The sequence below is a fragment of the Serratia sp. SM04 genome (assembly GCF_040280225.1).
In the GTDB taxonomy this organism is placed as follows: Bacteria; Pseudomonadota; Gammaproteobacteria; order Enterobacterales; family Enterobacteriaceae; genus Serratia; species Serratia sarumanii.
In genome coordinates this window covers 903,368-959,720 of the sequence record NZ_JBEOQT010000022.1, presented here as the reverse complement: position 1 = coordinate 959,720, position 56,353 = coordinate 903,368, and the positions used below count along the sequence as shown (strand labels likewise).

Below are 56,353 nucleotides of genomic sequence, written 5' to 3'. Positions count from 1 at the left end.
ATCGCCGGCGACGATCCTTCACCGCAGACCGCTGTGCGGGCGCATATGCTGGCCACCCACAGTTCGGATCAGACCGCCAGCGCCAAGGCCGCCGGGCTGATGGCGACGCTGATTCAAACGCCGGAGCATCTGGCGAGCACGCGCGAATGGTATCGCAGCCGCATCGCCGGGCTCGATTTGACCACCGAAGAGGGCAAGCGCGCGCGCCTGGCGTTTCTCGCCACCGAAGGCGCCTTTATGCTGCGTTACTTTGGTTTGATGGATATCGACCAGGCGGAATGGGAAACGATGTTCGCCGATATGCAGGCGTTGATTTTAACTGAGGATGCCTATCGCACTGATAGCTAGTAAAGCCCGCAGTGAAGGGCGTATGGTTATCGAACAAGATATTCCCTCGAAGAACTTTTAAGCCAGCCACTCCGTGCTGGCTTTTTTTTGTTTGCAGGCAAGCGCCCAAGCGGTGCCCCCTGGAGGCAGGGGGCGGGGGGATTATTTACGGGCGTCCAACAGCGATTGGGCGTTCTCTGCGGTGACGACGGTCCACGGAATGTAATAATGCTTCTGCGTGCCGCCTTCCCATTTCAGATCCTTGGCGTACTGTTTCCAGATATCCGACTGCGGCTGATAGCTTTCACCTTTCACGGCGCGCAGCGCGACGTCGATGGAACCCTGCATCTGGCCTTTGGCATCTTGCAGGATAGAGACCATTTCACCGGCCTGCACCGCATGAATCGCGTCGGAAACGCCGTCAACGCCGGCAATCGCGAAGTCCTTCACATTCAGGCCGGCGCCTTTAATCGCCTCGATAGCGCCCAGCGCCATCTCGTCGTTTTGGCCAATCACGCCGTTGATTTTGCCCCGATGTTTCTGCAGCCAGTTTTCCATCAGCGGCTGCGCTTCCGCGCGTGACCAGTTGGCCGTTTTGCGTTCAAGCACGGTGACCTGGCCGGCACCGCACTCGGCTATCGCTTTATCATTGCCCTTGCCGCGCTGGATCTCGCCGCTGCCGCCTTTCGGGCCTTCGATAATCACCACGTTCACCTTATGGTTCTTGCAGTCGAGTTTGTCCAGTACGGCTTTGGCTTCCAGATATCCCCCCAACTCGTCATTAGACACCACTTCAGACGTCATCGCGTCTGTGTTCAGGCGCGCATTGGTGACCACCACCGGGATTTTGGCCTCGTTGGCATTGGTGACGATATCGATATTGGCTTCAAAATCCATAGGGTTGACGATAATGGCATCGGCGCGCGTCTGGATAGCGGTGGCGGCCTGATCGTTTTGCACCGATGCATCATAACGCCCATCGTAGAAGGTCAGCACGGCTTCGCCGCTTTTCACCGCCGGGTGTTCCTTCCCGAACCTTTCCATCAATTGCACGAACTCGGCTTTGTTGCCGTACATCAATACCGCGATTTTAACCGGGGCGGCCTGGGCTGCCGACATGCTGCCCAGCATCAGGGCAGAGGCAAACAACGCTATCTTGGTCTTATTCATGGTTTTCTCCTGGTAGAGTTGGGTCTGATGTTATTAATCGCGCTGTTGCTTACGCGAGGGGTCGAGCAATACGGCAAGGACGATCAATGCGCCTTTGATAATTTGTTGGTAATACGACTGCACGCCGAGCAGATCGAGGCCGTTATTCATCACCCCGATAATCAGCACGCCGAAGAAGGTGCCGACCAGCGTACCGACGCCGCCGGCCATGCTGGTGCCGCCGATCACCACCGCCGCGATGGCGTCCAGCTCATACCCTGCGCCGGCATTGGTCTGCGCCGAACCGGTGCGCGCCGTGAGGATCAGGCCGGCGATGCCGGCCAGCGCGCCGCACAGCGTATACACCAGTATTTTGATGCGGGTGACGTTGATCCCCGAGGTGCGCGCGCTCTTCGGGTTGCCGCCGACGGCGTAGATGTAACGCCCGAAGAGGGTTTTATTCAGCACGAGCCAGGCGAGGGCGAACAGCACGATGAAGATGATGACGGGCACCGGAACGCCGCCGATATAGCCATTGCCTAACCAGCGGAAATCGCTGTTCAATTGCGATACCGGATTGCCGTTGGTGGTCAGCATGGTTAAACCGCGCGCCGCGGAGAGCATGCCCATGGTGACGATAAACGGCTGCAGCCGATAACGGGCTAACACGGTGCCGTTCATCAGGCCGCAGACGATGCCGATGCCCAGCGCCACAATCAGCGGCGCCATGACGGCGGTCGCGGTGTCGCCGATAGCCAATCCGCTGTTGTTGGTGGCGAAGCGGGCGGCGACGATCCCGCTTAACGCCAGCACCGAGCCCACGGAGAGATCGACGCCTGCCGTAATGATGACGAAGGTCATGCCGATCGCCAGAATGCCGTTGATCGAGACCTGGCGCAGGACGATCAGGGTGTTTTCATTGCTGAGAAAATAGTTGCTGCTCCAGGCCCCCTGAGCGACCTGATATTCGCCAATCAGCGCCACGATCAGGCACAGGGCGAAAAAGGCGATGATAATGCCGTATTTGTGCATACGGCGCTTATTGCGGGTGAAAAATGAAATTCCTGGTGATAAGGAGTGGGCGCTGCTCATTTTTTTTCTCTCTCTGTTAAATCGCAAGTTTCATCAGTGCTGCCTGGGTCGCATCGGCTGCCGAAAGCTCGCCGGCCAACTGCCCGTCACGAAACACCAATATGCGATCGCTCATGCCGATAATTTCCGAAAGCTCGGAGGAAACCATAATGATCCCTTTGTTTTGCAAGGCGAACTCCGACATAAATCGATAGATCTCTTTCTTGGCCCCGACGTCGATACCGCGCGTCGGCTCGTCGAGCAGCAAAACCTCCGGATCCAGCAGCGCCCAACGGCCCAGCACGACTTTTTGCTGGTTGCCGCCGCTCAGGTTGCCCACCGGCTGTTCGCCGTCGTGGGTTTTAACGTTGAAGCGCTGGATCATGTCGCGGGTTCGCGCCTGCTCCCGTTTCTCGCTGACAAACCCCATCCGGCTGATGGCGGCAAAAGAGGCGATATTGATGTTTTCACTGACGGAACGGCACAGCACCAGGCCGGTTTCCTTGCGATCTTCCGTCACGTAGGCAATACCGCTGTCGATGGCCTCGCGCGGAGAGTGGCGGTTCAGCGTCTTGTCGCCCAGGCGAATCGTGCCGCTGTCGGCATGCTGAATGCCGAAGATAAGATCGAGAAATTCACTGCGGCCCGATCCCACCAGCCCATAGATGCCCAGGATCTCACCGTGCTTCAGCTGCAGGCTGATATCTTTTATCTTGCTGCGCCAACACAGGTTATTGACCGCCAGCAAGACCTGTTCGCCGGGCTGGTTGAATTTGGCGAACTCGCTGTCGTACTCGCCGCCAATAATGTGTTCGATCAGCTGTTCACGGGTAATGTCGGCGATATAGCCTTCATGGATATAGGCGCCGTCGCGGAAAATGGTGTAGCTGTCCGCGATTTGGAATATCTCTGACAAACGGTGAGAGACGTAAATAATGCCTTTACCTTTTGCCGCCAGTTGCTGAAGCGTCTGAAAGATTTTCTGCGCATCCTCTTCGCCAATCGCCGAGGTGGGTTCATCCATGATGATGATGTCGGCATTGGCATGCGACAGCGCCTTGGCGATCTCGACCAGCTGCTGTTCGGCGACGCTCAGGTTGCGCATTTTTTCTCGGGCGTCGATCTTGAAATCGAGTTCTTTGAGCAGGCTGGTCGTGCGCTGGTTGAGCGTTGCGAAATCGACGAACCCCAGGCGTCTCGGCTCGCGGCCCAGCCAAATGTTTTCGGCCACCGTCAGATCCGGGATCGCGCTCAGCTCCTGCTGCACGATGGCGATGCCGGCATTGAGGGCTTCCCGAGGATGATGAAATTCGCAGCGTTGGCCATTGATAAAAATGTCGCCGCCGTCGGGTTGAATAAAGCCCATCAGAATGCTGAGAAAGGTGGATTTACCCGCGCCGTTGCCGCCGCACAGGGCATGGATGGATCCGCGCCGCAGGCAAAACTCCGCATTCTTGAGCGCCACGACCGGGCCGAAGGCTTTCGTGACGCCGCTGACCTCCAGCAGGTAGGCGGGCGCTGGCGTATGGGGATCTCGCGTCACAGTTGCACCTCCGGATAGTTCTGCTGCAAGCGTTGCAGGTAGCGTTGATAAAGCGTCTCGTATTGCGCCTGCCTGCCGGCGTTTGGCGGCGTGCGCGTGGCCTCATCCAGCGCAACGAAGCGTTGGCACAGTTCGGCCAGCAATGCGGTGGCGTTCCGGCGCGGATCGTCGGCCAACATCGTCGCCCACATCGCCTGAATGGCGCCGCCCAGCGCCGCGGTCTCTTTGGCTTTCAGACAGACCACCGGGCATCCCATTACGTCCGCGACGATTTGTCGCCAGGCGGCGCTGCGGGCGCCGCCGCCGGTGAGGCGGATTTCGCGCGCTTCGATGCCCTGACGGCGAAACAGCTCGATGCCATAGCGCAACCCATACGTGGCGCTTTCGACCACCGCCAGGCAGAGATTGGCGCGGGTAAAGTTGTCGCTATCGAGGTTATGCAGGCTGGCGCGCGCGTGGGGCAATGGCGGAACGCGTTCGCCATTGAAGAACGGCAACATCTCGACACCGCCTGCGCCGGGCGAAGCCTGCGCCAGCAAAGCGTTAAAGCCGGTAAGATCTTGGTTCAGCAGCGTTTGTACCGCGGTGGTGGCCGAGGTGACATTCATGGTGCAAATCAATGGCAGCCACCCGTTGGTGCTGGAGCAGAAGCCGGCAATCATGTCCGATTCCGCCGTGACGGGGGCGGCGGACCAGGCGAACAGCGTGCCGGAGGTGCCCAGGCTCAGGGTGAGGGTGCCGGCCTCGATGTTGCCGGAACCGATGGCCGCCATCATGTTGTCGCCGCCGCCGGTCGAGACCCGCACTGCCGGGCCGAGGCCGAGTTTTTCCGCCGCGGCGGGGCGCACCGTGCCGATGCAGCACTCCGCGCTTTTGAGCGGCGGCAGGGCTTGCCACAGGCGGCCGCTGTCGTCGATGAGATCGACGGCGGTTTTGCTCCAGCGACGGGTGCGCACATCGAACAACCCGGTGCCGGAAGCGTCGCCATATTCCGCTACGCGCTCCCCGGTCAGCCAGAAGTTCAAGTAGTCATGGGGCAACAACACGGTATGCAGTTGTGCCCACAACGCCGGATGGTGCGTCTTGAACCAAAGGATTTTTGACGCGGTATAGCCGGTGGCGATCCGCAGGCCAAGCGTTTCCAGCGAGCCGTTGGCTCCGCCGAGCTGTTGCAGGAGCCGTTCGTTTTCTTCTGCGGTTTCGGTATCGCACCACAGCTTGACGCTGTGCAGCACGTTGCCGTCTGCGTCCAGCGGCACAAACCCATGTTGTTGGCCCGAGACCCCCAGAGCGTGAATCTCCCGTGCATCAACGCCGGCGTGAGTCACGGCTTGGCGAAAAGCGATGACTAGCGCCTCAATCCACCAGTCGGCCTCCTGTTCGCGCCGGCCATTGGCTTGGCTGATGAGACGGTGAGGGGCGTTACCCTCACCGAGGATCACGCCCTGTGTGCTGTCGACAATCACGACTTTCGTGCCTTGCGTACCGCAGTCTATGCCAGCATAGAGCGCCATAGGATCACTCCATCTCCAGCATGATTTTGATGTCTGAGGCATGTCCCGCCGCCGCGCGCTCGAAGGCCGCCACGCTGTCGGAGAACTTGTAGGTTTGGCTTATCAACGGCTGGACGCGCAGCTTGCCGCTGCTCAACAGCCGCAGCGTGCGCGGGTACATGTTGGCGTAGCGGAAAATGGTCTTGAAGGTAATTTCCTTGGCCTGCGCGGCGACGATATCCAGCGGCGCGGCATCGATCGGCATGCCGACCAGCACGGCGGTCGCCCCGGGCGCCGCATGTTCGGCCAGCGTAGCGATAGCCGGTTTCGCGCCGCTGCATTCAAACACGACATCGGCGCCATTGCCGCTGGTGAGGGCGGCCACTTTCCCCGCCAGGTCGCCGGTTTTGATATTGACGGCGTGCAGCCCCTCGTAACTGGCCGCCACGGCGAGTTTTTCGTCGAACAGATCGCAAATAATGACGTCCGAGCAGCCGCCCGCCAGCGCCGCGAGGGCGGTGACCACGCCGATCGGCCCGGCGCCGATCACCAGCGCGATATCGCCGGGTTTGATCCCGGCTTTGGTGGCCGCTTGCATGCCGATGGCTAAGGGTTCCACCATGGCGCCCTCAGCGAAACTGACGTTGTCCGGCAATTTGAACGTGAAGGCGGCAGGGTGGATGACGGTTTCGCGCAGGCAGCCGTGCACCGGCGGCGTCGCCCAGAAGCGAACGGCCGGGTCAAGGTTGTAAATACCGGCGCGCGTCTGCGCCGAGTTGAGATCGGGAATGCCGGGCTCCATGCAAACGCGATCGCCGATGCTGAGGTGAGTGACGTTTTTACCTGTCGCGAGCACCACGCCGGAGGCTTCATGGCCGAGCACCATCGGGGCGTTAACCACGAACGGGCCAATGCGGCCATGTTGGTAATAGTGCACATCACTGCCGCAGATGCCCACGGAATGAATTTTTATCTGCACATCATCAGGGCCCAGCGTTTCGGCAAGCTGGACGTCCTCGATAGCGATTTCCCCCGCTTTGGCCAACACTAATGCTTTCATATTGCCTCCTGGTGAATCATTTTTATGGTAACGGTATCATTTCAATGCGGCGATATTGGGCCAAAGCGAGGGGGTAAACTGTGATCGATGTTGGAATTACTCGACGAGAGTTAATTTTTCTGGTGGGTTGTTATTCAATATGGGGATAACGATCACAAAATCGGCGATGCAATGACGGTTTTAATATCAGCGTGTTGATATCGATACCGTTACTTTGCAGGGGAAATGATGAACAAACGACAAACCGCCATGGCCGCTACGCTGGAATATTTGCGCAAGGCGGACATTATTCTGACCGAAGAAGAACAGCAACGTATTGAAATTGCTACATTTGGTCTGGCCGATTATCCCGCCTCAGGGCTGCAACTGCTGACCTATGTCAACTCGCCTCGCTATTGTGCGAAAGAGTTGGTGCTGTTTCCAGAGCAGACTTGCCCGGAACATTTGCATCCTCCTTTCGCCGGCACGCCGGGCAAGCAAGAGACGTTTCGCTGCCGTTGGGGCGAGGTGTTTCTGTTTGTCGATGATGAAAACCTGACGCTTAATGACGCCGGCGGCGAACCGGTATGCCGGGTACCAGAGGGCGCGGAGCCTTGGTATACCTGCAATCGCTATATCCTCTTGCGGCCGGGCGAGCAATACACCATCGCGCCCAATACCCGGCACTGGTTTCAGGCTGGAAAGCGGGGGGCGGTGGTGTCCGAGTTCTCTTCCGAGAGCCGTGACGAGCTGGATATCTTTACCGATCCCCGGATTAACCGCCTGGCGGGCGTAAATCATTAGCGCCACGATGAAAGTTCTGTCATGATGTTGTTAATGGTACAAAATGATACTCAAAGCTAAGGAGCTGCATTTGGCAGTGGGTCGAGGACGGAAAGCGACGCTGGCTAGCGTCGCCGCACAGGCAAACGTCAGTAAAATCACCGCGTCGCGGGCATTTTCACAGCCGGACAAAGTTCATCCGGAAACGCTGCGCCGCATTCGGGAGACCGCAGCCGAACTCGGTTATGTGGTCAATGCCGCAGCGCGTAACCTGCGGGCGAAAAGCAGCAGAACCATCGGTATCGTCAACCCTGATATGGCCAACCCGTTCTTTGGCGGTCTGACGCGGCTGATGACGCTTGAAGCGCAAAAAATGGGGTATGACACCCTGGTGTTCGACTCCTATGAGTCTCAGGAAAGCGAAGACAGAATCATCGACAAGCTGATTGGCTACAACGTCGATGCGATCATTCTCTCGGTCATTTCCAACGATCATCTGTACCAGCCCTCCTATCTAAAACGGTTGGAAACCTTGAATATTCCGGTGGTGCTGATCGACCGGGAGCTGGACAATCGCCACTGCAGCGGGGTGTATATCGATAACCTGGACTGCGGCCTCCAGGCGGGGCGCTGGCTGCTGGAACAGAAGGCGCAGCGGGTGGTGGTGGTCTCCGGGCCGGAAAACTCCAACGTGGCGCGTGACAGGGTCACTGGCTTACAAGCGGCATTACAAGGCAAGGTGGCGTCGCTTGAAGTGCTATATGCCGATTTCTTTATGGATGTCGCCTGGCAAGAGACGAGCCGTTGGTTGGCCAATAACCGCGCACCGGACTTTTTCGTCGGCTGCAATAACCAGATCTCCCTGGGTATTATCAAGGCCTGCATTGAACACCGGCTGCCGTTGATGCAGAACGTGTCGCTGTTCAGCATCGATGAGGTTTCACATGCTGAGATCTACGGTTTTCATTTCCCCTGCGTGTCGCATGATTTGCAAGAGATCGCCTGGCAAGCGTTGAATCTGGCGATCCGGCGCATTGCCGACCCCGATATCAAGCCGGGCAAGGTGGTGGTGCGGGGAAAACTCATCGCGTAGCGGCGGCGCCGTTCGCTTTACCCGTCATTTTTCAGCGCGTTGTGCCGTTTACGGCTCATCCCCGCGGCGGGACGGATTAGCAACCACAAACCGCTTCCTGCGGCCGCCGCGCCCAGCAGCATCGGCCAGGAAAGGGGCTCATCGAACATTAACCATGCCCAGCAGAAAGTGACGAAGGGACTGAGAAACAGCAGGCTCGTCACGCGCAGCGCAGAGGTGAGCCTTAGACAAAACCAGTACAGCCCGTAGCCGCCCAGCGTCGCCAGCAGCGCGGTCCAAAGCACGCCGATCACAAAACCCGTCGTCATGGTTGGCAGCAACGGGCCTTCAGCGCCGGCCATCGCGGCGAAAGCCAGTGCTGAAACCGCGCTTTGTATCCCCAGCGCGGCCGGCAAACTCATTGCCTGCGTCTGCGGCAGCCTTTGCTGCCACAGCGTCGCCAGCGCCAGCGACAGCATCCCCGCCAGCGGCAACAAGTAGCTCCACATTGGGGCGTTTCCCCATGAGATGGCGCTGCCGGTCGCTAGCGTTACCCCGCTAACCCCCAATGTTAACCCGAACCAGACGCGGCCATCGGGCAGGCGACGTTGCACCAGCATGCTCAGCAGCGCCGTGCCGAGAGGGAGCAAATCGGCGATGAGCGCGGCCAGCCCGGCCGGCACGCCATATTCAATGCCTTTGCTGACGCCGGTCAGGTAACCGGTCATGGCGAGCAACCCGATCCCGGCGTGAACAGCTACCGTCAGCGGAGATGCGCGCCTTATGGCGCTCAGGCTAAACGGCAGCAGCGCGAACGCGACCACCACGCAGCGCCAGAACGCCACCAGCAACACCGGCGCGTAATCGGCGGCGAAGCGGATGCCGACGAAACCGGAGCTCCAGGCCACGATCAGCAGAACCTCGGCCGCAGCCAGCCAGAGGGCGGCTTTGCCGCAGTGGGAAGAGGGGCGGAATTGTGGCAGGGACATGGTGGTCACCTCCTTTTCCGCCCGATGGTAGTGAGTGGCTATAATTTAATAAATCGAATAATTTTTGTTTAGTCGTTTAACGGAGTTAAATCATGCGGCCGACATTGGATATCGATCTCTTGCGCACTTTTCACGCCATTGCGCGTTTGGGGCAATTTCGCGCGGCGGCGGCATTTGTCAATCGCAGCCCCGCCGCCGTGAGCGTACATATCCAGCGCCTGGAACAGCTGGCGGGCGGGCGCCTGCTGGAGCGTGACAATCAGTCCGTGGCGCTGACGCCGCTGGGAAACAGGCTGCTGGCCTCGACGCTCGGGCTGCTGAACGCCCATGACGATATTTTGCGGGAGCTGCAGGGCGCGCCGCTGAGCGGCCATATCAAATTGGGATTGCCCGATGAGTACGCTTCTCATGTGATACGCCATATTTTGTCGCGGTTTGCCGACAGTTTTCCCGCAGTGGAGCTGGAGGTCTCTACCGCCGCCAGCCAGGCGCTGGCGGAACAAATTGGCCGTAATCGGCTGCATCTTGCGCTGGTGGTTCAACCCTCGGGGAGACAGTGCCAGACACCGCTTGCGGTGACTGCGCCGGTGTGGGCCGGAGGCCGTTCGCTGGCGCTGCAGGCTAACCGGCCGTTGCAGCTGGCGTTGCATGCCGCCGATTGCCCTTATCGCGAAGCGATGCTCGAGGCGTTGACGGCCGCGGGGCGGCCATGGCGGGTCATTTTAAGCAGTCCCTCGGCCAGCGTGGTGGCCACGTGCGTAGAGGCGGGGTTAGCCGTCACGTTGCTCGATCGGGCGCGGCTCTCTGGCGCGATGCGGATACTCGAAGAGTTGCCACCGGTCGCGCCGTATGAGGTGCAGCTGCTGCGCTCTTTGGCCGCCGACGGCGAGCCTGCGACGACGATGCTGGAGAAAGTCATCGGCGAGTATTTTCAGGCCGGTGAACGCATCGCGCAGTAAGCGCGGCCAAACCTGGGAGGGCCGCCTCACATCCTATAGCCCAAACACCGCCGCCGCATTGCGATCTAAAATGGCGTTCACGTCTGCCTTTGACAAACCCGCACGGCGGATGTAGTCCACCGTGGTTTGAAACAGGTCGCCCGGCTGGAACGGGAAATCGGTGCCGAACAGCAGCCGCTCTGCGCCGAAGGTCGCCGCCGCCGCTTGCAACGCGGGCACCTGATCGTGGCCTACCGTGTCGTACCACATGCGCAGAGCGGCGCGGCTCGGCGGTTCCGGCGTATGCGGCGCTTCCCACGCGACGGTTTGGTCGAGACGCTCCAGCGTCATCGGCAGCAGGCCGCCCAGGTGCGGCACAATGATTTTCATCTCCGGAAAGCGTTGGGGGATGCCGTGGAGAATAAAGTGCATGGCGGCGACCGTATCTTCGATCGGCGCGCCAATCGACCAGGTCAAAGCGTAATCGGCGATCAGCGGCGAATGCGCGCCGCGGCCGGCGGGATGAATGGCCAGCACGCTGTGGCGGCGATTGAGTTCCTGATAGAGCGGCTCGAACAGCGGGTTGGCAATAGACAGCCCGAGCACCGAGGTGGTGATGCAGGCGCCCAGCATATTGAGCTGGGTAAAGGCCCTTTCAAGCTCGAGCAACGCCGCGTCGATATGCGGCAGCGGCAAAGAAGCGATAGCCCGAAAGCGGGTGGGATAACGCGCTACCAGTTCCGCATATTCATCATTGATCCGGCGCGCGGCATCAACAGCCGCCTGTTCGTCTTCCAGATGCGGCGACAGCGGCGTCGCCGACAGGATTTGCATGTCGATGCCGGCGCTGTCCAGCAGGGCGAAGCGGGCGTCGAGTTCGCGCTCGGTGCGGCCGGCGCCCAGTTGCCGATAGGCGGCGACGTCGTGCACGCCATGCGCTTGCAAAAGATCCAGATACTCTGTGCTCCACAGGTGAGCGTGTACGTCGAGTCGCATCGGTCTATCTCCCGGCTTCGCGGCGATGCCGCGGGTTCAGGAGAGTATAGGCGGGCGACGCGACGCCTCCTGAAGGGAGAGCATTTTTTCTACCGACGGGTTAGGGTGAAAGCACGCATTGATCCGGGAACGGCGCGCGAACGGGCGTTCCCGGTATTGCGGGGCTGGAGATCAGAACACCTGCTTGAACGGTTTCACCGTCACGTCGGCATAGACACCGGCGGCGATATAGGGATCCTGTTGCGCCCAGGCCTGGGCTTGCGCCAGCGACTCGAATTCGGCGATCACCGTCGAACCGGTAAAGCCGGCGGCGCCGGGATCGTTGCTGTCGATGGCCGGGTTAGGGCCGGCGACCACCAGGCGACCGGCGTCGCGCAGCGCCTGCAGGCGCGCCAGGTGTGCCGGACGCACCGCCAGACGATTTTCCAGCGAGTTGGGGACGTCTTGCGCGTAGATCAGATAAAGCATGTTTCACCTTTAAAATCATGGCTATAAAACGGTGCTACCAAGGTAGCGCAAAAGGCGCGACAGGGGAACGGCGTAGGGCGAATTTCCCGGCGGATTGGCGCTTATGCCTTGAAGCCGCTACTTTTTATTCGTATAGTGCGGCGCGCTTAAACTGATATGCCATTGAGGTGAGGACATGACGGAACTGGTAAGGGAAAAACTCGATTTGCCGGCGGGCAAAAGCAAACTGCTGCTGCATTCGTGCTGCGCGCCCTGTTCCGGCGAGGTGATGGAAGCGATCCAGGCCTCCGGGATCGAGTACGCCATTTTCTTCTATAACCCCAATATTCATCCGCAAAAAGAGTATCTGCTGCGCAAGGAAGAGAACATCCGCTTCGCCGAAAAGCACGGGGTGCCGATCATCGATGCCGATTACGATACCGACAACTGGTTCGCCCGCGCCAAGGGGATGGAGAATGAGCCGGAGCGCGGTATCCGCTGCACCATGTGTTTCGACATGCGTTTCGAGCGCACGGCGCTGTATGCGCATGAGCACGGTTATGACACCATCTCCAGCTCGCTCGGCATTTCGCGCTGGAAGAACATGCAGCAGATCACCGACTGCGGCATTCGCGCGGCGGAAAAGTATCCTGACCTGGTGTACTGGGATTACAACTGGCGCAAGAAGGGCGGTTCGTCGCGCATGATAGAGATCAGCAAGCGCGAACGCTTCTATCAGCAGGAATACTGCGGCTGCGTCTATTCGCTGCGCGACACCAACCTGCACCGCAAGGCGCAAGGACGGCCGTTGATCAAGCTGGGCGTGCTTTACTATGGCGATGAAGAATAACGCTTAATCACCGCAATCAACCCGCTACGGCGGGTTTTTTACTTTTTGACGCCAGGCGAAACGTTAATGAAGCGTGGTGTTCCGGCGATAAAAAAGCAACGGCCAGGTTAATATCCTTATGAGTTTGCTGGTTTTAGCCGCGCATACTGACGATTAAAGCGATAGTTTGCCTTTCGTTATTGAATATGATTGCTATTTGCATTTAAACTTGGCGAACCAGAGGAAACAGAATCATTATGCCGCTAAAAAAGATGTTCCTTAATCGCCGTATATCCGTGCCTTTCGTCTTGTCCGTAGGCCTGCACAGCGCCCTGGTGGCGGGATTGCTTTACGCTTCGGTAAAAGAAGTGGTGGAGCTGCCGAAGCCAGAGGACGCGCCGATCAGCGTCATGATGGTCAACACCGCCGCGATGGCTGAACCGCCACCGCCGGCGCCGGCCGAGCCGGAACCGCCGCAGGTCGAACCTGAGCCGGAGCCAGAACCGGAGCCTATCGTGGAGCCGCCGCCGAAGGCGATCGTGAAGCCGGAGCCGGTCAAGCCGAAACCGAAGCCTAAGCCGAAGCCGAAGGTCGAAAAACAGGTCAAACCGGAGCCGAAGAAGGTCGAGCCGCGCGAGCCGTCGCCGTTCAACAACGATTCGCCGGCCAAGCCGATCGATAAAGCGCCGGTGAAACAGGCGCCTGCTGCGCCGGTGCAGGGCAACTCGCGCGAGGTCGGGCCAAGGCCGATCAGCCGCGCCAATCCGCTCTATCCGCCGCGGGCCCAGGCTTTGCAGATCGAAGGCAACGTGCGGGTACAGTTCGATATCGACAGCGACGGGCGCGTGAGCAACGTGCGCATCTTGTCGGCCGAGCCGCGCAACATGTTTGAGCGTGAAGTGAAGCAGGCGATGCGCAAGTGGCGCTATGAAGCCAAAGAAGCGAAAGATCGCACCGTCACTATCCGCTTCAAGCTGAACGGCACGACTGAATTGAACTGAGTTCGGTCAACACAAAAAGAAAGGGTCGCCTCGGCGACCCTTTTTGCATTTGCGGCGTAGCGTCAGTTTATTCTTCGAAGCCGACGCGGAAATTCATTTTGCCCTCAGGCAGCGCGCGCGAGTTGCCTTCCGCATCGACCGCCACATAGGTGAACACCGCTTCGGTCGCCCGGTAGCGCTGGCCGATCGGGGCGGAGGAGACTTTCTTGACCCACACTTCGATATTGATGGTGATCGAGCTGCGCCCGGTACGGATGCAGTGCGCATAGCAGCAAACCACATCACCTACCGCCACCGGTTTCAGGAAGGTCATGCCGTCCACGCGCACGGTCACCACGCGCCCTTCGGCGATCTCTTTTGCCTGGATGGCGCCGCCGATATCCATTTGCGACATCAGCCAGCCGCCGAAGATATCACCGTTGGCATTGGTATCGGCCGGCATCGCCAGCGTGCGCAGCACCAGCTCGCCGCTGGGTAAAGGTCGTTGTTGTGTCATAGCAGTCTGCTTTTAAAGGGAGGGAATAACATCATACTGCCCGCGGCAAGCGCCGCAGGCATTAACAATTTTGTAACTATTTTTTCTGTTCTTCCGGCATGTGCCGGTAAATATAGATACCGCTGAGGAGGGTGAAGACCAGCGTCAGCACCGTCAGGCCAAAGACTTTGAAATTGACCCAGACGCTTTGCGGCAGCCAGAAGGCGACATAGATGTTCGCCAGGCCGCAGGCCAGGAAAAAGACCGCCCAAGCCAGGTTAAGGTTGCTCCACACTTTGTCCGGCAGCGTCAGCTCTTTGCCCAGCATGCGCTGAACCAGCGGTTTTTTGAGCACCCATTGGCTGATCAGCAGCGCCAGCGCGAACAGCGCGTAAATCACCGTGACCTTCCATTTGATGAACAAATCGTTGTGGAACACCAGCGTCAGGGTACCGAACACCAGCACCATCAGGAAGGTGATCAGCGTCATCTTCTCGACCTTGCGGTATTTCACCCAGGTGAACACCAGCGCCAGTGCGGTAGCGACGATCAACGCGCCGGAAGCGACGTAAATATCGTACAGCTTGTAAAAAGCGAAAAAGACAATTAACGGGAGGAAATCAAGAAACTGCTTCATAAATCAATCCATCATCTGTTCATCGGCCGACTATACCGGATTCGGCGAGCTCTGTGTACCGCCGGGCGCTGCCGATTATCGGCGTTTGGCCGGCGGATTTCTGCCGCGAAAGCAGGAATTTGCATAAACTTACGCGAGAAAGCGCGGGCGCATTGCCAGCGCGTGCCGCAGGCCGCATAGTAAGTAGCATAATAACCAGATAATTTACCGCGGAAAACAGCATGCAGTGGAAATCTCTCCAGGCCCTGACGCCGGGTTTGACGCATTTATTGGGCTATCAACGCAGTTGGCTCAAGCCGGATATTCGCGCCGGCCTTTCCGTCGCCGCCGTCGCCTTGCCGGTGGCCATCGCCTATGCCGAGCTGGCCGGGGTCAGCCCGGTGGTGGGGCTCTATTCCTGTATTTTGCCGATGGTGGCCTATGCGCTGTTCGGATCGTCACGCCAGCTGATCGTCGGGCCCGACGCCGCCACCTGTGCGGTGATCGCCGCGGTGGTGACGCCGCTGGCGGCGGGCAATATGGAGCGCCATTGGCAACTGACCATCATGATGACCGCCATGATGGGCGGCTGGTGCCTGCTGGCCAGCCGGTTCAAGCTGGGGGCGCTGGCGGATCTGCTGTCGCGGCCGATCCTCAGCGGGTTGCTGAACGGGGTGGCGATCACCATTATGGTCGATCAGATCGGCAAGGTGTTGGGGTTCACGGTGCGCCCGGCGCAGCTGATCGAGCGCATCTACGCGCTGCCCGGCAACCTGCTGCACAGCGACTGGCTGACGATGGCGGTGTCGTTATTGACGCTGGTGACGCTGCTCGGATTTAAAAAATGGCGGCCTAACTGGCCGGCATCGCTGTTCGCCATCGTGCTGGCGGCGTTCGTGACCTGGGCGGGCGGCCTGCAACAGCATGGCGTGGTGACGGTGGGCGGTTTCAGCGGCGTGTTGCCGATCGTCCAGTGGCCGGATTTCCAGCCCGGTTTACTGCGCGACATGGTGATCCCGGCGCTCAACCTGGCGGTGGTGAGCTTTGTCAGCATGATGCTCACCGCCCGCAGCTTTGCCGCCAAAAACGGTTATGAGGTGAACGCCGACGCCGAGTTTCGCGCGCTGGGGCTGGTGAATATCGTCTCTGCGCTGTCGCAAGGTTTCGCCATCAGCGGCGCAGACTCGCGCACCGCGGTGAATGACGCCAACGGCGGCAAGAGCCAGCTGGTGTCGATCATCGCCGCCGCGGTAATCGCCTTCGTCTTGCTGTTCCTGATGTCGCCGCTGCAGTTTATTCCGGTGGCGGGATTGGGGGTGGTGCTGATGTATGCGGCCTGGTCACTGCTGGACATCCGCGGCATCTGGATCTTGCGCCGTCGCAACGCGCAGGCGTTCCGCCTGGCGCTGTTTACCTTCCTCAGCGTGCTGCTGGTGGGGGTGATCAGCGGCATCGGGCTGGCGGTGTTGCTGGGATTGATGCAGTTTCTGCGCACCGTCTTCCGGCCGACGGAACAGCTGCTGGGCGTCAACGACGAAGGCATGATCCATTCCATGGGCAACAACAATGGGGTGAAGGCGGTGCCCGGCGTTATGATGTATCGTTTCAATTCGCCGCTGACCTATTTCAACGTGGCGTACTTCAAACGCCGCATTCTCAATTTGGTCGACGGCACGCCGTTCCAGCCGCGTTGGGTGGTGGTGGACGCGGTGGCCAGTTTTACCCATGCCGATATCAGCGTGCTGGCGGCCATCGACGAACTGAAACGCGATCTGTTACAGCGTAACGTTAGGCTGGTGCTGGCGGGGCGTCGCACCGAACTGACGCGTTGGTTCCGCATCAACCGCTTAGGGCGCGACAAAGAGCTGATTTTGGTGCCGGATCTGTATCTGGCGCTGAAGCTGATTCAGAGTAAGGAGCAGGCGGAAGCCGCCGTGATGGGGTAAACAAAAAAGGGGCGCGCCGAAGCGTGCCCCTTGATTTTCGCTGACGCCGGCGTTAGCCGCGCAGCAGCATATACAGGCGGAACAGGTAGATCAGCAGCAGGGCAGACACCAGGTTGCTCAACGCGGTCAACACCACGCTGGCGACGTTCGGCGTCAGCACCGACAGATGGCTCACCAAAAACAGCACCAGCAGTTTGGCCGCCAGCCACAGCATCATCGCCGGCACGATCACGCGCGCATTGGCGAAGGCCAGTTTGCTGCTCAGCTTGAGCGAAGCGAACACGCCTTTCTTGTCGACCGAGGCGATCACCGGCGCCAGCGCGAAGGCGATCGCCATCAGCACGCCCGGCACCACAAACAGCGTCAGGCCAAGCTGGATCAGCAGGGTGCAGATAAACAGCAGCAGCAGCAGGCGCGGCAAGTCGGGCGCCGAGGCGCCGAGCGCGCGCAGGGCGCTGGTGCGTTGCCCTTGCGACACCAGACGAATCAGCGTCAACATCCCGCCGACCAGCAGCACGTTGCCGACCAGCGCGGAGAAGGTGGCGGCCGCCGACACTTTCAGCAACACCATCTGCTGTTCCGGCGTCATCTGCTGGATCACTTCCTGAATGCCCATACCGGTAGACGAAGCGAAATCGCTGGTGGTGGCAGCGAGCGTCGCCAACTGTTCGGCATCGGGGCTGAAGGCCTGATTCAGCAGCACGGAGATAAACGCCGTCAACAACGCCAGCATCAGGATGCTGGCCAGTTGGTTGCGTAAAAAGTTAAAACTGTCACGGTACAAAGCGTTGGCCGTGATAGACATGCAGACTCCTTGGCGTCGGGAAAACAGAGATAAATCAGTGGGTGATTGTACCCTGTTCCACGCCGCTGTGGCACCCCGCGAATTGCACTACGCCTATTTCTTCAACGATCGTCGTCTCAGGCAACGACAGCGGCAGGGGCACCGGCAAGGGCGGCAGGCCGTAGCGTTCCCGGGCGCGATCGCAGGCTTCGTTGCGCAGGCCGTTTTCACCGGACTGATCGAACTCTCTGCACGGGCTGGGCCGATTGAGGTAGATCGAGCAGGACACGGCTTTGCCGATCTCGCCGTCCAGCGCGTTGCAGCGGGGGGACTTGCTGTTGGTCCCCTGCATGCAGCGCAGGAACGGGGTTAAAGGCTCCGTCAGGGAAAGAGGGACGGTGCCGCCGCCGTCTTCGGCTTCGGCCCAATAGAATGACACTCGAAAATAACCGCAGCATGCGCCGCAGCTGACACAGGGATTAAGGATTTCGCTCATCTTGATTGCCCGCCGACTCCTCACGGCACCAACCAAAACCAACACGGAAAATGAAATTACCTCAGCCGCAATTTTCTCCGCAACCGAAATTTGAACATGTAGATAATTTGCAACAAAATCGATTTTTTGATGCAGATCAATCCTTGATTTATTAGGCGGTTAGGTAACCTTGTTTTTAGTAGGATTTTAAATTTTTACACATAAGATGTGATCTCGATGGGATCACAAATACCCGAAAGTAGGTATATTCCCCCTCGAGCGATTAACCACACAAATGGAATGGATAATGAAAAAGACAACTCTGATGGTATTGGCGACGATGATGGCGCCTATGTTGGCAAGTGCGCATCAGGCCGGTGATTTCCTGTTCCGCGCGGGCACCGCGACGGTGCGTCCAAATGCGGGTTCGGACAACGTGCTGGGGTTGGGTTCGCTGGATGCGAAAAACAACACCCAGCTCGGTCTGACCTTCGGTTATATGGTGACGGACAACATCGGCGTTGAGTTGTTGGCCGCAACGCCATTCCGCCACAAGGTGACGCTGGGCGGCACCGATCTGGCGACCGTTCACCAGTTGCCGCCTACGCTGATGGCGCAATACTACTTCGGCGATAAGCAGGACAAACTGCGTCCTTACCTGGGCGTCGGCGTTAACTACACCACTTTCTTCGATGAGAAGTTCAACGACTACGGCAAAAGCGCCGGGTTGAGCAATCTCGATCTGAAAGATTCCTGGGGTGTGGCGGCGCAGGCCGGCCTGGATTACAACCTGGATGAGCACTGGATGCTGAACATGTCGGTGTGGTGGATGAATATCGAAACCAAAACTCGCTTCAACGATGCGAATGGCGGGCACCACAGCTTCGATACGCGTTTGGATCCGTGGGTGTTCATGTTCGGGGCGGGGTACCGCTTCTGATGAAGGCTCCAAGCAGGGAGGCGTTGCGCCTCCCTGTGTCGGTATTATTTAATCTGCATTACGTTTTCAACCGATTTCACGCCGGCCACGCCGCGTGTGACCTGCACCGCACGGTTGGCGTCATCGCTGGACGTCACGAAGCCGCTCAGCTGTACGCGCCCTTTAAAGGTTTCCACGCTGATTTCGCGTGACTTGATGTTTTTATCCGCCAGCAGTGCCGATTTCACTTTGGTGGTGATCACCGTGTCATCAATATAACCACCCGTTCCCTCAGATTTTGCCGTCGGCGCGCAAGCGCTCACCGCGACCGCCACAACGGCTGCCATGCACAAGGCCGAAAGGGTTTTAAAAAGCTTCATAAATTACTCTCCATGCAATGTTATGGTTGAAATTCGCTACGGTTTTTCGCCGCAGCGGGCGCATTCCCCAAATCAAACGAAGAAATGCATAGCGAACAAAGTTCATTGTGAGACAAGACCTGGGTTTGTTCAAATTTTTGCTGTAAATAAATGGAACAAACTTTGAGGGGAAACAAGCTGTTAAAGCGAGCGCCGGCAGGGCGCTCGCTGAAGAGGATCACGCCCGGGTGGCGCGCTTCATATTGCTGACGAAGGCCGCCAGCCTGGTCAGCATCTCCGCCGGGTTGGCATGGTGCTGTTCGATGATTTTGACGATTGCCGAGCCGGAGATCGCGCCGGCGGCCCCGGCCTGCAGCGCGGCCTTCACCTGCTCGGGTTCGGAGATGCCGAAGCCTTGCAGCGGCGGCGCGGCGCGGTACTCGCGCAGCTTGTTCACCAGGTGATGCAACGGCAGCTGCGCCCGGCTTTCGGTGCCGGTGACGCCGGCACGCGACAGCAGATAGGTGTAGCCGCGGCCGTGCGACGCGATTTCACGCAGCAGATCGTCATCGGCGTTCGGCGGGCAGATGAAGATCGGCGCGATGCCGTGGCGCGCGGCGGCGGCGCGGAACGGCGCAGACTCTTCAAACGGCACGTCGGCGACCAGTACTGAGTCCACGCCCACTTCGGCGCAGCGTTGATAAAACGCATCGATGCCTTTATGGAACACCAGATTGGCGTACATCAGCAGGCCGATGGGAATGGTCGGGTGCTTCTGGCGGATGGCCGCCAGCATCTCGAAGCACTGGGTCGGCGTGACGCCGGCGGCGAAGGCGCGCAGCGTCGCGCTCTGGATGGTGGGGCCATCCGCCAGCGGATCGGAGAAGGGGATGCCCAGCTCCAGCGCGTCCGCGCCGGCTTCGATTAGGGTGTCGATAATCTGCAGCGACAGCGCCGGATTAGGATCGCCCAGCGTCACGAACGGGACGAAGGCGCCTTCCTTGCTGCTTTCCAGACGCGTGAACAGTTGCTGATAACGTTCCATCAGATTTCTCCCCGTGCTTTCAAAATGTCGTGAACGGTAAATATGTCTTTGTCGCCGCGGCCGGACAGGTTGACCACCAGGATCTGCTCTTTCTGCGGCGTTTCACGGATCATTTTCAGCGCGTGAGCCAGGGCGTGCGAGGATTCCAGCGCCGGGATGATGCCTTCATGGCGCGACAGCGCCTTGAACGCTTCCAGCGCTTCGTCGTCGGTGATCGACACGTATTCGGCGCGGCCGGTGCTGTTCAGGTAGGCGTGCTGCGGCCCGACGGACGGGAAGTCCAGCCCGGCGGAAATCGAATAGGACTCTTCAATCTGGCCTTCGGCGGTCTGCATCATCGGCGCTTTCATGCCGAAGTAGATGCCGACGTGGCCGTGCTTCAGCGGCGCGCCGTGCTGGCCGGTTTCGATGCCCAGGCCGGCAGGTTCCACGCCGATCAGCCCAACGTCGGCGTCATCGATAAAATCGGCGAACATGCCGATGGCGTTGGAGCCGCCGCCGACGCAGGCGATGACCGCATCCGGCAGGCGGCCTTCGCGCTCCAGCACCTGCGCTTTGGTTTCTTCGCCGATCATGCGCTGGAATTCACGCACGATGGTAGGGTACGGATGCGGGCCGGCGGCGGTGCCGAGCATATAGTGCGCGGTTTCATAGCTGCCGGACCAGTCGCGCAGCGCTTCGTTGCAGGCGTCTTTCAGGGTGGCGGAGCCGCTGTGCACCGGGATCACTTCCGCGCCCATCAGCCGCATGCGGAACACGTTAGGCGACTGGCGCTCGACGTCTTTGGCGCCCATATAGATGCGGCATTTCAGGCCGAGCAGCGCGCAGGCCAGCGCCGACGCGACGCCGTGTTGGCCGGCGCCGGTTTCCGCGATGATCTCGGATTTGCCCATGCGCTTGGCCAGCAACGCCTGGCCCAGCACCTGGTTGGTCTTGTGCGCGCCGCCGTGCAGCAGGTCTTCACGCTTCAGGTACAGCTTGGTGTTGCTGCCGGCGGTGAGGTTTTTACACAGCGTCAGCGCCGTCGGGCGGCCCGCGTAGTTCTTCAGCAGATCGATAAATTCCGCCTGGAATGCAGGATCGCGCTGGGCGCTGACAAAGGCTTCTTCCAGTTGTTTCAGGGCCGGCATCAGAATTTGCGGCACGTATTGGCCACCAAATTCGCCGAAGTAGGGGTTAAGCAGCGTCATGAGAGTTCCCGTTATTATCCGTTATTAATGTTGAGCCGTATTCAGTAGGCGCGCAGGGTCTGGAAGACCGAGGCCAGGCGCGCGGGATCTTTGATGCCCGGTTCGCTTTCCACGCCGGAGTTGAAGTCCAGCCCGGCGCAGCCGAGCTTGGCCGCCTCGACGCAGTTGTCGGCGCGCAGGCCGCCCGCCAGCATCACGTCAGTCAGATCTTCGCCTTGCAACACCGACCAGTCGAAGCGTTGGCCGGTGCCGCCGGCGCCGTTGTCGAGCAGATAGCGATCCACATGCTGCAGATCGCGCGCCGGCACCCGATCTTTCACGCTCAGCGCTTTCCAGATGCGGCAATCGGCCGGCAAGCGGGCGCGCAGGGCGTTGATATAGGCCTGGTCTTCTGCGCCGTGCAATTGCACCGCGTGCAGACCGAGGCGCTCAACGGTCAACGCCACGGTATCGACCAGGGCGTCGCAGAACACGCCGACGTACTTCAGCGGCGCGCCGGAGATCACTTCGCGAGCGCGGGTGATGTCCACATAGCGCGGCGAGCGGCCGACGAAAATCAGCCCGCCGTAGATGGCGCCGGCCTGATAGGCGGCGGCGGCGTCCTGCGGACGGGTCAGGCCGCACACTTTGTTGTCGCCCAGGATCACGCGGCGCACGGCGGCGCGCAGATCGGGTTCCGACATCAGCGCGCTGCCGATCAGGAAACCGTTGGCGTAATGGCTCAGCTCGCGGATCTGCCCGTAGTTGTTGATGCCCGATTCGCTGATCACCGTCACGCCGTGCGGCACGCGCGGCGCCAGCTGACGGGTGCGGTTCAGATCGATGCTCAGATCGCGCAGATCGCGGTTGTTGATGCCGACCACGCGCGCTTCCAGCGCGATCGCGCGCTGCAGCTCTTCTTCGCTGATCACTTCGGTCAGCACGCCCATATTCAGGCTGTGGGCCACCGCCGCCAGCTGGCGGTACTGCTCGTCGGTCAACACCGACAGCATCAGCAGGATGGCGTCGGCCTGATAGTAGCGCGCCAGGTAAATCTGATACGGATCGATGATAAAGTCTTTGCACAACACCGGTTGGCTGACGGTTTTACTGACTAGCGGCAGGAAATCGAAGCTGCCCTGAAAGTATTTCTCGTCGGTCAGCACCGAGATCGCCGAAGCGAAATCTTTATACACCGTGGCGATCTCCACCGGATCAAAGTTCTCGCGAATCAGCCCCTTGGAAGGCGAGGCCTTCTTGCATTCGAGAATGAAAGCCGTCCGGGTGCCCTGCAGCGCGTGATAGAAGCTGCGTTCGCTCGGTACGATGTCGTTCTGAAAGCCGGCCAGGGGCTGTTGCTGTTGTCGCGCCGCGATCCATTGCGCTTTGTCGCGGACAATCTTGTGTAGCACGGTTTCCTGCATCATTTATCCTCTTGCCGCCAGTGCGATGACACGCTCATAGGCCTGCCCGCTGTTGATCATATCCAGTGCCTGCCGCGCATTTTGGCGCAGGTCTTCATGTCCGAATAACTTCAGAAGCAACGCGACGTTGGCCGCGACCGCCGCGGCGTGCGCCGGCTCGCCTTTACCTTGTAACAGCCGCGCCAAAATGTCACGGTTTTCTTCCGGCGTGCCGCCCAGCAAGGCTTCCAGCGGATAGGTTTCCAATCCGAAGGACTGCGGCGTGAGCTGGTAGCTGCTGATTTCGCCGTTGTTCAATTCCGCCACGTGCGTCGGGGCGTGGATCGCCACCTCGTCCATGCCGCCGCCGTGAACCACCGCCGCACGCTGATAGCCCAGCACGCGCAGGGTTTCGGCGATCGGCAGCACCAGTTCCGGGCTGTAAACGCCGATCAGCGCCAGTGGCGGACGCGCCGGGTTGATCAGCGGGCCCAGCACGTTGAACAGCGTGCGGGTTTTCAGCTGCTGGCGTACCGGCATGGCGTGACGAAAACCGGTGTGGTACTGCGGCGCGAACAGGAAACACACGCCGAGATCGTCCAGTGCCTTGCGCGCTTCTTCCGCCGGCAGATCCAGGCGGATGCCGAACGCCGCCAGCAGATCCGAAGAGCCGGAGCGGCTGGAGACGCTGCGGTTGCCGTGTTTGGCGATCTTCGCGCCGCACGCCGCCGCCACGAAGGCGCTGGCGGTGGAAATATTGATGCTGTTGGTGCCGTCGCCGCCGGTGCCGACGATATCGGCGAACGGGTAGTCAGGGCGCGGGAACGGCTGAGCGTCGTCCAGCAGCGCTTTGGCGGCGCCGGCGATCTCTTCCGGGCGCTCGCCGCGGACTTTCATGCTGATCAACGCCGCCGCCAGTTGGCTCGGCTCCAATTCGCCGCGCACGATGGCGCTGAACAGCTGTTGGCTTTCCTGCTGGCTCATCGACTCGGCGCGGTACAGTTTCTCAAGAATAGGTTGCATCGTCGTGTTCCTTATATTACTTCGCCAGCGCCCAGGCCAGGGTCTGCTCAAGCAGGCGCGCGCCGTGGGTGGTCAGAATCGATTCCGGGTGGAACTGGAAGCCGCACACGCGGCGATGATCGTCGCGCACCGCCATCACCATCTCGCCGAACCGGGCGTTGACGGTGAGATCGGCCGGGATATTGCTGCCGACCAGCGAGTGGTAGCGCGCTACCGGCAGCGGGTTGGCCATGCCGGCGAACATACCTTCGCCATCGTGAACGATCGCCGAGGCCTTGCCGTGCAGGATCTCGCCCGCCTGGCCGACCTGGCCGCCGTAGGCTTCGACGATCGCCTGGTGGCCGAGGCAGATGCCGATGATCGGCAGCCGGCCGCGCAGGCGCTGCAGCAGTTCCGGCATGCAGCCCGCTTCGGACGGGGTGCCGGGGCCGGGCGACAGCATCAGCACCGGCTGGGTCATGTGCTCCAGGCGTTCGATGATCACCTCGGCGGCGATCTGGTTACGGTAAATCACCACCTGGTGGCCGCTGGCGCGCAGCTGATCGACCAGGTTGTAGGTAAAGGAATCGACGTTGTCGAGCAGCAGAATATCGGCCATCAGAACACCTCCTTGGCATGGTGCGCAGTGGCGATGGCACGCAGCACGGCACGGGCTTTGTTGCGGGTCTCGTCGGCTTCCGCCTGCGGGATGGAATCCAGCACCACGCCGGCGCCGGCCTGCACGGTGGCGATGCCGTCTTCAACGTAGGCGGAACGAATGACTATGCAGGTATCCAGATCGCCGGTGGCGGTGAAGTAGCCTACCGCGCCGCCGTAGCTGCCGCGGCGTGTGCCTTCGGAGGCGGCGATCAACTGCATCGCCCGCACTTTCGGCGCGCCGCTCAGGGTGCCCATGTTCATGCAGGCCTGGTAGGCGTGCAGCACGTCGAGATCGGCGCGCAGGGTGCCCACTACCCGGGAAACCAGGTGCATGACGAACGAATAGCGGTCCACCTTGGTCAGGTCGGCGACGTAGCGGCTGCCGGCCTGGCAGATGCGCGCCAGATCGTTGCGCGCCAGATCGACCAGCATCAGGTGCTCGGCCAGCTCTTTGTGGTCGGTGCGCATTTCCAGCTCGATGCGGCTGTCGAGATCCAGATCCAGCGAACCGTCCTTACTCCGGCCGCGCGGGCGGGTGCCGGCGATCGGGTAGATTTCGATTTGGCGATTGCTCGCGTCGTATTTCAGCGCGCTCTCCGGCGAAGCGCCGAACAGGGTGAAGTCATCATCCTGCATGAAGAACATGTACGGGCTGGGGTTGTTGTCTTTCAAGGTCTGATAGGCCGCCAGCGGCGCCGGGCACGGCAGGGAGAAGCGGCGCGACGGCACCACCTGGAAAATCTCGCCCTGGCGGATCGCTTCCTGCAGCCCGCTGACCACCGCGCCGTACTCTTCGTCGCTCTGGTTACAGCTCAGCTGCATGTTCTCCAGCGTTTGGTGCGGGATCGGCTGCGGGGTTTGTTGCAATTCGGCCTGCAGCTGTTCCAGGCGTTGCTGCAAACGCTGCGCTTCACTCGCCTGCTCACTGAAGACGCTGGCCTGCAGACGGGCCGTACCGCGTTGGTGATCCAGCACCAGCAGGGTTTCCGCCAGATAGAAGCAGAAGTCCGGGCAGCGCTGATCCTGGCGCAGCGCCGGCAGGTCTTCGAAACCGGCGACCAAATCGTAGGCGAACAGGCCGCCCAGCATCACGGCTTCGCGCTCGTCCGCCGGGGAGTCCACCAGGGTCAGCAGCGTGCGCAGCGCGTCGAACACCGACAGTGAACGCAGGCGGGCGTCTTCGTCCTGCACCGCGTCGATCGCCGGGAAGCTCAGCTCGCGGCCGTTGGGGCGCGCCTGATTGCGCACCTCGGGCGGCAGCGCTTCGTCCAGCAGCGGCAGCAGCGCCGCACCGTTGGCGCTCAGCGCCTGCACGCTGACGGTGTGGCCCAGTGCGGTAATGCGCAGCGCGCTGTCAATCACCAGCAGGCTCTGCAGATTCTGTTTGCTGTTGATTTCCGCCGATTCCAGCAGCAGGGTGGCCGGACGGGCGCCGCACAGCTGGTGGAAAATGGTGGTGGGATCGCCCCGGTAGCTGGCTTGCGCCTTCAGCAATGTCATTTGTGGTTTGATGTTCATCATCGGTGGTTCCAGTGAATTCTGTCCATAAAAAAGCCCGCATCAGGTGCGGGCTCAGGAAATCTGCATTGTCAGATGACAGCTATGCGCGATTACACCGCCCGCAAGAGGGAGGTACGCCACCAACCGTGAAGAGAAATGTAGTTGTTCATTTGTAGACTCTCTCTGTTAACGCTCATCCGACACGGCCGTTGCCGTGAACTTGTGTACTAGTTAACTGGTTCGAGAGGGCAAAGTCAACCCTCTTTTTGCACAATGTTTTAGCGGTCAGCGTGAATTCTATTCATCATTCCGCCTGGCGTCCGCGGCCGGGGCAGAATAGATTTCCGTCCGGCCGCCGATCGCGGGTATGATAGAAAACCAAGCCATTGCCGGATAGCCGTTTTGACAGACAGTAACCCCCCATCCACCGCCTTTACTCTGTACGACCTCCACAGCCACACAACCGCCTCCGATGGCTACCTGACGCCGACGCAGCTGGTGCAGCGGGCGGTCGAGATGCGCGTGGGCGTGCTGGCGATCACCGATCACGACACCACCGCAGGCCTGGCCGAGGCCGCCGCCGCCATTGCGGAGCAGGCGTTACCACTGCGGCTGGTCAACGGGGTGGAAATCTCGACGCTGTGGGAAAATCATGAGATCCATATCGTTGGATTGGGCATGGACGTCGCGCACCCGGCGCTGGTGGCGCTGTTGGCGGAACAAACCGAACGGCGCAATCGGCGTGCGCAGGAGATCGGCGTGCGTCTGGGTAAGGCGCGCATTCCCGACGCCTATGCCGGCGCCCAGCGGCTGGCGGGCGACGGCGCGGTGACCCGCGGCCATTTCGCCCGTTATCTGGTGGAGATTGGCGTGGCGGACAACATGGCGCAGGTGTTCAAGAAATACCTGGCCAAGGGCAAAACCGGCTACGTGCCGCCGCAGTGGTGTACAATAGAACAAGCCATTGATGCGATTCATCAATCGGGCGGCCAGGCGGTGATGGCGCATCCCGGCCGTTACGATTTGACCGCGAAGTGGTTGAAACGTTTGCTGGCGCATTTCGCCGAACACGGCGGCGACGCCATGGAAGTGGCGCAGTGTCAGCAGGCGCCGCATGAGCGCTCGCAATTGGCGAAATACGCCCAGGACTACCGCCTGTTGGCCTCGCAAGGCTCTGATTTTCATCAGCCTTGTTCGTGGATCGAACTGGGGCGCAAACTGTGGCTGCCGGGCGGCGTCGAGCCGGTGTGGCGCGATTGGCCGCAGCCTGGCGAGGCGGTCTGATTTTACGCGCGTGGCAACGCGCGCGGGCATCATTTTAGGAGCAAGTCATGAGTCAGCTTTTTTATATTCACCCGGACAACCCGCAGCCGCGTTTGATTAACCAGGCGGTCGAGGTGTTGCGCAAGGGCGGGGTGATCGTTTATCCCACCGATTCCGGCTATGCGCTGGGTTGCATGCTGGAAGAGAAGGCGGCGATGGAGCGCATTTGCCGCATCCGCCAGTTGGACGGCAACCACAACTTTACCCTGATGTGCCGCGATTTGTCCGAGTTGTCGACCTATGCGCACGTCGATAATACGGCGTTTCGCCTGATCAAAAACAATACGCCGGGTAACTACACCTTCATTCTGAAAGCGACCAAGGAAGTGCCGCGCCGCCTGATGAATGACAAGCGTAAAACCATCGGCCTGCGCGTGCCGTCGAACCCGATCGCGCTGGCGCTGCTGGAGGCGCTGAACGAACCGATGATGTCCACCACCCTGATGCTGCCGGGCAATGATTTTGCCGAATCGGATCCGGAAGAGATCAGCGATCACCTGGGCAAGGTGGTCGATCTGGTGATCCACGGCGGTTTCCTCGGTCAACAGCCGACTACGGTTATCGATCTGACCGAATCCTCGCCGGAAGTGGTGCGTGAAGGGGCGGGCGACGCGGCGCCTTTCCGCTGATGTAAACCGTCGCCGACTTGCCCATTGTCTGAAAATCGGCTGAAGCGACGCTATTTCGGGTGAAAGCAGCTATTCTTGCTACTTCAGAATTGATAATGGGCAGGATGCGCACCAATGATTAAACGGGTTTCTTTTTTAGCGGCCTTATTATTTTCCTCGATGGCAAATGCGGGTTTTTATTCGGGCAGTTCCTTGCTGGCGGAATCCGGCGGTTACGTAAAAAATAAAAACGGTGAGGCCACCGTGGCCGAAGCGCTTAACGGCGGCATGTTTATGGGATACGTCGCCGGCGTATTCGATACTTATTCGATGCAGGGCAACCGCAATATTTGCCCGGAAGCCGGGATGAGTATCGGCACGGCCGCCGATGCGGTGATGCGCTATTTGAACGAGCATCCCGAGCAGTTGCATTACTCTGCGCCTTCGGTGATCATGCTGGCGTTAAGCGCCGCCTATCCCTGCGTGCGCCATTAAATTTGCATTCCATTTAGTGCGCATTTTTTCATAAGGTGCGCTCTCATACTTTCCGCACGAACTTCAATAGATCAATCTCCGCGGCGCTGTCACCTTAGCATCGTCGGCATCCCCCGAACGGGTCGGGGAGAGACGCGCAGGAGGTTATATGACCACATTTCACAGCGCCAACATCGCTCTCGATTATCAGGATATCGGCTCAGGGCCGCTCACGCTGGTGCTGCTGCCCGGCTGGTGCGAGCCGAAAACCGTGTTCGATCCCTTCATCGCCCTGGCGGCAGAACGTTATCGGGTGATCAGCATCGACTGGCGCGGCCACGGCCTGTCGTCAAAAACGGCGGAGATGTCGCTCGCGGCGGACGATTTGCTGGAAGATGTGCGTCAGCTACTGACGGCGCTGCGTTTGGACAACGTGGTGACTCTGTCGGTGGCGCACGCCAGCTGGCTGGCGGTGGCGTTGGCCGAAGCGTTGCCGCAGCGGGTGCGGGGCATGGTGTTTCTCGATTGGATCATGACGCAGCCGGAACCGGCGTTCTTTACGGCGGTGAGCCGCATGCAGCAGCCGCAGCAGTGGCTGGCGGCGCGCGACGCCTTGTTCGCCTTCTGGCAGGGCGGCATCCGCCACGAACGGGTCAAACGCCATCTGGAGGTCGAGATGGCGCAGGAAGATTACCGGCTCTGGCGTGCCGCCGGCGTGGCCATCGAACAGGCCTACCGGCAATTCGGCTCGCCGCTGCAACGTCTGGCGGGAATGAGCGCGCCGCCGCCGTGCCGCCACATCTACTCGCTGGATCGCCGCGACGACTATCTGCGGCGCCAGCAGGCATTTGCCGCCGAGCAGCCGTTTTTCTCCGTGGTGCGTTTGGGGGAGGCTCGCACTCACCTCGGCATTCTGGAACGGCCCGACGCGGTGCTGTGGGCGGTGGAGGATTTTTTGGCGCCGTAAACGCTGCCCGAGGGAGGTCGCCGCCGATAAAGTGGGTTTCAACACCTTAGAAAGCCTGTATAATGCGCGGTTCGATCCTGATAAATGTATTGTTACCGTTGTGGCGGTTGGCCGCGGCGGTTATCCCCCCGACGCCTGTGAAGGCGCAATATCTAAAATTAATTACCAATAAAAACAACTAGTTGTGATTTTGTCGTTCTGGGCTGGGTGGCTTTGTGTGACAGTCTGTAGCTCAAGCTGTATTGCTCAATGTGTTACACCTCGCTGTAGAATTCCAGACAACAAAAAAGCCCCAACCGTTAGGAAGGGGCTTAATCAATTCAAGGCCAAGTAGACCACGCCGAATAGGCAGGCTAATCCAAAAATCATTTAGGTATTACTCCAAAAATCATTTGGTCAGGCCTTATTCTTCTCGCTGAAGTGTCGAATGGCTTCTACCAAACCTTGGCGCTCTACGTAGGAATGCAAGGTGGGGCGGGGCACGTTCAGCTTTCTGGCAATTGCCGACAGCTTCAGATCTTCGATCCCAAGGTGCATAACCGGACGGCCTACTGCATCGAGCATTACAATCTTCATGGTGTTTTCCTTTTGTCTTAAACAACAAAGGCGGGGGCTAGTGCCTCCCGCCATTGCTTAGGCCAAACAGTTTAAGCCTTATTCGCCCAGCGTGATTTTGCTCACGAAGTCCGGGCGGTACAGGACCGGCAGCAAGCTGAACTCGCTGTAAACCTCTGGATTATTCAGCTTATCTTCAAGCACATACGCGTAGAAGTCGCGAACCTGACCGCTTGCAGCTTGGTCGAAGTTCCGTGAGGCAGGGCCGACGATATTCCGGGCATAGCTGCCAACGCTGCGGTGGGTCATTGGGAACAAGAAGCCTTCACCCTCGCCGATCGCGTAGTCGGGGGTAGGGTTCTGGATCACGGTCAATCCGTTAACAGTAAACCATTCATAACCCGGGGTTTCCTCTTTGTTGTTGAACAACATGTTAGGAGAAACCAAGCCGTCTTTCAGCAGGGACAGGGTTGCGGAGTCCCATTTGATAGCGCTGTAAAGATCGTCATCTGCCACAAGGATGAAGCCCGGCATGTTGCGGGTTGATGCACCCATCAGGCGGCGGATGCGGCGCTTGAATGCATCCAGCTGTTCGAGGGCGATCTCACCCGCGCCAGTCTTCAGGGTTTCATTGCCCTGACGCTTGTCGAACACATCGGCATAGTCGATCACACCGGCATTGGTATGCGTGTCTACAACTTTGTGTTCAAACAGCGCTTGAGCGAACATCTTTTCGCGGGTTCGGGTAAACGATTCGAACTGCCGATCGCCTTCAGCTGCGATCAGCTCAAGCGCGGTTGTTTCGCGGTCTGTACCAAAAGCGCGATGACCTTGGAAATCACTGGCATTCAGCTTCCCACTTGTGGCTACGTGAGGTAGCTCAACAGTGAAGTTTTTGGCGCGGTCGCGGGAAACGTCATTCAGGTCACTGCCGTAGCGCTCTGTGGTGTTCAGCAGTTTGGACTGTTCAGCCAGCAGGTAATCAACCTCAACCTTTGCAGTCTGCGAGGTTTCACGGTCGAACAGGCCCAGATCGGTCAACAGGTTACCCGGGGTCTGGCGATCCATATATGGGGTTACCATGTCCAGCTTTTCAAATGCTTGCTTAGCCATTGTTTTTATTATCCTTTATTAGTTAATGGTCAGACGGTTGATGCCGGATGCTTCGATAGCGGCAATGGCTTTAGCGGTGCCTGCTGCGTCTGCGCCGTTCAGGGCGTCGCGTTTCAGGACCACACCACGATCAGCGATGATCACGTGAACCTTAGCGCCAGATTTTGCAGGGTGAATAACTACCAACGGGGCTTCGGTATCAGCTGCGCCGAATTTGGTGCCGTCGGCTTTGATGACATCGCCGGGAACCAGATCTGCGGCCAGTGTTTCGATCACGATCTCGCGCTTGTCGAATACAGGATCGACGGAATACGCGATCACATCGGTAAAGCTCTTGGCCTGAGTGCCTTCAAGTTTCATCTTATTGATATCCTTATGAATGATTGGATTTTGGAGGGGGTGAGGCGTTGCACCTCTGGGGCGTGTTTGAGGCAAGCCACAGGAACGCCTGAGAGGCTCTCTGACAGTGGCTAGGCTCGGCTAACCTGATTGCTCAGGCTGCATAGCAGCGCGTCACCACAGACCGGGGAGGCTGTAGAAACGCGTGTTAATTGGTGTGTGATCTGTTGGTTGGGTGATCAAGGTCATTCGGGGCTGCGGGTTGTGGGAACATAGGGGAAAAGAATGGAGTCCCACAGACAAGCAAATGAAGGGCTTAGGTCCATAAACTTGCCTGCGGGGTCCAAACTCACACGCACCAACATGCTCTCCGTTTACCAATAGATCCAACCATTGGTGGGGGCGGCTCATCGATTCGTTAATCGGGTAAGAGCCTTTCTCCAACCCCATCAAACAAAATGAGATTCGAGAAAGGCCCGGCCAGATGAAGGGCCGGGGACCTTGTCAACGAGTGAGAAGGAATATGAGCAGGTAACGCAATCACATTCCTCATGCTCTCTGTTGAGTACCGGAAACAGATAATGACTCACGGGGCGAGATCATTACGGGCGACCGGACAAAGAGCATGAGGAATGCAGCGGAGGCCGGTCCGATTTATTCCCGCACGTCAACAGGATAACTGTGACGCACTGTGTGTGAGAGGAGACTCACGGGAGATACACTTGATCAGCTAAATTGTTCAGCTAAATGTTCTGAAAAGAGGTTGAAGCGCCCGCCGGTCTGAAACCTGTGAGAAACATCGCGGCGGGGTGCGCTTGGTGCCGGGTGAGAAGTCCGGTCTTTTTGTCGAAATGGCTATCGACTGCCGGGACAGGAGGCCCGGGCTTGTGTAGTTGCTATCGAAGGGTAAATGCGAGTAAACCCTTAACTACAAGATATATTTTAACACGAATGAGAATCATTATCAATAAAAAGTTTCAGTTTTTCTCTGAAAAGTTGCCTAGGTGGGGTATGCGTTGTGATTAATGTGTGGTATATTTTGGCGAGAGGGAATTATACCATTCCGTAAAGCGCTCTGTAATCGATTCTAAGCGGTTCTGTAGCCTTGTGGCTATGGTTGGGTGGGTTGGCCCGAGAAAACGCCACAGGGAGGCGTACAGGCGATTCTAGCGGGGGTCTGGGTGGGGTTGTTATCTGTATTCAATTCTGGGGCGGCCAGGCGGCCCAGGAGTCACCTTCACATCGTTCCGGTGGGTCTTGCTCGCAGGTGCGAGCGCTGCCAAAAGAGGCGCGTCTGTTGACGTGCCTGTTAACACGTACATGGAGCACAGCTCCAGATCCACAATGTGTAAACAGGCTAGCCAGCCTGTCTACGAAACCAGAGAACACACAACCAACTCCACAGCTAACGCTGATCACCACTCACTTGATCAATCTAACTCTGATCAATCCCTTACCTGTGGAATGGTTTACCACCTGTGGAAGCGACGATGTCGCCATGTTTTTATGTGGACGCTCTCCGAGCGGGCAGCGAGGAGAGCGGACGCGATAAAAACATAAAGACAGTGTGTTAAAGATCTTATGAATGAAATGAATAAGATCTTAATGCGAGACGGAGTCGAGCAAGGGAGATCGTATGTTAATACTTGTGTTCCTTTTTAAGCACACCTCTTCGAAAGCGTAGCGCGGGGAGCCGCAGGCGGCCCTACGAGCGAAGCGAGTAGGTGGTGTTATGTGTTGGTGTTATGGAGTTATCTTATACGGTGGTCCTGCACTGCAAGGGTGGGGGGGCACTCCACTGCAAGGGTGGGGGGGCACTCCACTGCAAGGGTCACACTGACCCGCCTCACCTGTGGCAACTCTCCAACAATTCAAAACTAACTCACCTGTGGAATGGTTCACCTGTTGGCCCTTCAACTTGTGGGGGCAATCAATCAGTCAGCCAATCTGTCAATCAGTCTGTGGGTTAGCACACCGCCGATCACCTGTCAATAAAAATATTGATAAAAAACTTGTGTTTGTTTGCTAGTGATGGTAAAATAGATGCATGCCATGTTACAGGCGAAAAAATTCCCCGGTTGATGGTTGTTGAAATAAACTATCCCGGTTGGATTTGGTAAGAATACCCTAAACACAGAGAGGAGTCAACACATGAATCAACACGTACACATGATGGGCCACGAAGTTAATCACCACGCAGACAAAGAGCAGCCGACCAATTCCGCCTACTACTCGAGCGGTCTGGACCTGCTGCGCCGAGGCACAGAAGATGAGATTATCGATGCGCTAGTAGCTGGTGAGATCAATAAGGACCGCGTTTACAGATTCCGTTGCGATGAGGCAACACAGGAACGAATTGAAATAACGGGCCGGGCGCTGAAGGCGGCTAACCGTTTGGCCCGTCAGATGCGTAAAGCACGCGAAGCCCAAAACAATGACTTGGCGGCTGTACTGGCGACCATTCACCCGGGCGACCCTGACGATCTGTCTGATTACGTGTTGGATGAGCTGCAAAATCAAATGACGTTTGCGTCAATCGCCTATGGCATTGATATGACGATGCAACAAGCGATCAGCCTCGCCGTTTTCCACATGGCGCAGAGCCAACAAGCCGCCAACGTCTAATAGTTCACAGCGGGGCCGTGAGGCCCTCTGAATAAAGAGGAGACAATGAACAATGAGCAATCCCAACCCAAATAAAGAAAACAGATTCGCCCCTAAAGATTGGGCCTCTGTCCCAACGAAAGAGATTATCTCACTGTTGGGGATCGGGAATATCACCGTTAACGGCCTGATCAACTGGCAACACAGAAACGGAAAATCTTCCAATATTGAGGCGGCAATTAAGACTCACCGCATTATTGAGAAGATCAAGAAGCACAACGCAGAAATTGAAGAGTTGGGAATGAACAGCCAGCCTATCATGTATCCGGTCTTTTCTTAATGGGGGAGGTGCCAATGTCCAGCCGTCAATACAACCCAAACACGAATAAAGAAGAGTTTGTCCTGTCGTTCAATAATGAACTGACCCGCAAGATCTGGGCTAAGGCCAACGCTTCAGGAAAATCCCCACAAGCAGTAATCCGCGAAATGATTAAAACAGCATTCGTCTCAGAAGAGGAAAAACAAAATGAAAACCGCAGTAAATACTTCAGATAACACCAACAGCACCAAAAACACCAAAAACACCAACAGTCCTAATACTCAGCAATTCCTCATGATGCCTTATGAACTCCTCAGCGTTCACGAGGTAAACGGCCAGCCATTCGCGCTAAACATGAAAGTGGCTTATCAGTACATTAAAGGCTTTCAAGATAACGGACAGCAAGCCTATTTCTCTCGCGCCAAGCTTGGCGAAATGTTGGGGATCAAGCTTAGAGCAACGTCCGGCCTTCTGGAAAAAATGGAGAAGATGGGCCTCGTTAATAGAATAGAGCGTTCTGGATACACCAACCTCTACACTGTTAACCCAATCGAACAGAATGATACCGCTGCTAAATCCGTTGCTGAGGAAGTAAAAAATGAATCAGGTCCTGCTGTTGGAAATAAAGCACAAAGCGTTAAGCCTTCAAATAGCCCAACAGAGAGCACGCCTGAGAATACACACGACGCTCGCCCTGTTGGGATTGACGATAGTCACAGCGCCGAGCCTGTCAATGCTGACCACATCGAACAACCTGCACAGCCTTCACAGCTCCCTCCTGTAATCGTTGAGGAACAGCCAGTTGAGGAAGAGGAGCCAGACTTCAACGCATACGCCGCTATGGCGGCCCCTGTGGCTCTCTCTGGATGGGTGACAACCCACAACGCCACCGTAGAACTGAAAGCCGCCTACGAGGCGCACAGGAACACCTGCGGCGAATCCCACAGCATCCCGAGCAATGCACATCACACCCCGAGTTACTCAACGGCTGAATATGACGCCGGGGAAGCATTTTAATAAGGAGTCAGATATTGGCTAAACGGAAATTGATTACAGCTGGAAAATACACACCCGCCCGCCTGACTGACAATGAAGAATTCGCCCTCCTTGAGTTGGAAGAAAAACTAAAAGAACGAAAGGCCCGTAAGACTCAATTGTCTATGTACCTCCCCAGTGTGTTGGATCAAGTCAAAGCAGCGCTGATCATCTCCATGCCAATGGAAGAGATCAAGGAGAAATACGGCGTCCCCACCCGAGTTATTATGACTCTTCAGAAGAAATACAATCCCAAGTTGCGTAAAACTCGCCACCTAAAGAAATACGATAAACTCTATTACGCTGACCAGATGATCAAAGAAGGTTACACAGAAGAGCAGATCGCCCAGTTCCTCGATCTAACAATCAAGGGATTTAGATTCATCTGGAACGAAAGAACAATTGATATTCCTCTTGCACCACGTAAAGGAATGCCTAGGCACTGGAAAGATTTCCCATACACGGGAATTAATTAAGTCAACAATCAAGCAAACAACAATAACGAATGCAATTCCCATGAAGTCCCGATCCCTTGTGGTGACGATAGGCCCGTATGGGCCTTATACGGTTCGCCAACTCATTGCCAAATGTGGAAATTCAATATCAAAGGCGCTTAGCGTTAGTCTTATCTTTAGGCGTCTTTTAGATATTGCTCTGAATGTGGTCACCAAAGTTAAGTTTTGGCCTCTCTATATTTTAGCATATGAGATATTCAGAGCTTACATATCACATAGATAAACACATAGCTAATCAAGATTACCCAACCAAATAAAAAGGATTCAACAATGAGCACCAAGCCAGTAATGAAAAGCAGCACCCTAGACATTCTGAAAGCACAAATGAAAAACAGCCTCAACGATCAAGTTGAAAAGTCCAAAGAGAAAGCAGCCGCTACCAAGATTGAGAAGGCCAAGGCCGCCGGGGAAGTGTTGGAAGAGCTGATCGCAAAACGCGCCGCAGAGAACACCGCAGAGAACACCACGCAGGCCGCCGGGAAGGCTGATCGCACTGACCGCACCATTAAATCACGTGGGATCGCACTGTGTGCAGCTGCCCAGGGCTACAGCGCCAACAATCGCCCGGTCAGTCTGCTGACCAAATCAGCCAAGGCCGCCAACGGTCGCCGCCGTGTGTGGATCAACAAGGCCGCTGGCCCCGAAGGGATGAAGGTCACTCTGATCCGCAAAGCAAATGGCTCTATCGTGGCTCCCAACGGCTACCGTCTTGAACAGGCGACCATTGACTACATGGAGCGCGTGGGCATGGTGGTGACTATCGAAGGCGAGGCGTAATAGATGAGCATCCGAGACACGATCAGCACCAAAATGAAGCCTAACGCCTGCGCCATCCAACTGTTCGAACTGACTCAACCGGATCCGCGTGTTGATTCGCTGTTGCCACTGGTGACCGGCAAGACGCCTAATCAGATTGTGGATGCAGTCTATAGCCGCAAGCTTACCCTGGGTAAGTTGGAACTCATCCGGCAGGACCTGACCCACAACCGGACCCACACCAAGATTAACCGCCTGATTGCCGCCTCTGTGGGTATGGCGATTAGCATTCTCAAGGAGATCGAATAATATGGCCGGTAATGTGGTAGTTACAACGACCCGTAACGACGTGGTCTTTTCCGTTGACAACAAATCATTCAACGATGCCAAGAAGAAGATTAACTCGCTGAAAAGCGAATGGGAGAAAACCACCTCAGCCCCACGTTCTACACGTGAGCGAGCGGCACGCCCAAAAGGTGGTGAGCGCTTCGACGCAGCAGCCAAGGCCAAAGCCGCCAAAGAGCGGAAAGAGGCAGCAGCGGCAGCTAAAGAGAAGGCAGCAGCCGCCAAGGCTGAAGCACTGGCAACACGCCAACAAAATAGAGAGCTGGCTAAACAGCAACGTGTGATCGACAAGATGAACGCACGCCAAGCCCGCTTTGCTCCGGTGTACAACAACACCAAGGGCGCGATGAACTACACCCAACGCGCACAGGCTAGAGCTGACTTTGCTAAGATTAATCAGGACTATGCTAAGGGCGCTATCGGTGCACAGACGTATACAGCTAGACTAGCAGAACTCCAAAAGCAAATGAGAGCGACGGCCAAACAGTCCCGCCAAGTGATGCCTTCTCAATTTGTGGGTGGTGGTCTGAGTCCTGTTGCCGGGGCTATCGGTGCCGGTCTGGGTGCGTATGGTGTTCTGGGTGCCGGTAAGTCATTGATGAATACAGGGGTATCTTTCCAAGGAATTCACAGTATCCTCAAGATGACCGAAGACGACGCAGACGGCGCAGCGCAATCAATGGAATACCTAATGAGCCTCTCTTCCCGTCTGGGTGTGGACATGGTGGACTTGGCCGATCAGTATGCCAAGATGAACCTATCGAGGGGCAAGCTTAGCAAGCAGACCGTGCAGGATGTTGTTACCGGTATGCAGGAATATGGGACGGCCCTCCATCTCGATCGTAACCGCATGAGCCTAGCTAACTTCGGTCTTCAACAGGTCTTCGGCAAGGGTCGCCTACAAGCGCAGGAATTGAACCAACAAATCGCGGAATCCATGCCCGGGGCCAAACAAGCATTCTTGAAGGCATGGCAGGACGCTACCGGCAATGCTAACCTGACCCAAGGCATGTTTGATGAGGATATGGCAAAGGGTCTAATCACCACAGATAAGATCATGCCACACCTTGGCAAGGCCTTTGCCGATATGGCCCGCAAGGGTGACGCCCTGAACTTCGCGGTCAAAGGGATCAACGCCTCTTACAACCGGATGATCAACCAATGGAACTTGTTCAAGAATAAGATCTTTGAATCCAAGTTTGGGGATGCACTAACCAACTCATTCGAAAAGGCATCCGCAGCGCTTGAGAATCTCTCAGACGTTGCAGGCGGGCGACTGGGTGACGTATTGGGTGGATTGATTGACGGCTTCGTTGATATGGCTACCTATGTGCATGACGGCTTTGTATTGGCTGATCGAGTCATTGAGCATTACCTCACCAAATGGGGTCTAGATGCAGATCAGATTTCCAAGGCTTTCAACTTCGTAGGCTGGACGGCTGGGGCGCTTATCTTTGGCTCTGGTCTGTTGCGTATCACCAACCTCCTGAAGAACCTGATCAAGCTGGTGCCGGGCATTAAGTCACTGGGTAAGGCGCTGGCAGGTGCCGGTCTGGCCTCTGAGGCTGTGGCTACAGCAGCAGGAACAGCAGGTGCAGCCGCTAAGGGTGCTCCAACCTCAACCGGTGGTGTAGTCTCCAAGGCAGTGAAGGGCGCAGGTGTTATCGCTGGTGGTCAAACTGCCGCAACGGCAGGTGGTGGCGTTTCCAAACTCATGAAGTTCTTAGGTCCAGTTGGCGAGATCCTCACGGCTTACGAGGTGGGCAAGTCCCAGTTTGGTGACCAGACTGAGAACATTACCGCCGCCCGTGAGGAAGGCAAGCGCCCCATGAGCTTCATTGATAATGCAGCCCAAAAGGCGGGCATGTGGCAACTGTCTGAATCCATGTATCCCACTCCGTCACTGGTGAATGACCTCAAGCCCAACTTGCCTTACACTGGACACATCGACTACATGAAGCAGACGGCATCTCCAACAATGGATACATTCAAGTCTCCAACTCTCAATGTCCAACTTGAGCAGCCTAAAGAGGTAGACGTCAAGGTTGATCTCAATGTTAAAGACGGGAAGATCACAGACTTGATCGAGGCATCCATTCAGGATCAGCAGGCTATGACGTTTAACCTGTTGGCCGGCGGCGGTCAGTAAATTTGCAAGGGCTACCCGAAAGGGCGGCCCTTTTTCTTTGGGGATACTGGCGAGCCTGTTGGCGGGATACCCGGATAAAAGAGGGGCGGCTCTTCAGGTGGGTGTCTGGCTAAATATCTTACCGTCTGGATAGTGGCGCTAGGCACTCCCTCACTGGTCTGACCATGCCCTTATGATCTTGCTCAAATATCGTACATAACATAATAAATCAGTACGTTACAACCCATCCTCGCCAGCCAGCTGGCTCGTCTGGATACGAGCTTGCATCTCCATTTCAATCTATTTTATTAAATTCAAGCAGTTAGTAAATACACAATAGCATTCTGTCTTTATTGGGCAAGAACAATAGGCGCACAGCGCCGGGTGTAGCGGTATACGCCGCTGTGCGGCAATGGATATGGCCCATATGCGGCCCATACGGGCCGCTGTGGCGTTGTACAGACGCAGGCAATCCGCAAAGACTAACTGGCCCTGAGGGCCTCTCTCGGGCACTTGGCGGGCCTCTTCAGGCCCTCCCTTTTGGGCGAAAATAAAATTATCGAGCGTAGCGAGGTGGGACAATGAAATTGGCCTAGCAACACACCCCACATAAAAAGCGTCAAATCGCATAACAAAAACGTCAATGCACTGTTTTTACTGGATAAATCAATCTCTCTTTTTGGGCATACACAAGGCCTACCTGAAGAGGCGAGCCAACAGCGGGCTACACGATTGATTGATAATTGTACAGGACGGGACTGCTGAGTGCCCCTTGTGCACTTATTAAACCGTATTTAGCCCCCCATTTAATTTAATAAATACACAAGTGAATTTAGTATGATTTAGTTGTTTACAACCTATTGTTTTTGATCAAAAATTTATCCATTGAGTTAGGGCTTACAGATTGGGAAGGGAGTTGATCAGATGAACTTTGTAGACGGATGCAAAAGCATCGAGGAAGTGAAAGCGGTCGCGATTGAGCTAACCAAACAGGGGAAGGGCAATCCGATCTTCCGCGATGCGTGGTTGCTTGGGTTCGAGTTGATGCTTCGTGTGTCGGATCTGCGTGAATTACGCTATGACGATGTACAGGGCGATCATGTATCGATTACCCAACAGAAGACGGGAAAGGTTCTCCGTGTTCGTCTGACTGATACCGCCAAGCGCATCATAGCGGCCCGTGCAGCGGCTAACCCGTCGCATGTGTATGTCCTTCAGTTCGACTCTAAGCGTTCCACAGGCAAGCCGGTAAGCCGTTCTAAGCTGCATGAGGAGATTAGCCACGCCGGGCACAAGTTGGGATTGAACCTGTCCACTCACAGCATGAGAAAGAGCAAGCCAACAATCGGTTATGAGGATGGGGCGGATATCGCTGTAATCTCCAAGGCACTGGGACACAAGTCGTTGGCGTCTACTTTGCATTACATCGGCGCTACACAGGCCAAGGTGGATAATTTCGCTGATAAATATTCATTGGGAGAGTTTGTATGAAATACACCAAGATCTTCACCATGAAAATGATCATGCTGTTGGCGGCGGTAGCTGTATCGCCAGCACATGCCGGTAGGATTACGATCAGCAATCCAACTAGTGAGAAGCTATCCAACGGGAAAACGCTTTGCATCTACGAGGATTCGATCCACAGCTTCCAATACGTTACCAAGGGCAAATGCCCTTATGCAAAGACGTTTGATACAGAAGACTCTAAGTGAAAAAAGTTATCATTTAAACCAGTTCACCCCTATTCAGGCATGAAATCTGAGTTTTGGAATATTAAATCGGTTAAATATGCCGTTTTTTTCTAACGTTTAATAAAACGTCGAACGATCGGTTTTTTCAGTTTTTCAGTAAAATCTAATCACGCTTATTGACAAGCTTGCCGCGCCAGTCAGGGCGCGTACTGCGAATTGCAAGTTACATTTCACCCCCAAGTTATCCACAAATTAGGCCGGTTTTGTTCACTTGCAAACCCACGATCCACACATTATCTTGTAGTTGCTGGCAGGCGAGGCCCCATATTTAGTGTTTTACTTTGATATGAGATCTTCGACTTCGGCAAAAAAAAAAACCGAGCCCACGATTGTGAACTCGGTTTCTTCAGAAGCATGGCCGCGATGAGTTTGCAGACTCAAAGCTAACCGTCAGCCTCTACTTTCCTTATCAAAAGTTTTCGGATTGTAGACAGCATTGATGGGCCTGTAAAACCTTTTTGTGCCCTACATGAAAGGGCTAAGGATGACATATGTTAAAGCGAAAAGTTGGCCGTAGCGCCATTACAGGTCAATTTGTGACCGAAAAACAAGTTAAGCAAAACCCAAAAACAACCATTATGGAAACGATCAAGTATCCAAAGAAAGAGAAGAAGTGATATGAGAAGCGCCGCAAGGCGCTTCATTTAAAGTTGAAACTCTGGGAGATATGAAAATGGCTAATAACTTGTTCGTTACATATGACCTGATCAAAACCAAAGATTATGAGGCCGTATACAAAGCAATTAAATCTTTGGGAAATTGGGCTAAGGTTACAGAATCCAACTGGTATGTGAATTCAGCTTATACGACTGAACAGGCTGCAAGGATTGTGAGAGCAGCAATGGATAATGATGACAAGCTAATAGTTGTGGATGCTAAGAATAATAGCTTCCATTGCTATAATATATTACCAGAGGTTGTTAAGTTTATGCAGAATCACTGGTATATATAATAGTTTCACTGGCGTGTCTGGTTCTGCCACCGTGACACGCCAACCTCCTGTCTCTGCACATGATATGTCAACCGATACAATCAACAACACACAATAGCTCTTTGAGGGGCGGCCTGTGTGTGTACCGCGAGGTAATCCCCAACGATTGAGTCCGACTATGGCCCACAACGAACTGTACCAGAGCAGCGTTTGAGACACTGGCAATTGCTGTGCTTATAAATGTGTGGCGCAGGCTATGAATTCGGCGTTTTAACCCGAACTCGTCATAGGTTGGGATTCCAAGACTGTCCAATATAGCAACCCATCCATTCGTGATGGTTGTGTAATCAGGTAGGCCCCCAAACACCAGATCCTCGTCTGATAGTAGGGCTATGCGTTTGAACAGAGCCTCCTCCAATTTGTTGTGGACTGGGATTTGCCGCTGAGCGTGATCGGTTTTACCTCCCTCGATGAATATGTAATGTCGGCCCGTCTCATCATCGCGCCGTATGTGCCGCTTACGAATGTCGGCAATCTCCGCACGACGAGCACCGGTATAAATGAGCGTGAGGAAGTAATCTTTTCTCCAGTCTGTACTGGGGAGGTTGGACAGAGCCTTTTTCAACTTTTGCATTTCACCGGCGCTATAGTGACCCCCTCGATTAGGAATCACCTCATAGGTTATTCCGTCAGTAGGTGAGATCGTCAAAATGTCCTTGTGATCGACAAGGTACGTTTTGAACAGTGAGCGCCAGATCTTCAAATGCTTGTGGACGTGTTCACTTGAGATTAAATCCTCCTCCGGGACATCATAGGCAACGCATTCGGCTAGGGTCATGCTGGAGTAGGGTGATCGGGTTCGAGTGGGGAGATTCTCGGCAATCTTCAGTGCTTCCCTTATGTGCTGCTTGGTGACGCTATCAACGGGAATATCTCCCACAACGAGGAAAAGAACATCGTAGAATCGTTGATTCTCACTGGCGACTGAACGCCGCCATTTCTGCCCCTTGTCTGCAACATACATTTTCCAAGCTTCAGATAGCCGTACTGCGGATGAGGGCGACTGAACTTGTGGAGCGTGGTTTTGACTCGGCGCTCTATCTGAGAGGCTCTTTACCTGTTCTTTGAGCGAACCCAAAATTTGGCGGTATTTCAAGAAGTCATCTGAATAAAATGCTTCGTAAGCTTGATACTTCATAGCCAACGACATATCAATCTGGCTAACGACATCGCTCATTTCATCCGGTAGCCCCTCAGGATTAATCCCCTTATGCCGTAGGGAATGCTTAAGGGCGGCCAGTCCAAAATCTGAGCCTGAATGAATATTATCTATAGTTGCTCTCGCATAGCCTGTGGCGTCATTTTTCGTCGCTTCCCGGTCAATGCTGCCGCCGAAATATTGTTTCGTTAGTGTCCCGAGTTTTGGCAGCTTTTCCACCTCTTCATAGTCGTCTTCAAGGTGGCGCAACAGGAATGTATCCAAATCTTGCTTGGTGAGGTCCTTCAGTCCGTTGAGCTTTGCCTTGAACTTGTCCACGGACATTGCTCCAGACTGAACCAACGGAATATAAGGCGCCATTTTGGACATGACCAACTGAGCCTGTTTCAAACTGTCAGTATTAAGTGATAACCGAACAAACTTTTTGGAATCATTAAGTCTAAAATTTGTGTAGAATGTCCGGCCACGTTGGATTGTGTGTGACAGTTTGTGTGACGCCGTGTTTGACATAACGTATTCCAAAATGTGTGCAAAATTATATGGTTATGGGGTTTATTGCCGTAACCTATTGAAAATATAGCATACCATGAGGCCTGTGAAGGCGACATTAGAGGTTGCTCAATGAGCGAAAAGTTACAGAAAGTTTTAGCGCGCGCCGGGCATGGCTCGCGTCGTGAAATCGAAACCATGATTGAAGCCGGGCGCGTCAGCGTCGACGGCAAGGTCGCCAAGCTGGGCGATCGCGTTGAAGTGACGCCGGCGATGAAAATTCGCCTGGACGGTCATGTCCTGTCGATCAAAGAGTCTGAAGACGTGGTCTGCCGGGTGCTGGCCTACTACAAACCGGAAGGCGAGCTGTGTACCCGCAGCGATCCTGAAGGCCGCCCGACGGTGTTCGATCGTCTGCCTAAGCTGCGCGGTTCGCGCTGGGTGGCGGTAGGGCGCCTAGACGTCAACACCTCCGGTCTGCTGCTGTTCACCACCGATGGCGAACTGGCCAACCGTCTGATGCACCCGAGCCGTGAAGTGGAGCGCGAGTACGCGGTACGCGTGTTCGGCCAGGTCGACGATGCGAAAGTGAAGCAGCTGAGCAAGGGCGTGCAGCTGGAAGACGGCCCGGCTGCCTTCCGCACCATCAGCTTCCAGGGCGGTGAAGGCCTCAACCAGTGGTACAACGTGACCCTGACCGAAGGCCGCAACCGTGAAGTGCGTCGCCTGTGGGAAGCGGTGGGCGTGCAGGTGAGCCGCCTGATCCGCGTGCGCTATGGCGACATCGATCTGCCGAAAGGCCTGCCGCGCGGCGGCTGGGCCGAGCTGGATCTGCCGGCGATCAACTACCTGCGCGAGCTGGTGGAATTGAAGCCGGAAACGGTCAGCAAGATGCCGGTGGAGCGTGAGCGCCGCCGCGTGAAGGCTAACCAGATCCGCCGCGCGGTCAAGCGCCATTCGCAGGTGGCCGGCAGCGGCCGCCGCAGTGCGCCAGGCAGCAAGCCGGGTAAACCGGGCAAGCCGAGCAAACGCAGCTAATCTCTCATTCTGGCCCCGTTCGGGGCCAGAACTTTTGTTACCAATCGATCCCCTGTTGCGCCTTCACGCCCGCATCAAACGCGTGCTTCACCGGCCGCATCTCCGTGACCGTATCCGCCAGTTCCAGCAGATCGCGATGGCAACCGCGCCCGGTCAGGATCACCGTTTGGTGCGCAGGGCGCTCCAGCAACGCGGCCTTCAGCTCTTCCAGTTCCAGATAGCCGTAGGTCAGCATGTAGGTCACTTCGTCCAGCAGCACCAGATCCAGGCTGCTGTCGGTCAGCATGCGTTTGCCGTGTTGCCACACCGCCTGGCAGGCGGCGGTATCGCCGGCTTTGTTCTGCGTCTCCCAGGTGAAGCCGGTGGCCATCACCTGAAATTCAACGCCGTGTTGCTGCAGCAGATTCTTTTCGCCATTGGGCCATTCGCCCTTGATGAACTGGATCACCCCGGCGCGCATGCCGTGGCCGACCGCCCGGGTGACGGTGCCGAAGGCGGCGGTGGTCTTACCCTTGCCGTTGCCGGTAAACACCAGCAGCAGGCCGCGCGTGTCCTGCGCCGCGGCGATACGCGCATCGACCTGTTCTTTCAGGCGCTGCTGGCGCTGTTGATGACGATCTTCCGCCATGAAAACGCTCCTTATTCGGCCGCGCCGGGTTTACGGTTCGGCTGGGCGTCGAAGCTCATGCCGGTTTTGCGGCGGCTGTCTTCGCCCATCAGATACAGATACAGCGGCATGATATCGGCCGGGGTTTTCAGCTTGTTCTTGTCTTCGTGCGGGAAGGCAGATGCGCGCATTTTGGTGCGGGTGCCGCCCGGATTGATGCAGTTCACCCGCAAATTGCGGTTTTTATACTCGTCGGCCAACACCTGCATCATGCCCTCGGTGGCGAACTTCGACACCGCATAGGCGCCCCAGTCTGCGCGGCCGGCGCGCCCGACGCTGGAACTGGTGAACACCAGCGAACCGGCGTGGGATTTCAGCAGCAGCGGCAGCAGCGCCTGAGTCAGCATAAAGGTGGCGTTGACGTTAACCTGCATCACCTCTTGCCACATGGTCATCGACAGGTCGGCCATCGGCGCGATGTCGCCGAGCAGGCCGGCGTTGTGCAGCACGCCGTCAAGGCGGGGGATCTGGCGCGCCAGATCGTCGGCTATCTGCCGGCATTGCTCCGGCGTGGCGTGCAGCAAGTCCAGCGTCACCACCAACGCCGGGGCGCCGCCCTGGGCCGCGATCTCTTGTTGTACCGCCAGCAGCTTGCTCTCGGTGCGCCCCAGCAGCACCAGCCGGGCACCGAAGCGCGCGTAGGTCAGCGCCGCTTCGCGGCCGATGCCGTCGCCGGCGCCGGTGACCAGAATGATACGTTGTTCGAGCAGATCTTGTTTGGGTTGGTAATGCACGATAAATCCTCGCCTGGGTGGCCGTTCTCCCGCAGATATCGGGGAGCAAGAGTGAAACGCGCGGCCGGGGCGGGAGCGAAGGCTCGACCGTCTGCGGGCCGCGCAGCGAATGCGTCTCATCATATTGATGAATAATGGGTGTTATATGCCTTAATCCGCCGGCATTTTCAATGCGTAGCAGGCTGAAATGGCATTCTTTTGTAACAAAAGCGCGGCGGCGACGGCTTGGTTCGGCCGCAAATCGTCCCCATAGTGATGCTCCGTGCGCAATGAATTTTCATTTAGCCGCGACAGCAGCCGCTGCGGTTGGCTAAAATGGGAAGAATCATACTAACAACCTGTAAATAAAGGCGGAATCTGTGGAGTTTATATCTGTTTATGGCCTGTTTCTGGCCAAGGTTGCCACGGTGGTGCTCGCCATCGCCGCGTTGGCCATACTGGCTGTCAGTCTGGGGCAACGCAAGAGCCGCCAGAAAGGGGAGCTGCAGCTGACCGATCTCGGTGAACAGTATCGCGAGATGCAGCGTGACATGCGCCTGGCGCGCATGGATGCCGCCGAGCAAAAGGTTTGGCTGAAACAGTTCAAGAAACAGACCAAGGCCGACGGCAAGCTGAAAAAGCAGCGCGCCAAGTCCGGCGCGGTCGAGGTGGCCAAGCCGTGCCTGTATGTGCTGGATTTCAAGGGCAGCATGGACGCGCACGAGGTGACCTCGCTGCGCGAAGAGATCTCGGCGGTGTTGGCGGTGGCGTCGGCGCAGGATGAAGTCCTGCTGCGGCTGGAAAGCCCTGGCGGAGTGGTGCACGGCTACGGCCTGGCGGCCTCGCAGCTGGAGCGCCTGCGTAAAGGCGGCATTCGCCTGACGGTAGCGGTGGATAAAGTGGCGGCCAGCGGCGGCTACATGATGGCCTGCGTCGCGGATCGCATCGTGGCGGCGCCGTTCGCCATCATCGGCTCGATCGGCGTGGTGGCGCAGATCCCGAACTTCCACCGCCTGCTGAAGAAGAACGACATCGACGTGGAGCTGCACACCGCCGGGCAGTTCAAACGCACGCTGACGCTGTTCGGTGAAAACACCGAACAGGGGCGCGAGAAGTTCCGTGAAGATCTGAACGAAACCCACGAGCTGTTCAAGCGCTTCGTGCATGAGCAGCGCCCGTCGCTCGACATCGACAGCGTCGCCACCGGTGAGCACTGGTTCGGTTCACAGGCGAAAGAGAAGGGCCTGATTGACGCTATCGGCACCAGCGATGACTTGCTGATCGCTGAGCTGGATAACCACGAAGTGATCGCCGTGCGCTATTCGCGCCGCAAACGCCTGATGGATCGCTTTACCGGCAGCGCGGCGGAAAGCGTCGATCGCTTGCTGTTGCGCTGGTGGCAGCGTGGGGAAAAGCCGCTGCTGTAACGGCGGCGATAGCGTGAATCAGCGGGGGCCGGGCGCCCCCGTTTTCTTTTCTCAATCGACCAGGTGGTATTTTGCCGAAAGCAGATGGGCCAAATGTTTAAACATATTAAATACCGCGGTGGTTTTGGCGGTGGGCAATCCGTCGGCATCCAAAAAGTATTCGCCGCGGAAAACTAAAACGCCGTTTTTTTGTTCAACGTCGGTGGCGATCATGCCGTGCAGATAATCTTCGTGTTGGCGGATGATGTTATTTGCTTCCGCCAGCAGGGCCTCGCGGCCGATAGGGGCAGTATTTGTGCGCATTTATTAGACTCCAAACTAAAAACTCTGCGCATATTCTAACGCCGGTTCGCTTTTATCCGCAAACCGACTAAGGTTTATTTGCCGTCTGGATGGCCATGCGCGGCCGCCGGTTGGCGAAATCGGCCTTTCCGTGCTAATTAGGTTGCGTGACGCTTTTTATCAGGTACAGTGTGGGATTTTGCGGCGTCGGGTGGAAGGTTTTGTTTACGCCATGAATAAAACTCACACAGCCATACTTCTGGGGCATGGGTGAATAGCAGGCAGGATCAACAACTTGCGTTCAGGTTGAGCGGTTGGGCAACCAAAAGAAAAAAATCTGTTGATCTCTTGCCAGACTGCCGCAATATAAAAAAAGAGACACGAATTGCCGCGGCACGGCGAGATAAAAGACTTCTTTTTAGAAGAAATAAATTAGGTAAAGGTAAATATGGGTAAAGCTCTCGTAATAGTTGAGTCCCCGGCAAAAGCCAAAACTATTAATAAATATTTAGGAAGTGACTACGTGGTGAAGTCCAGCGTCGGTCATATCCGTGATTTGCCGACCAGTGGCTCAGCCAGCAAAAAGAGCGCTGACTCAACCGAAGACAAAGCCAAGAAAAAAGTTAAAAAAGATGAGAAGGCGGCGCTGGTAAATCGCATGGGCGTCGACCCTTATCACGGCTGGAAAGCGCATTATGAAATCCTGCCGGGTAAAGAAAAAGTGGTCGCCGAGTTAAAATCGCTGGCGGAAAACGCCGACCACATTTATCTCGCAACCGACCTTGACCGCGAAGGGGAAGCCATCGCCTGGCACCTGCGGGAAGTGATCGGTGGGGATGACAAACGCTTTAGCCGCGTGGTGTTTAACGAAATCACCAAAAACGCGATCCAGCAGGCGTTCAAACAGCCGGGCGAGCTGAACATTGACCGCGTCAACGCGCAGCAGGCGCGCCGGTTCATGGACCGCGTGGTGGGCTATATGGTCTCGCCGCTGCTGTGGAAGAAAATCGCCCGCGGCCTGTCCGCCGGCCGCGTGCAGTCGGTGGCGGTGCGCCTGGTGGTTGAGCGCGAGCGCGACATCAAGGCCTTCGTGCCGGAAGAGTACTGGGAGCTGCATGCCGATCTGCTGGCGAAGGGTGAAACCGCGCTGCAGATGGAAGTGACCCACGCGCACGACAAACCGTTCAAACCGGTCAACCGCGAGCAGACTCACGCCGCGGTCAAGCTGCTAGAAAAAGCCCGCTACACGGTGCTGGATCGCGAAGACAAACCGACCAGCAGCAAACCGGGCGCGCCTTTCATTACCTCCACGCTGCAGCAGGCCGCCAGTACCCGCCTGAGCTTCGGCGTGAAAAAAACCATGATGATGGCGCAACGGCTGTATGAAGCCGGCCACATCACCTATATGCGTACCGATTCCACCAACCTGAGCCAGGATGCGCTCAACATGGTGCGTGGCTACATCGGCGACAACTTCGGCGACAAATACCTGCCGAAGGCGCCGAATCAGTACAGCAGCAAAGAGAATTCGCAGGAAGCGCACGAAGCGATCCGTCCTTCGGACGTGAACGTGCTCGCCGAGCAGTTGAAAGACATGGAAGCGGACGCGCAGAAGCTGTATCAGCTGATCTGGCGCCAGTTCGTTGCCTGCCAGATGACGCCGGCGCAATACGATTCCACCACGCTGACGGTGAAAGCCGGCGATTATCAGCTGCGCGCCAAGGGCCGTACGCTGCGCTTTGACGGCTGGACCAAGGTGATGCCGGCGTTGCGCAAGGGAGATGAAGATCGCACCCTGCCATACGTCGAAATCGGCAGCGAACTGGATCTGCAGAAACTGATCCCAAGCCAGCACTTCACCAAGCCGCCGGCGCGCTACAGCGAAGCCTCGCTGGTGAAAGAGCTGGAAAAACGCGGCATCGGCCGCCCGTCCACCTACGCCTCCATCATCTCGACCATTCAGGATCGCGGTTATGTGCGGGTGGAAAGCCGCCGCTTCTATGCCGAGAAAATGGGTGAGATCGTCACCGATCGCCTGGAAGAAAACTTCCGCGAGCTGATGAACTATGACTTCACCGCACGCATGGAAGATGGTCTCGATGAGGTCGCCAACAACCAGGCCGAGTGGAAAGCGGTGCTGGACGAGTTCTTCGTCGACTTCAGCGAACAGCTGGAAACGGCGGAGAAGGATCCGGAAGAAGGCGGCATGCGGCCTAACCAGATGGTGATGACCAGCATCGACTGCCCGACCTGCGGCCGCAAGATGGGCATCCGTACTGCCAGCACCGGCGTGTTCCTCGGCTGTTCCGGCTACGCGCTGCCGCCGAAGGAGCGCTGCAAAACCACCATCAACCTGGTGCCGGAAGCGGAAGTGCTCAACATCCTCGAAGGCGACGAGGCGGAAACCAACGCGCTGCGCGCCCGCCGCCGCTGCAAGAAATGCGGTACGGCGATGGACAGCTATCTGATCGACAACCAGCGCAAGCTGCACGTCTGCGGTAACAACCCGGCGTGCGACGGTTACGAGATCGAAGAGGGCGAGTTCCGTCTGAAAGGCTACGACGGCCCGGTGGTGGAGTGCGACAAGTGCGGCTCGGAAATGCACCTGAAAATGGGGCGTTTCGGCAAGTACATGGGCTGCACCAACGAGAACTGCAAAAACACCCGCAAGATCCTGCGTAACGGCGACGTCGCGCCGCCGAAGGAAGATCCGGTGCCGTTGCCGGAGCTGCCGTGCGAGAAGTCCGACGCCTATTTCGTGCTGCGTGACGGCGCTGCCGGCGTGTTCCTGGCGGCCAACACCTTCCCTAAATCGCGCGAGACCCGCGCGCCGCTGGTGGAAGAGCTGGCTCGCTTCAAGGATCGCCTGCCGGAGAAGCTGCGCTATCTGGCCGATGCGCCGGTGGCGGACGCCGAAGGCAATAAAACGCTGGTGCGTTTCAGCCGCAAAACCAAACAGCAGTACGTCTCTTCTGAAAAAGACGGCAAGGCGACCGGTTGGTCCGCGTTCTACGTGGACGGCAAGTGGGTCGAAGGCAAGAAGTAAGGCCAATGTCCCGCCCGCAAGATGAAAAACCAGCCCTGGCGGCTGGTTTTTTATTGGTGAAAAGGGGGAAACGGATCTATCCTTTGCTGTTTTTACCCCTCCGTCACCGCCGTTTCACGTTGATACCAATGCAAAATAATCGTTATCATAGTGTGACGCGGATCTATACTTGAAGCTGCAACGTGGTATAGTGGTTATATAAAAAGTTTTTTTATTATTAAAGCTTATTAACAACGGCGTTTTCTTCACCATCAGGGTAAAACACGGTGTTTATGGCTTGTGAGTTTCAGCATACCGGGGCGACACCGATATACCTGGCTGCGGGTAAGCCGCAGTGTTTAACCTAGGATGGTATAAGATATGAAATTGCAGCAGCTTCGTTACATTGTGGAAGTGGTTAACCACAACCTGAATGTCTCCTCGACGGCAGAAGGGCTCTATACCTCGCAACCCGGCATCAGTAAGCAGGTGCGCATGCTCGAAGATGAGCTGGGCATCCAGATCTTCGCCCGCAGCGGCAAACACCTGACCCAGGTCACCCCGGCCGGCCAGGAAATCATTCGCATCGCGCGTGAAGTGCTGTCCAAGGTGGATGCCATCAAAGCTGTTGCCGGTGAACATACTTACCCGGACAAAGGCTCGCTGTACGTCGCCACCACGCATACCCAGGCTCGCTACGCCTTGCCCAACGTCATCAAGGGCTTTATCGAGCGTTACCCGCGCGTCTCGCTGCACATGCACCAGGGCTCGCCGACGCAGATCGCCGAAGCGGTCTCCAAAGGCACCGCCGATTTCGCCATCGCCACCGAAGCGCTGCACCTGTACGACGATCTCATCATGCTGCCGTGCTACCACTGGAACCGCGCGGTGGTGGTGAAGCCCGATCATCCTTTGGCGGGCAAAAGCAGCATCAGCATTGAAGAGCTGGCGGCTTACCCGATCGTCACTTACACCTTCGGCTTTACCGGGCGTTCGGAGCTGGATACCGCTTTCAACCGCGCCGGCCTGACGCCGCGCATCGTCTTTACCGCCACCGACGCCGACGTGATCAAAACCTATGTGCGTCTGGGATTGGGGGTGGGGGTGATCGCCAGCATGGCGGTGGATCCGGTGCAGGATCCGGATCTGGTGACGGTGGATGCAAGTGATATCTTCACCTACAGCACCACTAAAATCGGCTTCCGCCGCAGCACCTTCCTGCGCAGCTACATGTACGACTTCATTCAGCGCTTCGCGCCGCACCTGACGCGCGACGTGGTCGACAGCGCGGTGGCGCTGCGTTCCAACGAAGAGATCGAGGCGATGTTCAAGGACATCAAGCTGCCGATTAAGTAATCGTTGACGATATCAAATCAAACCCGGAGAGGCGCCTGCCAAACCGGGTTTTTTTAGCCCGGAAATCCGCACCTTGCTTGTTGATCATCCTGAAAAGTCGCCGTCCTCCAGGAACACTCTCTATCAGGCATCTGACTTTCATATTCTTCGGGATGCGCTGCTAAGGCGTAGCTAACCCCCGCTAAAACCGCGAGGTCTTCCTCGCCAAAGTGCCGCCTCGTTGCAGCGTTTTCGTTGGCGCGCAGCCTAACCCCTTGGCGGCGTTCGGACTTCCTTTGCGCTGATTGTTCCCACCTATCGTTGTGATCAAATCGTGTTGTTATCAAAACGTTAACTTATCTTTGTGGTATCTTTAAACAAGACCTCAGTGATTACCCTGTTTTATCACAATAAGAAATGGAGGAGCTATGTCGTCCGATCTTCGTGAAACAAGTATGGATAAGCTGGTTGCGCTGAATAGCGAATATTACTATTACAGTCTGCCGCTGGCGGCGAAGCAGCTGGGTGATATCGACCGGTTGCCGAAATCAATGAAAGTGCTATTGGAGAACCTGCTGCGCCATGTGGATGGCGATACCGTGCAGGTTGACGACCTCAAGGCCATCGTCGCCTGGCTGCAAACCGGCCATGCCGACCGTGAGATAGCCTACCGTCCGGCGCGCGTGCTGATGCAGGATTTTACCGGCGTTCCGGCGGTGGTGGATCTGGCCGCGATGCGCGAAGCGGTGCGGCGGTTGGGGGGCAACGTCGATCAGGTGAACCCGCTGTCGCCGGTGGATCTGGTGATTGACCACTCGGTCACCGTCGATGAATTTGGCGATGACAACGCCTTTGAAGACAACGTGCGTATCGAAATGCAGCGCAACCACGAGCGCTACACCTTCCTGCGCTGGGGGCAGAAAGCCTTCAACCGCTTCCGCGTAGTGCCGCCGGGCACCGGCATCTGTCACCAGGTCAACCTTGAATACCTTGGCCAAACGGTCTGGCACAGCGACGAAAGCGGCCGCCGCGTGGCTTATCCCGATACGCTGGTGGGCACCGACTCCCACACCACCATGATCAACGGCCTCGGCATCCTCGGCTGGGGCGTCGGCGGCATCGAAGCGGAAGCGGCGATGCTGGGCCAGCCGGTGTCGATGCTGATCCCCGACGTGGTCGGCTTCAAGCTGACCGGCAAGCTCCGCGAGGGCATTACCGCCACTGACCTGGTGCTGACCGTCACCCAAATGCTGCGCAAGCATGGCGTTGTCGGCAAGTTCGTCGAGTTTTACGGCGATGGCCTGGCCGATCTGCCGCTGGCGGACCGGGCAACCATCGCCAACATGTCGCCGGAATTTGGCGCCACCTGCGGCTTCTTCCCGGTGGATGACGTTACGCTCGGCTACATGAAGCTCAGCGGCCGCAGCGCAGAACAAATCGCGCTGGTGGAAGCTTACGCCAAGGCGCAGGGCATGTGGCGCAACCCCGGTGATGAACCGGTCTTCACCAGCTCACTGGCGCTGGACATGTCGACGGTGGAAGCCAGCCTCGCCGGGCCGAAACGCCCGCAGGATCGCGTTGCGCTGCCAAATGTGCCGCAGGCGTTCAAGGCCGCCACCGAGCTGGATATCGGCGGTCAAAAGGCCAAAGCCGACAGCAAAACCTTTACGCTGGACGGGCAGCAGCACGAACTGCGCGACGGCGCGGTGGTGATCGCGGCGATCACCTCCTGCACCAACACCTCCAACCCGAGCGTGATGATGGCGGCCGGCCTGCTGGCGAAAAATGCTGTCAAGAAAGGGCTGCGCAGCAAGCCCTGGGTAAAAACCTCGCTGGCGCCGGGATCCAAAGTGGTGACCGACTACTTCGACAGCGCCAAACTCACCGCCTATCTGGAAGAGCTGGGGTTTAATCTGGTGGGCTATGGCTGTACCACCTGCATCGGTAACTCCGGCCCGCTGCCGGATCCGATCGAGCAGGCGATAAAAGAGGGCGATCTGACCGTGGGCGCGGTGCTGTCGGGCAACCGCAACTTCGAAGGGCGCATCCACCCGCTGGTGAAAACCAACTGGCTGGCCTCGCCGCCGCTGGTGGTGGCTTATGCGCTGGCGGGCAGCATGAAGATTGACCTGACCAAAGAGCCGCTGGGCGAGGGCAACGACGGTCAACCGGTCTATTTGAAGGACATCTGGCCGAGCAGCCAGGACATCGCTCAGGCGGTGGAAGAAGTGCGCACCGAGATGTTCCACAAGGAATATGGCGAAGTGTTCGACGGCGACGCTAACTGGCAGGCGATCCAGGTGACCGGCTCGGCGACCTATCAGTGGCAGGAGGATTCTACTTATATCCGCCATCCGCCGTTCTTCAGCACCATGAAGGTGACGCCGGATCCGGTGCAGGACATCAAAGACGCGCGCATTCTGGCGATTCTGGCCGACTCGGTGACCACTGACCACATCTCGCCGGCGGGCAACATCAAGCGCGACAGCCCGGCGGGGCGTTACCTGAGCGAGCACGGCGTGGCGCCGCAGGATTTCAACTCTTACGGCTCGCGCCGCGGCAACCACGAAGTGATGATGCGCGGCACCTTCGCCAATATCCGCATTCGCAACGAAATGGTGCCGGGCGTGGAAGGGGGCTATACCCGCCATATCCCGTCGCAGCAGCAGCTGTCTATCTACGACGCCGCCATGCAGTATCAGCAGGAAAAGGTGCCGCTGGCGGTGATCGCCGGTAAAGAGTACGGCTCTGGCTCCAGCCGCGACTGGGCGGCGAAAGGGCCGCGCCTGTTGGGCGTGCGGGTGGTGATCGCCGAATCCTTCGAGCGCATTCACCGCTCCAACCTGATCGGCATGGGGATTTTGCCGCTGGAGTTCCCGCAAGGGGTGACGCGCAAAACCCTGGGGCTGACCGGGGATGAGCAGATCAGCGTCGGCGGCCTGCAGCAGCTGCAGCCGGGCCAGACGGTGCCGGTGCACATCACCTATGCTGACGGGCGCAAGGAAGTGATCGACACCCGTTGCCGCATCGATACCGGCAATGAGCTGACCTACTACGAAAACGACGGCATCCTGCATTATGTGATCAGGAAAATGCTGTAATTAAGCAATAAAAAGGGCGCCGCAAGGCGCCCTGATTGTTTCCGCCGCGGCGGCGATCACTTCTGGTCGAGCAAATGGCCCATTTTGGCGGCCTTGGTCGCCAGATAGTGTTCGTTCTTCGGGTTACGGCCGACGATCAGCGGTACGCGCTCGCTGATGTTGATGCCGGCTTCGGTCAGGATCTCGACCTTTTTCGGGTTGTTGGTCAGCAAACGCACCGCGTCGACGCCCAGCAGTTTGAACATGTCGGCGCACAGGGTGAAGTCGCGCTCGTCGGCGGCGAAGCCGAGCTGGTGGTTGGCTTCCACGGTGTCTGCGCCCTTATCCTGCAGGGCATAGGCGCGGATCTTGTTCAACAGGCCGATATTGCGGCCCTCCTGGCGATGATAAAGCAGAATGCCGCGGCCTTCTTCGGCGATTTGCTCCAGCGCGGCTTCCAGCTGAAAACCGCAGTCGCAGCGCAGGCTGAACAGGGCATCGCCGGTAAGACATTCGGAATGCACGCGCGCGAGCACCGGCGCTTCGCCGGAAATATCACCGAATACCAGCGCCAGATGGTCATGCCCGGTCGCCAGTTCTTCGAATCCTACCATCAGGAAATCGCCCCAAGGTGTCGGCAGTTTAGCCTCTGCCACCCGTTTAAGCTGCATGTCACTCTCCACAAAAACCTACGATTCAATCATTGTCGCGCATCCTAAGTCCGGTTCGGTAAATTGACCAAGACTAAAACGTGCTGCGCCGATCTCTATTTCGTTAATTATCGGCTATTTTGCCACAACTTCTTGCCGGGCGGTGCTCAGCAAACCAGCAGATGGCGTTTTCCGGCTACCTATTATTGCGATAGGTTGCCTATCTGTTTAATTTTTCGCGTGTTATCAAGATTACACTCTTGTTACACTGCAGTCTGATTCACGCAGAGGAAAACGGGAATGTATGAGATAGCAAAACGCACGGCGGGCGGCGCGCTGCTGCTGCTGTTGATGCCGCTGGCGGTCTGGGTATCCGGCTGGCACTGGCAGCCCGGCGGCAATGATCGGGTGCTGAAAGCGCTGTACTGGGTGACCGAAACCGTGACCTCGCCGTGGGGCATTTTGACCAGCGCTATCCTTTGCGGTTGGTTTTTGTGGTGTCTGCGCTTTCGGCTCAAGGCGGCCATCGGTCTGGCGATCCTGCTTTCCGCCGCGTTGGTGATTGGGCAGGGGATCAAGTCGCTGATCAAGGATCGGGTGCAAGAACCGCGGCCGTTTGTGGTATGGCTGGAGCA

General features: G+C 57.3%; 55 protein-coding genes, 1 pseudogene and 1 other annotated feature (2 of these 57 cut by a window edge). Of the genes and pseudogenes, 30 read left to right on the top strand and 26 right to left on the bottom strand.

What is annotated here, in order from left to right:
• Nucleotides 1-348, top strand: the 3' portion of a protein-coding gene (locus ABTW55_RS25150; protein WP_049195460.1) for a TetR/AcrR family transcriptional regulator. It extends 216 nt beyond the left edge of the window; only the last 348 of its 564 coding nucleotides appear in the window; its start codon lies off the left edge, out of view; its stop codon occupies nt 346-348.
• 141 nt (nt 349-489) lie between these two features.
• Here the strand turns inward: ABTW55_RS25150 and ABTW55_RS25145 are convergent, their stop codons facing one another.
• The 5 genes from ABTW55_RS25145 to ABTW55_RS25125 form a co-directional block, all read right to left on the bottom strand.
• Nucleotides 490-1,497 (bottom strand): substrate-binding domain-containing protein, encoded by a 1,008-nt coding sequence (locus ABTW55_RS25145; protein WP_060421345.1) that lies wholly within the window; start codon nt 1,495-1,497, stop codon nt 490-492.
• 33 nt (nt 1,498-1,530) lie between these two features.
• Entirely contained in the window at nt 1,531-2,508 is a 978-nt protein-coding gene (locus ABTW55_RS25140; RefSeq protein ID WP_373681980.1) for an ABC transporter permease, read from the bottom strand.
• A 76-nt stretch (nt 2,509-2,584) separates the two neighbouring features.
• A complete protein-coding gene (locus tag ABTW55_RS25135; protein WP_060421339.1) occupies nt 2,585-4,090 on the bottom strand; it encodes a sugar ABC transporter ATP-binding protein in 1,506 nt (501 codons plus the stop codon).
• Complete coding sequence (gene xylB / locus ABTW55_RS25130; RefSeq protein WP_060421337.1) at nt 4,087-5,604, bottom strand: xylulokinase; 1,518 nt, start codon at nt 5,602-5,604, stop codon at nt 4,087-4,089. Before xylB ends, ABTW55_RS25135 begins: the two co-directional genes overlap by 4 nt.
• Nucleotides 5,605-5,608: 4 nt before the next feature.
• Nucleotides 5,609-6,643, bottom strand: coding sequence for an NAD(P)-dependent alcohol dehydrogenase (locus ABTW55_RS25125; protein WP_033634775.1), 1,035 nt, complete (start codon nt 6,641-6,643; stop codon nt 5,609-5,611).
• 228 nt (nt 6,644-6,871) lie between these two features.
• Here ABTW55_RS25125 and ABTW55_RS25120 point away from each other — a divergent pair, with 228 nt between their 5' ends.
• Nucleotides 6,872-7,426, top strand: coding sequence for a D-lyxose/D-mannose family sugar isomerase (locus ABTW55_RS25120; RefSeq protein WP_033653185.1), 555 nt, complete (start codon nt 6,872-6,874; stop codon nt 7,424-7,426).
• A gap of 70 nt (nt 7,427-7,496) precedes the next feature.
• Complete coding sequence (locus tag ABTW55_RS25115) at nt 7,497-8,498, top strand: LacI family DNA-binding transcriptional regulator (protein WP_060421336.1); 1,002 nt, start codon at nt 7,497-7,499, stop codon at nt 8,496-8,498.
• Between the two features lie 17 nt (nt 8,499-8,515).
• Here ABTW55_RS25115 and ABTW55_RS25110 read toward each other — a convergent pair whose 3' ends face one another.
• The gene (locus ABTW55_RS25110; protein ID WP_050498675.1) at nt 8,516-9,466 is read right to left on the bottom strand and encodes a DMT family transporter; all 951 of its coding nucleotides are present in this window, start codon (nt 9,464-9,466) and stop codon (nt 8,516-8,518) included.
• A gap of 92 nt (nt 9,467-9,558) precedes the next feature.
• Here ABTW55_RS25110 and ABTW55_RS25105 point away from each other — a divergent pair, with 92 nt between their 5' ends.
• Nucleotides 9,559-10,425 (top strand): LysR substrate-binding domain-containing protein, encoded by an 867-nt coding sequence (locus ABTW55_RS25105; RefSeq protein ID WP_060425356.1) that lies wholly within the window; start codon nt 9,559-9,561, stop codon nt 10,423-10,425.
• A gap of 33 nt (nt 10,426-10,458) precedes the next feature.
• Here ABTW55_RS25105 and ABTW55_RS25100 read toward each other — a convergent pair whose 3' ends face one another.
• The gene (locus ABTW55_RS25100; protein WP_060421335.1) at nt 10,459-11,400 is read right to left on the bottom strand and encodes an amidohydrolase family protein; all 942 of its coding nucleotides are present in this window, start codon (nt 11,398-11,400) and stop codon (nt 10,459-10,461) included.
• 171 nt (nt 11,401-11,571) lie between these two features.
• On the bottom strand, nt 11,572-11,868 hold the full coding sequence (locus ABTW55_RS25095; RefSeq protein WP_033634770.1) for a YciI family protein: 297 nt from the start codon (nt 11,866-11,868) through the stop codon (nt 11,572-11,574).
• A gap of 175 nt (nt 11,869-12,043) precedes the next feature.
• Here ABTW55_RS25095 and ABTW55_RS25090 point away from each other — a divergent pair, with 175 nt between their 5' ends.
• Nucleotides 12,044-12,697, top strand: a complete 654-nt coding sequence (locus ABTW55_RS25090; protein WP_033634769.1) for an epoxyqueuosine reductase QueH — start codon at nt 12,044-12,046, stop codon at nt 12,695-12,697.
• A gap of 236 nt (nt 12,698-12,933) precedes the next feature.
• Nucleotides 12,934-13,677, top strand: a complete 744-nt coding sequence (tonB, locus tag ABTW55_RS25085; protein WP_016927510.1) for a TonB system transport protein TonB — start codon at nt 12,934-12,936, stop codon at nt 13,675-13,677.
• A 67-nt stretch (nt 13,678-13,744) separates the two neighbouring features.
• Here the strand turns inward: tonB and yciA are convergent, their stop codons facing one another.
• The gene (yciA, locus tag ABTW55_RS25080; protein WP_004932085.1) at nt 13,745-14,173 is read right to left on the bottom strand and encodes an acyl-CoA thioester hydrolase YciA; all 429 of its coding nucleotides are present in this window, start codon (nt 14,171-14,173) and stop codon (nt 13,745-13,747) included.
• A 76-nt stretch (nt 14,174-14,249) separates the two neighbouring features.
• A complete protein-coding gene (locus tag ABTW55_RS25075; protein ID WP_004932082.1) occupies nt 14,250-14,789 on the bottom strand; it encodes a septation protein A in 540 nt (179 codons plus the stop codon).
• Nucleotides 14,790-15,010: 221 nt separating this feature from the next.
• Between ABTW55_RS25075 and ABTW55_RS25070 the strand changes: the two genes are divergently transcribed.
• The gene (locus ABTW55_RS25070; protein WP_060421333.1) at nt 15,011-16,714 is read left to right on the top strand and encodes a SulP family inorganic anion transporter; all 1,704 of its coding nucleotides are present in this window, start codon (nt 15,011-15,013) and stop codon (nt 16,712-16,714) included.
• 52 nt (nt 16,715-16,766) lie between these two features.
• Here the strand turns inward: ABTW55_RS25070 and ABTW55_RS25065 are convergent, their stop codons facing one another.
• Nucleotides 16,767-17,519: a YciC family protein gene (locus tag ABTW55_RS25065; protein ID WP_033647584.1), complete on the bottom strand. Its 753-nt coding sequence runs from the start codon at nt 17,517-17,519 to the stop codon at nt 16,767-16,769.
• A 34-nt stretch (nt 17,520-17,553) separates the two neighbouring features.
• Nucleotides 17,554-17,994: a YkgJ family cysteine cluster protein gene (locus ABTW55_RS25060; protein ID WP_033634766.1), complete on the bottom strand. Its 441-nt coding sequence runs from the start codon at nt 17,992-17,994 to the stop codon at nt 17,554-17,556.
• Nucleotides 17,995-18,280: 286 nt separating this feature from the next.
• Between ABTW55_RS25060 and ompW the strand changes: the two genes are divergently transcribed.
• Nucleotides 18,281-18,913, top strand: a complete 633-nt coding sequence (gene ompW / locus ABTW55_RS25055) for an outer membrane protein OmpW (RefSeq protein ID WP_004932076.1) — start codon at nt 18,281-18,283, stop codon at nt 18,911-18,913.
• Between the two features lie 44 nt (nt 18,914-18,957).
• On the opposite strand, the gene ABTW55_RS25050 is transcribed toward ompW, so the two are convergent.
• The 6 genes and pseudogenes from ABTW55_RS25050 to ABTW55_RS25025 form a co-directional block, all read right to left on the bottom strand.
• A complete protein-coding gene (locus tag ABTW55_RS25050) occupies nt 18,958-19,272 on the bottom strand; it encodes a BON domain-containing protein (protein WP_033634764.1) in 315 nt (104 codons plus the stop codon).
• A 217-nt stretch (nt 19,273-19,489) separates the two neighbouring features.
• On the bottom strand, nt 19,490-20,296 hold the full coding sequence (trpA, locus tag ABTW55_RS25045) for a tryptophan synthase subunit alpha (protein ID WP_060421331.1): 807 nt from the start codon (nt 20,294-20,296) through the stop codon (nt 19,490-19,492).
• Nucleotides 20,296-21,486, bottom strand: coding sequence for a tryptophan synthase subunit beta (gene trpB / locus ABTW55_RS25040; protein ID WP_060421328.1), 1,191 nt, complete (start codon nt 21,484-21,486; stop codon nt 20,296-20,298). Before trpB ends, trpA begins: the two co-directional genes overlap by 1 nt.
• A 41-nt stretch (nt 21,487-21,527) precedes the next feature.
• Nucleotides 21,528-22,889, bottom strand: a complete 1,362-nt coding sequence (gene trpCF / locus ABTW55_RS25035; protein WP_080431139.1) for a bifunctional indole-3-glycerol-phosphate synthase TrpC/phosphoribosylanthranilate isomerase TrpF — start codon at nt 22,887-22,889, stop codon at nt 21,528-21,530.
• A 3-nt stretch (nt 22,890-22,892) separates the two neighbouring features.
• Nucleotides 22,893-24,489: pseudogene (gene trpD / locus ABTW55_RS25030) on the bottom strand (bifunctional anthranilate synthase glutamate amidotransferase component TrpG/anthranilate phosphoribosyltransferase TrpD).
• Nucleotides 24,489-26,051, bottom strand: a complete 1,563-nt coding sequence (locus ABTW55_RS25025) for an anthranilate synthase component 1 (RefSeq protein WP_060421322.1) — start codon at nt 26,049-26,051, stop codon at nt 24,489-24,491. Before ABTW55_RS25025 ends, trpD begins: the two are co-directional and overlap by 1 nt.
• Before the next feature lie 24 nt (nt 26,052-26,075).
• Nucleotides 26,076-26,179, bottom strand: a sequence feature (Trp leader region).
• Between the two features lie 253 nt (nt 26,180-26,432).
• On the opposite strand from ABTW55_RS25025, the gene ABTW55_RS25020 reads away from it, so the two are divergent.
• The 4 genes from ABTW55_RS25020 (at nt 26,433) to ABTW55_RS25005 (ending at nt 29,402) form a co-directional block, all read left to right on the top strand.
• Nucleotides 26,433-27,314 carry a PHP domain-containing protein gene (locus ABTW55_RS25020; protein ID WP_060418856.1) on the top strand — a complete coding sequence of 294 codons (882 nt, stop codon included), beginning with the start codon at nt 26,433-26,435 and terminating at the stop codon, nt 27,312-27,314.
• Between the two features lie 47 nt (nt 27,315-27,361).
• On the top strand, nt 27,362-27,982 hold the full coding sequence (locus ABTW55_RS25015) for an L-threonylcarbamoyladenylate synthase (RefSeq protein ID WP_041035380.1): 621 nt from the start codon (nt 27,362-27,364) through the stop codon (nt 27,980-27,982).
• A 114-nt stretch (nt 27,983-28,096) separates the two neighbouring features.
• A complete protein-coding gene (locus tag ABTW55_RS25010; protein ID WP_033634755.1) occupies nt 28,097-28,456 on the top strand; it encodes a Rap1a/Tai family immunity protein in 360 nt (119 codons plus the stop codon).
• 148 nt (nt 28,457-28,604) lie between these two features.
• Nucleotides 28,605-29,402 (top strand): alpha/beta fold hydrolase, encoded by a 798-nt coding sequence (locus ABTW55_RS25005; RefSeq protein ID WP_033634754.1) that lies wholly within the window; start codon nt 28,605-28,607, stop codon nt 29,400-29,402.
• Nucleotides 29,403-29,798: 396 nt separating this feature from the next.
• On the opposite strand, the gene ABTW55_RS25000 is transcribed toward ABTW55_RS25005, so the two are convergent.
• The 3 genes from ABTW55_RS25000 to ABTW55_RS24990 all read right to left on the bottom strand — a co-directional run bounded on the left by ABTW55_RS25000 (nt 29,799) and on the right by ABTW55_RS24990 (nt 31,430).
• Nucleotides 29,799-29,978 (bottom strand): hypothetical protein, encoded by a 180-nt coding sequence (locus ABTW55_RS25000; RefSeq protein WP_041035378.1) that lies wholly within the window; start codon nt 29,976-29,978, stop codon nt 29,799-29,801.
• Nucleotides 29,979-30,056: 78 nt separating this feature from the next.
• Nucleotides 30,057-31,070 (bottom strand): major capsid protein, encoded by a 1,014-nt coding sequence (locus ABTW55_RS24995; protein WP_350429313.1) that lies wholly within the window; start codon nt 31,068-31,070, stop codon nt 30,057-30,059.
• A gap of 18 nt (nt 31,071-31,088) precedes the next feature.
• Nucleotides 31,089-31,430: a hypothetical protein gene (locus ABTW55_RS24990; RefSeq protein WP_048234231.1), complete on the bottom strand. Its 342-nt coding sequence runs from the start codon at nt 31,428-31,430 to the stop codon at nt 31,089-31,091.
• Between the two features lie 2,130 nt (nt 31,431-33,560).
• Between ABTW55_RS24990 and ABTW55_RS24985 the strand changes: the two genes are divergently transcribed.
• From ABTW55_RS24985 to ABTW55_RS24930, 12 genes are all read left to right on the top strand, one after another.
• On the top strand, nt 33,561-34,034 hold the full coding sequence (locus ABTW55_RS24985) for a hypothetical protein (protein WP_048234229.1): 474 nt from the start codon (nt 33,561-33,563) through the stop codon (nt 34,032-34,034).
• A gap of 52 nt (nt 34,035-34,086) precedes the next feature.
• Nucleotides 34,087-34,353 (top strand): hypothetical protein, encoded by a 267-nt coding sequence (locus ABTW55_RS24980; RefSeq protein WP_048234227.1) that lies wholly within the window; start codon nt 34,087-34,089, stop codon nt 34,351-34,353.
• 14 nt (nt 34,354-34,367) lie between these two features.
• On the top strand, nt 34,368-34,568 hold the full coding sequence (locus ABTW55_RS24975) for a hypothetical protein (RefSeq protein WP_130018072.1): 201 nt from the start codon (nt 34,368-34,370) through the stop codon (nt 34,566-34,568).
• Nucleotides 34,540-35,349, top strand: a complete 810-nt coding sequence (locus tag ABTW55_RS24970; protein WP_154292197.1) for a hypothetical protein — start codon at nt 34,540-34,542, stop codon at nt 35,347-35,349. The genes ABTW55_RS24975 and ABTW55_RS24970 overlap by 29 nt, the downstream gene beginning before the upstream one ends.
• A 14-nt stretch (nt 35,350-35,363) precedes the next feature.
• Complete coding sequence (locus tag ABTW55_RS24965; protein WP_350429311.1) at nt 35,364-35,843, top strand: hypothetical protein; 480 nt, start codon at nt 35,364-35,366, stop codon at nt 35,841-35,843.
• A gap of 309 nt (nt 35,844-36,152) precedes the next feature.
• Nucleotides 36,153-36,659, top strand: a complete 507-nt coding sequence (locus ABTW55_RS24960; RefSeq protein WP_350429310.1) for a hypothetical protein — start codon at nt 36,153-36,155, stop codon at nt 36,657-36,659.
• Between the two features lie 3 nt (nt 36,660-36,662).
• A complete protein-coding gene (locus tag ABTW55_RS24955) occupies nt 36,663-36,947 on the top strand; it encodes a hypothetical protein (protein WP_048234221.1) in 285 nt (94 codons plus the stop codon).
• A 1-nt stretch (nt 36,948) separates the two neighbouring features.
• Nucleotides 36,949-39,132, top strand: a complete 2,184-nt coding sequence (locus ABTW55_RS24950; RefSeq protein ID WP_048234219.1) for a tape measure protein — start codon at nt 36,949-36,951, stop codon at nt 39,130-39,132.
• Nucleotides 39,133-40,035: 903 nt separating this feature from the next.
• Nucleotides 40,036-40,602: a tyrosine-type recombinase/integrase gene (locus ABTW55_RS24945; RefSeq protein WP_048234218.1), complete on the top strand. Its 567-nt coding sequence runs from the start codon at nt 40,036-40,038 to the stop codon at nt 40,600-40,602.
• 26 nt (nt 40,603-40,628) lie between these two features.
• On the top strand, nt 40,629-40,823 hold the full coding sequence (locus ABTW55_RS24940) for a hypothetical protein (RefSeq protein ID WP_373275551.1): 195 nt from the start codon (nt 40,629-40,631) through the stop codon (nt 40,821-40,823).
• A gap of 530 nt (nt 40,824-41,353) precedes the next feature.
• Nucleotides 41,354-41,479: a hypothetical protein gene (locus ABTW55_RS24935; protein WP_264158771.1), complete on the top strand. Its 126-nt coding sequence runs from the start codon at nt 41,354-41,356 to the stop codon at nt 41,477-41,479.
• 56 nt (nt 41,480-41,535) lie between these two features.
• Nucleotides 41,536-41,814, top strand: coding sequence for a hypothetical protein (locus ABTW55_RS24930; RefSeq protein WP_048234712.1), 279 nt, complete (start codon nt 41,536-41,538; stop codon nt 41,812-41,814).
• Nucleotides 41,815-41,881: 67 nt separating this feature from the next.
• Here ABTW55_RS24930 and ABTW55_RS24925 read toward each other — a convergent pair whose 3' ends face one another.
• A complete protein-coding gene (locus ABTW55_RS24925; protein WP_350429316.1) occupies nt 41,882-43,336 on the bottom strand; it encodes a site-specific integrase in 1,455 nt (484 codons plus the stop codon).
• 297 nt (nt 43,337-43,633) lie between these two features.
• Between ABTW55_RS24925 and rluB the strand changes: the two genes are divergently transcribed.
• Nucleotides 43,634-44,539, top strand: coding sequence for a 23S rRNA pseudouridine(2605) synthase RluB (gene rluB / locus ABTW55_RS24920; protein ID WP_033634753.1), 906 nt, complete (start codon nt 43,634-43,636; stop codon nt 44,537-44,539).
• 37 nt (nt 44,540-44,576) lie between these two features.
• On the opposite strand, the gene cobO is transcribed toward rluB, so the two are convergent.
• Nucleotides 44,577-45,167, bottom strand: coding sequence for a cob(I)yrinic acid a,c-diamide adenosyltransferase (gene cobO / locus ABTW55_RS24915; RefSeq protein WP_060421319.1), 591 nt, complete (start codon nt 45,165-45,167; stop codon nt 44,577-44,579).
• Between the two features lie 11 nt (nt 45,168-45,178).
• Nucleotides 45,179-45,940 carry a YciK family oxidoreductase gene (locus ABTW55_RS24910; protein ID WP_060421316.1) on the bottom strand — a complete coding sequence of 254 codons (762 nt, stop codon included), beginning with the start codon at nt 45,938-45,940 and terminating at the stop codon, nt 45,179-45,181.
• Between the two features lie 359 nt (nt 45,941-46,299).
• Here ABTW55_RS24910 and sohB point away from each other — a divergent pair, with 359 nt between their 5' ends.
• On the top strand, nt 46,300-47,346 hold the full coding sequence (sohB, locus tag ABTW55_RS24905; RefSeq protein ID WP_060421313.1) for a protease SohB: 1,047 nt from the start codon (nt 46,300-46,302) through the stop codon (nt 47,344-47,346).
• 51 nt (nt 47,347-47,397) lie between these two features.
• On the opposite strand, the gene ABTW55_RS24900 is transcribed toward sohB, so the two are convergent.
• A complete protein-coding gene (locus tag ABTW55_RS24900; RefSeq protein WP_060421311.1) occupies nt 47,398-47,649 on the bottom strand; it encodes a YciN family protein in 252 nt (83 codons plus the stop codon).
• 427 nt (nt 47,650-48,076) lie between these two features.
• On the opposite strand from ABTW55_RS24900, the gene topA reads away from it, so the two are divergent.
• From topA to acnA, 3 genes are all read left to right on the top strand, one after another.
• A complete protein-coding gene (topA, locus tag ABTW55_RS24895; protein WP_033647571.1) occupies nt 48,077-50,674 on the top strand; it encodes a type I DNA topoisomerase in 2,598 nt (865 codons plus the stop codon).
• Nucleotides 50,675-51,034: 360 nt separating this feature from the next.
• Complete coding sequence (gene cysB, locus ABTW55_RS24890; protein WP_033634747.1) at nt 51,035-52,009, top strand: HTH-type transcriptional regulator CysB; 975 nt, start codon at nt 51,035-51,037, stop codon at nt 52,007-52,009.
• A gap of 407 nt (nt 52,010-52,416) precedes the next feature.
• Nucleotides 52,417-55,089, top strand: a complete 2,673-nt coding sequence (acnA, locus tag ABTW55_RS24885; RefSeq protein ID WP_033634746.1) for an aconitate hydratase AcnA — start codon at nt 52,417-52,419, stop codon at nt 55,087-55,089.
• Nucleotides 55,090-55,145: 56 nt separating this feature from the next.
• On the opposite strand, the gene ribA is transcribed toward acnA, so the two are convergent.
• Nucleotides 55,146-55,739 carry a GTP cyclohydrolase II gene (gene ribA, locus ABTW55_RS24880; protein ID WP_019452695.1) on the bottom strand — a complete coding sequence of 198 codons (594 nt, stop codon included), beginning with the start codon at nt 55,737-55,739 and terminating at the stop codon, nt 55,146-55,148.
• A 279-nt stretch (nt 55,740-56,018) separates the two neighbouring features.
• On the opposite strand from ribA, the gene pgpB reads away from it, so the two are divergent.
• A protein-coding gene (pgpB, locus tag ABTW55_RS24875; RefSeq protein WP_049195440.1) for a phosphatidylglycerophosphatase B crosses the window boundary here: on the top strand, nt 56,019-56,353 show its 5' portion. Its footprint extends 427 nt past the window's final position; 335 of the gene's 762 nt are visible here — the first part of the coding sequence; the start codon lies at nt 56,019-56,021; its stop codon lies beyond the right edge, outside the window.

Coding starts and splice junctions, on each gene's coding strand:
- ABTW55_RS25145 (WP_060421345.1), bottom strand. CDS start 1,497: ATGAATAAGACCAAGATAGCGTTGTTTGCCTCTGCCCTGATGCTGGGC.
- ABTW55_RS25140 (WP_373681980.1), bottom strand. CDS start 2,508: ATGCACAAATACGGCATTATCATCGCCTTTTTCGCCCTGTGCCTGATC.
- xylB (WP_060421337.1), bottom strand. CDS start 5,604: ATGGCGCTCTATGCTGGCATAGACTGCGGTACGCAAGGCACGAAAGTC.
- ABTW55_RS25125 (WP_033634775.1), bottom strand. CDS start 6,643: ATGAAAGCATTAGTGTTGGCCAAAGCGGGGGAAATCGCTATCGAGGAC.
- ABTW55_RS25120 (WP_033653185.1), top strand. CDS start 6,872: ATGAACAAACGACAAACCGCCATGGCCGCTACGCTGGAATATTTGCGC.
- ABTW55_RS25110 (WP_050498675.1), bottom strand. CDS start 9,466: ATGTCCCTGCCACAATTCCGCCCCTCTTCCCACTGCGGCAAAGCCGCC.
- ABTW55_RS25105 (WP_060425356.1), top strand. CDS start 9,559: ATGCGGCCGACATTGGATATCGATCTCTTGCGCACTTTTCACGCCATT.
- ABTW55_RS25100 (WP_060421335.1), bottom strand. CDS start 11,400: ATGCGACTCGACGTACACGCTCACCTGTGGAGCACAGAGTATCTGGAT.
- ABTW55_RS25095 (WP_033634770.1), bottom strand. CDS start 11,868: ATGCTTTATCTGATCTACGCGCAAGACGTCCCCAACTCGCTGGAAAAT.
- ABTW55_RS25090 (WP_033634769.1), top strand. CDS start 12,044: ATGACGGAACTGGTAAGGGAAAAACTCGATTTGCCGGCGGGCAAAAGC.
- tonB (WP_016927510.1), top strand. CDS start 12,934: ATGCCGCTAAAAAAGATGTTCCTTAATCGCCGTATATCCGTGCCTTTC.
- yciA (WP_004932085.1), bottom strand. CDS start 14,173: ATGACACAACAACGACCTTTACCCAGCGGCGAGCTGGTGCTGCGCACG.
- ABTW55_RS25075 (WP_004932082.1), bottom strand. CDS start 14,789: ATGAAGCAGTTTCTTGATTTCCTCCCGTTAATTGTCTTTTTCGCTTTT.
- ABTW55_RS25070 (WP_060421333.1), top strand. CDS start 15,011: ATGCAGTGGAAATCTCTCCAGGCCCTGACGCCGGGTTTGACGCATTTA.
- ABTW55_RS25065 (WP_033647584.1), bottom strand. CDS start 17,519: ATGTCTATCACGGCCAACGCTTTGTACCGTGACAGTTTTAACTTTTTA.
- ABTW55_RS25060 (WP_033634766.1), bottom strand. CDS start 17,994: ATGAGCGAAATCCTTAATCCCTGTGTCAGCTGCGGCGCATGCTGCGGT.
- ompW (WP_004932076.1), top strand. CDS start 18,281: ATGAAAAAGACAACTCTGATGGTATTGGCGACGATGATGGCGCCTATG.
- ABTW55_RS25050 (WP_033634764.1), bottom strand. CDS start 19,272: ATGAAGCTTTTTAAAACCCTTTCGGCCTTGTGCATGGCAGCCGTTGTG.
- trpA (WP_060421331.1), bottom strand. CDS start 20,296: ATGGAACGTTATCAGCAACTGTTCACGCGTCTGGAAAGCAGCAAGGAA.
- trpB (WP_060421328.1), bottom strand. CDS start 21,486: ATGACGCTGCTTAACCCCTACTTCGGCGAATTTGGTGGCCAATACGTG.
- trpCF (WP_080431139.1), bottom strand. CDS start 22,889: ATGCAGGAAACCGTGCTACACAAGATTGTCCGCGACAAAGCGCAATGG.
- ABTW55_RS25025 (WP_060421322.1), bottom strand. CDS start 26,051: ATGATGAACATCAAACCACAAATGACATTGCTGAAGGCGCAAGCCAGC.
- ABTW55_RS25015 (WP_041035380.1), top strand. CDS start 27,362: ATGAGTCAGCTTTTTTATATTCACCCGGACAACCCGCAGCCGCGTTTG.
- ABTW55_RS25010 (WP_033634755.1), top strand. CDS start 28,097: ATGATTAAACGGGTTTCTTTTTTAGCGGCCTTATTATTTTCCTCGATG.
- ABTW55_RS25005 (WP_033634754.1), top strand. CDS start 28,605: ATGACCACATTTCACAGCGCCAACATCGCTCTCGATTATCAGGATATC.
- ABTW55_RS25000 (WP_041035378.1), bottom strand. CDS start 29,978: ATGAAGATTGTAATGCTCGATGCAGTAGGCCGTCCGGTTATGCACCTT.
- ABTW55_RS24995 (WP_350429313.1), bottom strand. CDS start 31,070: ATGGCTAAGCAAGCATTTGAAAAGCTGGACATGGTAACCCCATATATG.
- ABTW55_RS24990 (WP_048234231.1), bottom strand. CDS start 31,430: ATGAAACTTGAAGGCACTCAGGCCAAGAGCTTTACCGATGTGATCGCG.
- ABTW55_RS24985 (WP_048234229.1), top strand. CDS start 33,561: ATGAATCAACACGTACACATGATGGGCCACGAAGTTAATCACCACGCA.
- ABTW55_RS24980 (WP_048234227.1), top strand. CDS start 34,087: ATGAGCAATCCCAACCCAAATAAAGAAAACAGATTCGCCCCTAAAGAT.
- ABTW55_RS24975 (WP_130018072.1), top strand. CDS start 34,368: ATGTCCAGCCGTCAATACAACCCAAACACGAATAAAGAAGAGTTTGTC.
- ABTW55_RS24970 (WP_154292197.1), top strand. CDS start 34,540: ATGAAAACCGCAGTAAATACTTCAGATAACACCAACAGCACCAAAAAC.
- ABTW55_RS24960 (WP_350429310.1), top strand. CDS start 36,153: ATGAGCACCAAGCCAGTAATGAAAAGCAGCACCCTAGACATTCTGAAA.
- ABTW55_RS24955 (WP_048234221.1), top strand. CDS start 36,663: ATGAGCATCCGAGACACGATCAGCACCAAAATGAAGCCTAACGCCTGC.
- ABTW55_RS24950 (WP_048234219.1), top strand. CDS start 36,949: ATGGCCGGTAATGTGGTAGTTACAACGACCCGTAACGACGTGGTCTTT.
- ABTW55_RS24945 (WP_048234218.1), top strand. CDS start 40,036: ATGAACTTTGTAGACGGATGCAAAAGCATCGAGGAAGTGAAAGCGGTC.
- ABTW55_RS24940 (WP_373275551.1), top strand. CDS start 40,629: ATGATCATGCTGTTGGCGGCGGTAGCTGTATCGCCAGCACATGCCGGT.
- ABTW55_RS24935 (WP_264158771.1), top strand. CDS start 41,354: ATGTTAAAGCGAAAAGTTGGCCGTAGCGCCATTACAGGTCAATTTGTG.
- ABTW55_RS24930 (WP_048234712.1), top strand. CDS start 41,536: ATGGCTAATAACTTGTTCGTTACATATGACCTGATCAAAACCAAAGAT.
- ABTW55_RS24925 (WP_350429316.1), bottom strand. CDS start 43,336: ATGTCCGTGGACAAGTTCAAGGCAAAGCTCAACGGACTGAAGGACCTC.
- rluB (WP_033634753.1), top strand. CDS start 43,634: ATGAGCGAAAAGTTACAGAAAGTTTTAGCGCGCGCCGGGCATGGCTCG.
- cobO (WP_060421319.1), bottom strand. CDS start 45,167: ATGGCGGAAGATCGTCATCAACAGCGCCAGCAGCGCCTGAAAGAACAG.
- ABTW55_RS24900 (WP_060421311.1), bottom strand. CDS start 47,649: ATGCGCACAAATACTGCCCCTATCGGCCGCGAGGCCCTGCTGGCGGAA.
- topA (WP_033647571.1), top strand. CDS start 48,077: ATGGGTAAAGCTCTCGTAATAGTTGAGTCCCCGGCAAAAGCCAAAACT.
- cysB (WP_033634747.1), top strand. CDS start 51,035: ATGAAATTGCAGCAGCTTCGTTACATTGTGGAAGTGGTTAACCACAAC.
- acnA (WP_033634746.1), top strand. CDS start 52,417: ATGTCGTCCGATCTTCGTGAAACAAGTATGGATAAGCTGGTTGCGCTG.
- ribA (WP_019452695.1), bottom strand. CDS start 55,739: ATGCAGCTTAAACGGGTGGCAGAGGCTAAACTGCCGACACCTTGGGGC.